Origin of the sequence: Prevotella sp. C561 (genome assembly GCF_000224595.1) — a bacterium.
GTDB lineage: Bacteria > Bacteroidota > Bacteroidia > Bacteroidales > Bacteroidaceae > Prevotella > Prevotella jejuni.
In genome coordinates this window covers 7,904-65,574 of the sequence record NZ_JH114151.1, presented here as the reverse complement: position 1 = coordinate 65,574, position 57,671 = coordinate 7,904, and the positions used below count along the sequence as shown (strand labels likewise).

General features: G+C 41.6%; 43 protein-coding genes, 2 tRNA genes and 1 pseudogene (1 of these 46 cut by a window edge). 20 read left to right on the top strand and 26 right to left on the bottom strand.

Annotation, left to right across the window (positions count from 1 at the left end; genetic code table 11):
- Positions 1 to 1,164: the 5' portion of a site-specific integrase gene (locus HMPREF0666_RS12320; protein WP_009012696.1), read on the bottom strand. 60 nt of this gene lie to the left of the window's left edge; 1,164 of the gene's 1,224 nt are visible here — the first part of the coding sequence; it begins with the start codon at positions 1,162 to 1,164; its stop codon lies off the left edge, out of view.
- A gap of 317 nt (positions 1,165 to 1,481) precedes the next feature.
- On the opposite strand from HMPREF0666_RS12320, the pseudogene HMPREF0666_RS16145 reads away from it, so the two are divergent.
- From HMPREF0666_RS16145 to HMPREF0666_RS12300, 4 genes and pseudogenes are all read left to right on the top strand, one after another.
- A pseudogene (locus tag HMPREF0666_RS16145) lies at positions 1,482 to 2,091 on the top strand (IS4 family transposase); the annotation flags it as partial.
- A 147-nt stretch (positions 2,092 to 2,238) separates the two neighbouring features.
- Complete coding sequence (locus HMPREF0666_RS12310) at positions 2,239 to 2,745, top strand: phosphohydrolase (RefSeq protein WP_009012694.1); 507 nt, start codon at positions 2,239 to 2,241, stop codon at positions 2,743 to 2,745.
- A 260-nt stretch (positions 2,746 to 3,005) separates the two neighbouring features.
- Positions 3,006 to 3,857: a GLPGLI family protein gene (locus tag HMPREF0666_RS12305; RefSeq protein WP_009012692.1), complete on the top strand. Its 852-nt coding sequence runs from the start codon at positions 3,006 to 3,008 to the stop codon at positions 3,855 to 3,857.
- Positions 3,858 to 6,596, top strand: a complete 2,739-nt coding sequence (locus HMPREF0666_RS12300) for a TonB-dependent receptor (RefSeq protein ID WP_009012691.1) — start codon at positions 3,858 to 3,860, stop codon at positions 6,594 to 6,596. It begins immediately after the preceding gene.
- Positions 6,597 to 7,029: 433 nt separating this feature from the next.
- On the opposite strand, the gene HMPREF0666_RS12295 is transcribed toward HMPREF0666_RS12300, so the two are convergent.
- Both HMPREF0666_RS12295 and HMPREF0666_RS12290 read right to left on the bottom strand, forming a co-directional pair.
- The gene (locus tag HMPREF0666_RS12295) at positions 7,030 to 7,545 is read right to left on the bottom strand and encodes an outer membrane protein (protein ID WP_009012690.1); all 516 of its coding nucleotides are present in this window, start codon (positions 7,543 to 7,545) and stop codon (positions 7,030 to 7,032) included.
- A 416-nt stretch (positions 7,546 to 7,961) separates the two neighbouring features.
- Positions 7,962 to 8,396 (bottom strand): HU family DNA-binding protein, encoded by a 435-nt coding sequence (locus HMPREF0666_RS12290; RefSeq protein WP_009012689.1) that lies wholly within the window; start codon positions 8,394 to 8,396, stop codon positions 7,962 to 7,964.
- Positions 8,397 to 8,846: 450 nt separating this feature from the next.
- Between HMPREF0666_RS12290 and HMPREF0666_RS12285 the strand changes: the two genes are divergently transcribed.
- The 6 genes from HMPREF0666_RS12285 to HMPREF0666_RS12260 all read left to right on the top strand — a co-directional run bounded on the left by HMPREF0666_RS12285 (position 8,847) and on the right by HMPREF0666_RS12260 (position 14,551).
- Positions 8,847 to 8,921: transfer RNA gene (locus tag HMPREF0666_RS12285), tRNA-Val, on the top strand.
- Positions 8,922 to 8,969: 48 nt separating this feature from the next.
- Positions 8,970 to 9,044 (top strand) — tRNA-Val (locus HMPREF0666_RS12280).
- Positions 9,045 to 9,201: 157 nt separating this feature from the next.
- Positions 9,202 to 10,548: an adenylosuccinate lyase gene (gene purB, locus HMPREF0666_RS12275; protein ID WP_009012688.1), complete on the top strand. Its 1,347-nt coding sequence runs from the start codon at positions 9,202 to 9,204 to the stop codon at positions 10,546 to 10,548.
- 139 nt (positions 10,549 to 10,687) lie between these two features.
- Complete coding sequence (locus HMPREF0666_RS12270; protein WP_009012687.1) at positions 10,688 to 12,235, top strand: pseudouridine synthase; 1,548 nt, start codon at positions 10,688 to 10,690, stop codon at positions 12,233 to 12,235.
- A gap of 140 nt (positions 12,236 to 12,375) precedes the next feature.
- Positions 12,376 to 13,767: an asparagine--tRNA ligase gene (gene asnS / locus HMPREF0666_RS12265; RefSeq protein ID WP_009012686.1), complete on the top strand. Its 1,392-nt coding sequence runs from the start codon at positions 12,376 to 12,378 to the stop codon at positions 13,765 to 13,767.
- A gap of 112 nt (positions 13,768 to 13,879) precedes the next feature.
- Positions 13,880 to 14,551, top strand: coding sequence for a YiiX/YebB-like N1pC/P60 family cysteine hydrolase (locus HMPREF0666_RS12260; protein WP_009012685.1), 672 nt, complete (start codon positions 13,880 to 13,882; stop codon positions 14,549 to 14,551).
- Between the two features lie 1,126 nt (positions 14,552 to 15,677).
- Here the strand turns inward: HMPREF0666_RS12260 and HMPREF0666_RS12255 are convergent.
- Both HMPREF0666_RS12255 and HMPREF0666_RS12250 read right to left on the bottom strand, forming a co-directional pair.
- Positions 15,678 to 16,673, bottom strand: a complete 996-nt coding sequence (locus HMPREF0666_RS12255; RefSeq protein ID WP_009012684.1) for a nitroreductase — start codon at positions 16,671 to 16,673, stop codon at positions 15,678 to 15,680.
- 20 nt (positions 16,674 to 16,693) lie between these two features.
- On the bottom strand, positions 16,694 to 17,296 hold the full coding sequence (locus HMPREF0666_RS12250) for a TetR/AcrR family transcriptional regulator (RefSeq protein WP_009012683.1): 603 nt from the start codon (positions 17,294 to 17,296) through the stop codon (positions 16,694 to 16,696).
- A gap of 349 nt (positions 17,297 to 17,645) precedes the next feature.
- Here HMPREF0666_RS12250 and HMPREF0666_RS12245 point away from each other — a divergent pair, with 349 nt between their 5' ends.
- Entirely contained in the window at positions 17,646 to 18,050 is a 405-nt protein-coding gene (locus HMPREF0666_RS12245) for an OsmC family protein (RefSeq protein ID WP_009012682.1), read from the top strand.
- 165 nt (positions 18,051 to 18,215) lie between these two features.
- Here the strand turns inward: HMPREF0666_RS12245 and HMPREF0666_RS12240 are convergent, their stop codons facing one another.
- The 4 genes from HMPREF0666_RS12240 to HMPREF0666_RS12225 all read right to left on the bottom strand — a co-directional run bounded on the left by HMPREF0666_RS12240 (position 18,216) and on the right by HMPREF0666_RS12225 (position 23,225).
- Complete coding sequence (locus HMPREF0666_RS12240) at positions 18,216 to 19,100, bottom strand: ThiF family adenylyltransferase (protein ID WP_009012681.1); 885 nt, start codon at positions 19,098 to 19,100, stop codon at positions 18,216 to 18,218.
- 267 nt (positions 19,101 to 19,367) lie between these two features.
- Positions 19,368 to 20,228 (bottom strand): S1 RNA-binding domain-containing protein, encoded by an 861-nt coding sequence (locus HMPREF0666_RS12235; protein WP_009012680.1) that lies wholly within the window; start codon positions 20,226 to 20,228, stop codon positions 19,368 to 19,370.
- 96 nt (positions 20,229 to 20,324) lie between these two features.
- Positions 20,325 to 21,032, bottom strand: coding sequence for an ABC transporter ATP-binding protein (locus tag HMPREF0666_RS12230; RefSeq protein WP_009012679.1), 708 nt, complete (start codon positions 21,030 to 21,032; stop codon positions 20,325 to 20,327).
- A gap of 75 nt (positions 21,033 to 21,107) precedes the next feature.
- A complete protein-coding gene (locus tag HMPREF0666_RS12225; protein WP_009012678.1) occupies positions 21,108 to 23,225 on the bottom strand; it encodes a cation:proton antiporter in 2,118 nt (705 codons plus the stop codon).
- Between the two features lie 275 nt (positions 23,226 to 23,500).
- On the opposite strand from HMPREF0666_RS12225, the gene HMPREF0666_RS12220 reads away from it, so the two are divergent.
- On the top strand, positions 23,501 to 24,514 hold the full coding sequence (locus tag HMPREF0666_RS12220) for an aspartate-semialdehyde dehydrogenase (RefSeq protein ID WP_009012677.1): 1,014 nt from the start codon (positions 23,501 to 23,503) through the stop codon (positions 24,512 to 24,514).
- A 203-nt stretch (positions 24,515 to 24,717) separates the two neighbouring features.
- Here the strand turns inward: HMPREF0666_RS12220 and HMPREF0666_RS12215 are convergent, their stop codons facing one another.
- Both HMPREF0666_RS12215 and HMPREF0666_RS12210 read right to left on the bottom strand, forming a co-directional pair.
- A complete protein-coding gene (locus HMPREF0666_RS12215) occupies positions 24,718 to 25,002 on the bottom strand; it encodes a putative quinol monooxygenase (RefSeq protein WP_009012676.1) in 285 nt (94 codons plus the stop codon).
- 28 nt (positions 25,003 to 25,030) lie between these two features.
- The gene (locus tag HMPREF0666_RS12210; protein ID WP_009012675.1) at positions 25,031 to 25,438 is read right to left on the bottom strand and encodes an FMN-binding protein; all 408 of its coding nucleotides are present in this window, start codon (positions 25,436 to 25,438) and stop codon (positions 25,031 to 25,033) included.
- Positions 25,439 to 25,658: 220 nt separating this feature from the next.
- Here HMPREF0666_RS12210 and lipA point away from each other — a divergent pair, with 220 nt between their 5' ends.
- Entirely contained in the window at positions 25,659 to 27,482 is a 1,824-nt protein-coding gene (gene lipA / locus HMPREF0666_RS16760) for a lipoyl synthase (protein WP_009012674.1), read from the top strand.
- A 174-nt stretch (positions 27,483 to 27,656) separates the two neighbouring features.
- On the opposite strand, the gene HMPREF0666_RS12200 is transcribed toward lipA, so the two are convergent.
- The gene (locus HMPREF0666_RS12200; protein WP_009012673.1) at positions 27,657 to 28,820 is read right to left on the bottom strand and encodes an OmpA family protein; all 1,164 of its coding nucleotides are present in this window, start codon (positions 28,818 to 28,820) and stop codon (positions 27,657 to 27,659) included.
- A gap of 2,452 nt (positions 28,821 to 31,272) precedes the next feature.
- On the opposite strand from HMPREF0666_RS12200, the gene HMPREF0666_RS12195 reads away from it, so the two are divergent.
- From HMPREF0666_RS12195 to HMPREF0666_RS12185, 3 genes are read left to right on the top strand one after another with little or no spacing between them, the layout of a single operon-like run.
- A complete protein-coding gene (locus HMPREF0666_RS12195) occupies positions 31,273 to 32,190 on the top strand; it encodes a hypothetical protein (RefSeq protein WP_009012672.1) in 918 nt (305 codons plus the stop codon).
- A gap of 2 nt (positions 32,191 to 32,192) precedes the next feature.
- A complete protein-coding gene (locus HMPREF0666_RS12190) occupies positions 32,193 to 33,515 on the top strand; it encodes a PAAR-like protein (RefSeq protein ID WP_009012671.1) in 1,323 nt (440 codons plus the stop codon).
- Positions 33,516 to 33,517: 2 nt separating this feature from the next.
- Positions 33,518 to 34,138, top strand: coding sequence for a hypothetical protein (locus tag HMPREF0666_RS12185; protein ID WP_009012670.1), 621 nt, complete (start codon positions 33,518 to 33,520; stop codon positions 34,136 to 34,138).
- An 858-nt stretch (positions 34,139 to 34,996) separates the two neighbouring features.
- Here the strand turns inward: HMPREF0666_RS12185 and mutL are convergent.
- The 6 genes from mutL to guaB all read right to left on the bottom strand — a co-directional run bounded on the left by mutL (position 34,997) and on the right by guaB (position 43,588).
- A complete protein-coding gene (mutL, locus tag HMPREF0666_RS12180; RefSeq protein ID WP_009012669.1) occupies positions 34,997 to 36,886 on the bottom strand; it encodes a DNA mismatch repair endonuclease MutL in 1,890 nt (629 codons plus the stop codon).
- An 8-nt stretch (positions 36,887 to 36,894) separates the two neighbouring features.
- A complete protein-coding gene (locus tag HMPREF0666_RS12175) occupies positions 36,895 to 37,185 on the bottom strand; it encodes a hypothetical protein (RefSeq protein WP_009012668.1) in 291 nt (96 codons plus the stop codon).
- 28 nt (positions 37,186 to 37,213) lie between these two features.
- Positions 37,214 to 39,088 (bottom strand): OstA-like protein, encoded by a 1,875-nt coding sequence (locus HMPREF0666_RS12170; protein WP_009012667.1) that lies wholly within the window; start codon positions 39,086 to 39,088, stop codon positions 37,214 to 37,216.
- Positions 39,089 to 39,141: 53 nt separating this feature from the next.
- Positions 39,142 to 40,587, bottom strand: a complete 1,446-nt coding sequence (locus HMPREF0666_RS12165) for a peptidylprolyl isomerase (protein WP_009012666.1) — start codon at positions 40,585 to 40,587, stop codon at positions 39,142 to 39,144.
- Positions 40,588 to 40,604: 17 nt separating this feature from the next.
- Complete coding sequence (locus HMPREF0666_RS12160) at positions 40,605 to 42,029, bottom strand: peptidylprolyl isomerase (protein ID WP_009012665.1); 1,425 nt, start codon at positions 42,027 to 42,029, stop codon at positions 40,605 to 40,607.
- 74 nt (positions 42,030 to 42,103) lie between these two features.
- A complete protein-coding gene (gene guaB, locus HMPREF0666_RS12155) occupies positions 42,104 to 43,588 on the bottom strand; it encodes an IMP dehydrogenase (protein WP_009012664.1) in 1,485 nt (494 codons plus the stop codon).
- 331 nt (positions 43,589 to 43,919) lie between these two features.
- Here guaB and HMPREF0666_RS12150 point away from each other — a divergent pair, with 331 nt between their 5' ends.
- Together HMPREF0666_RS12150 and HMPREF0666_RS12145 are read left to right on the top strand one after the other, a co-directional pair.
- Positions 43,920 to 44,408: a Dps family protein gene (locus HMPREF0666_RS12150; RefSeq protein WP_009012663.1), complete on the top strand. Its 489-nt coding sequence runs from the start codon at positions 43,920 to 43,922 to the stop codon at positions 44,406 to 44,408.
- Between the two features lie 293 nt (positions 44,409 to 44,701).
- On the top strand, positions 44,702 to 45,190 hold the full coding sequence (locus HMPREF0666_RS12145) for a Dps family protein (protein WP_009012661.1): 489 nt from the start codon (positions 44,702 to 44,704) through the stop codon (positions 45,188 to 45,190).
- Positions 45,191 to 45,456: 266 nt separating this feature from the next.
- On the opposite strand, the gene HMPREF0666_RS12140 is transcribed toward HMPREF0666_RS12145, so the two are convergent.
- The 8 genes from HMPREF0666_RS12140 to HMPREF0666_RS12105 form a co-directional block, all read right to left on the bottom strand.
- Positions 45,457 to 45,768, bottom strand: a complete 312-nt coding sequence (locus tag HMPREF0666_RS12140) for a helix-turn-helix domain-containing protein (protein ID WP_009012660.1) — start codon at positions 45,766 to 45,768, stop codon at positions 45,457 to 45,459.
- On the bottom strand, positions 45,755 to 46,114 hold the full coding sequence (locus HMPREF0666_RS12135; RefSeq protein WP_042856344.1) for a type II toxin-antitoxin system RelE/ParE family toxin: 360 nt from the start codon (positions 46,112 to 46,114) through the stop codon (positions 45,755 to 45,757). Before HMPREF0666_RS12135 ends, HMPREF0666_RS12140 begins: the two co-directional genes overlap by 14 nt.
- A 401-nt stretch (positions 46,115 to 46,515) precedes the next feature.
- The gene (recQ, locus tag HMPREF0666_RS12130; protein ID WP_009012658.1) at positions 46,516 to 48,699 is read right to left on the bottom strand and encodes a DNA helicase RecQ; all 2,184 of its coding nucleotides are present in this window, start codon (positions 48,697 to 48,699) and stop codon (positions 46,516 to 46,518) included.
- Positions 48,700 to 48,799: 100 nt separating this feature from the next.
- The gene (clpX, locus tag HMPREF0666_RS12125) at positions 48,800 to 50,038 is read right to left on the bottom strand and encodes an ATP-dependent Clp protease ATP-binding subunit ClpX (protein WP_009012657.1); all 1,239 of its coding nucleotides are present in this window, start codon (positions 50,036 to 50,038) and stop codon (positions 48,800 to 48,802) included.
- 9 nt (positions 50,039 to 50,047) lie between these two features.
- Positions 50,048 to 50,740: an ATP-dependent Clp endopeptidase proteolytic subunit ClpP gene (gene clpP / locus HMPREF0666_RS12120; RefSeq protein ID WP_009012656.1), complete on the bottom strand. Its 693-nt coding sequence runs from the start codon at positions 50,738 to 50,740 to the stop codon at positions 50,048 to 50,050.
- Positions 50,741 to 50,918: 178 nt separating this feature from the next.
- The gene (tig, locus tag HMPREF0666_RS12115; RefSeq protein ID WP_009012655.1) at positions 50,919 to 52,283 is read right to left on the bottom strand and encodes a trigger factor; all 1,365 of its coding nucleotides are present in this window, start codon (positions 52,281 to 52,283) and stop codon (positions 50,919 to 50,921) included.
- A 438-nt stretch (positions 52,284 to 52,721) separates the two neighbouring features.
- Positions 52,722 to 53,549 carry an LPS export ABC transporter ATP-binding protein gene (gene lptB, locus HMPREF0666_RS12110; RefSeq protein WP_009012654.1) on the bottom strand — a complete coding sequence of 276 codons (828 nt, stop codon included), beginning with the start codon at positions 53,547 to 53,549 and terminating at the stop codon, positions 52,722 to 52,724.
- Positions 53,550 to 53,725: 176 nt separating this feature from the next.
- Positions 53,726 to 54,835 carry a transposase gene (locus HMPREF0666_RS12105; protein WP_009012653.1) on the bottom strand — a complete coding sequence of 370 codons (1,110 nt, stop codon included), beginning with the start codon at positions 54,833 to 54,835 and terminating at the stop codon, positions 53,726 to 53,728.
- A gap of 187 nt (positions 54,836 to 55,022) precedes the next feature.
- On the opposite strand from HMPREF0666_RS12105, the gene HMPREF0666_RS12100 reads away from it, so the two are divergent.
- Together HMPREF0666_RS12100 and HMPREF0666_RS12095 are read left to right on the top strand one after the other, a co-directional pair.
- On the top strand, positions 55,023 to 55,769 hold the full coding sequence (locus HMPREF0666_RS12100) for an ABC transporter permease (protein ID WP_009012652.1): 747 nt from the start codon (positions 55,023 to 55,025) through the stop codon (positions 55,767 to 55,769).
- Between the two features lie 146 nt (positions 55,770 to 55,915).
- Positions 55,916 to 56,683 carry an ABC transporter ATP-binding protein gene (locus HMPREF0666_RS12095; protein ID WP_042856343.1) on the top strand — a complete coding sequence of 256 codons (768 nt, stop codon included), beginning with the start codon at positions 55,916 to 55,918 and terminating at the stop codon, positions 56,681 to 56,683.
- Positions 56,684 to 57,671: the final 988 nt, after the last annotated feature.

The window sequence follows — 57,671 nt, the reverse complement described above, 5'->3', positions numbered from 1 at the left end:
TTCCACTTTCTTGTTTGTTATTCGTGCATAAATCTGAGTTATTCTGATATTTGTATGTCCAAGCATCTTTGATACAGACTCCATTGGTACCCCTTTGGATATAGACATAGTGGCGAAAGTATGCCTTGCCATGTGGAAGGTCAGATTCTTTTTTATGCCACAAAGGTCGGCAATTTCTTTCAAATATGAGTTGATACGCTGGTTGCTCAACATAGGAAAGACTTTCCCCCCTTTTCTATTGATGTCGTAGTACTTTCTTATAATGGCAAGTGGAATGTCCAGTAACATGACGTTTTCATCTACGCTTGTCTTGTATCTCTTGGTGATAAGCCATTGTCTGTCTTCTACGGTAACAATTTTATCGTAGGTAAGATTATATACGTCAATGTAGGCTAATCCCGTGAAGCAGGAAAAAATAAAAATATTCTTTACTAACTCCAGCCGTTCTATGTCAAAGTGCTTCTTCATAATACGGAGTACCTCTTCTTCTGTGAGGTAGCCACGATCTACCAATTCATAGCGCAGCTTGTGATTCGCAAATGGATCATGCATGATAAGTCCTCTGTTCCTCGCATAGTTCACGACCGTTTTCAGGTTTCTCAATTTCTTGGTGGTTGTGTTATGCACACCACCTACAACAGATGTAAGGTATAATTCGAAGTCCTGAACAACGGCACTTGTCAGTTCTGTCAGTCCAATATCCTTGCGATGATACTTTGCTTGTAGGAAATCCTGAAAGTTCTGCCTCACCACCTTATACTTATAAAAAGTACACTTAGTTAATGTCTTGCCAACTTGTTGTGTGATGGAGTCTATGTACTTGTCAAAGACTGGCAGAAAAGTTGTATATTCTTTGTCTGTACCAAGGAATACCGACCTGATAAGGTCTATGGAAAGTTCCTCTGATGTTTCATATTTCCTGTAAATCTGCATCAGCGTTGTTGTCAGTGCATCTATAGAAGCATTAATGGAGAGTGCTTCTGCTGTTCTGCCAATCATTCTGCTGGTTTTGTTACTCCACTTGGATTTATCCACAAAAATTTTAGTGGATCCAAGATTCGCCTTTTCGCCACCGAGATATATTCGGAGCATTACAGGTGATTTTCCTTCTTTGTTCTCATAGTTGGAACGTAGGTAGTAGGATACCTTGAAAGTTGTTTTCATAACGCATCATTTTAGTGTAGCTTTTTGGCTACAAAGTTCGACATAAGTTCTTGAAAACGAAAGTTTTGCATGCCGTCAATTTGATAGTCATTTTCCATTCATTGCTACATTTTTTTGAGAGCCTGCTTTTGTGTAGCAATTTCTGTAGCAGAAAATGACCGAATGATGACTATCAAAAGGTATAGTTTGGCAGTCAAACGGATATGGATAAAAAACAAAAAATCGCTGTAAAACCTTGATTTTACAGCGATTATCCTTGTTTTGAAGGCTAAAATGACGTATTGTTTGACGTCCTTTTGAAACCTATTTGTGGACCAGGCAGGAAGAAAAATGCTGCAGAACTCATTGCCACCTATGAACGCGAACGAGGAAAGGACTGCCGTAAGTATAAATGTCGATATATTCAGCTCAGCGGACACTTAGGAGATATACCTGTAAGAATCTTCCTCATCAAGTATGGTAGGAACTCCGCATGGAACGTCCTGCTCACCACGGATACAACGATGTCTTTCGTAAAAGCCTTTGAAGTGTATCAGATTAGATGGAACATAGAGGTGATGAACAAGGAGACTAAGCAATATCTCGGATTAGGAGGTTATCAAGGTTGCGACTTTAATGGTCAGATAGCTGACGCAACGCTGTGTTACCTTACATATACTGTCATGGCTTTGGAAAAGAGATTCACAGAATATCAAACCATGGGCGAACTCTTTTCGGATATGGAGGACGACCTCATGGCACTCACGTTATGAAAGCGAGTTCTTGCCTGTATTGAACGCATTCTTCGTATTTTAGGAGAAACACTTGGGATTGACGCCCCAACATCTTATGGCTACGATCAGTGGCAACGACAAAGAGTTGAGCAAAATCCTTGTAATGGCTGAAGCGTTGGAAAAATGTGATGAAGTATATGGACAGACAGAATAACTTCTATTAGTCATGTGTTAAAAGTCAATGAATATGGGGGACGACAAGCAAAGGGAAATGAGAAAAAACAGTGTTTGAAAGGGTGGGAAACTTTAGTGAATAATAGATAGTGAAGAGATTCTATTACATATAACTTAAATTTTAACTATGTTAGTCAACAAGGAAGAAGACATCGTACAATGTGCTGCTGAGTTAGCTCGTGAGTTACACAAAGGACAGGTGGACAAGGCTGGGATTGATTATTTCACTGGCCATCTTACAGCTGTTGCCCAAATGGGCAGTACATGGCAAGAGCAGGTTGTGGGTTATCTGCACGATGCAAGTGAAGATACTCCCTATTCCGTTGAGGAAGTGCTAAACTTGTTAGATGATAAATTAGGAACTCCCTTGTCTGATACCGATAGGCTTGAACTTGCCGATGCTTTACATTTGCTCAATCATCATCTTGCACCTAACAGAGAAACATATATTCATCGCATAAAAGAGAATGCCCTTGCAACTGCCGTAAAGATACACGACCTTACTCACAATATGGACCTTTCTCGAATTCCTAACCCTGTGAAGAAGGATTATGAACGTGTTGAACGATATAAGCAAGAGTTTGCTTACCTAAGTAAGAGCAAAAAAAGATATGAAAACAAGCAACATGACTGAATATATAACACCAAATCAAATTCTCAACAACTTGATAAACTTGTTTCAATTAATCTTTAAGGTAACTGGCCCTTGCAATCTTAAATGTAAATACGTATCAGTATCAATAGCATATATTATGATGATTTTAATAAAAACAAATAACACAATATAATGCTAAGTAGCAATACACTTGATGACGGATTCAATACTTAAAGATAAGTTGGAACTCAGAGAGAAATACATGGATAAGAAATCTAATTAAGAATAAAAGATTACACATGAGAAGTATCATTATTTTCTTTATTTGTTTTTCATTAACGTTGCATGCACAAGAAAAACAAGGGCATGTAATGCGCCCTAACAGTAGAGGTATAGGAAAATGTTCAGTGATTGGGCAAGCCCCAATTAAAGTTATATATGCTCTAAATGCTAATGATATTAGCGATGAACATACTTATTTAGATTCTCAAGTGCTTCTAATAGGAAAAGGTTTGAGTAAGCTCTATAGTCGTTTCTTAGAACTAAACGATTCCTTACATGATGATTTTATTAAGCAAAATCCAAATGCGAATAGTATGCCGAGAATATGCTTTTCTGGTGGAAGGAACAGTCAGTATTGGAGCGAGTATCAATTTACTGACATTTACTCTGCTAATGGTATATACACTTGCTATGCTACGATGCCATGGGCCATGGAGCGTTATAATGCTTTCTATACTGAGCCGATGTACCAACAACATTGGACGCTTTCTGATGAGCAGCTATCAATACTGGGGTATGATTGTCAAAAAGCAACTTGCCAATGGAGAGGTAGAACTTTTGAAGCTTGGTTTACTACCAAAATTCCTACACGCCTCGGACCATGGATATTCGGTGGATTACCTGGACTAATATTAAAGATATATGATAAAGATCATCTCTACACATGGGAAGCTGTTGAAATAAAATCTGGCAATTTCCCAATTGTTAAAAGTGAATATAAAGGATTTGTTAAGGATACACGTGAACATATTTATAAATTACAAGTAGCCGCAAATCGAGATCACCTTAAAACAGCTGGAGCCCGCGACTATCAAACAGGACAACTAAAATCAAAGCCACACCCTTACGAACCATTAGAGAAAGAATAGATGAAAACTACAACCATATTCAGTCTACTGATTATCTTTTGCTTGAAGATACAAGCTCAAACTGTCATTGAAGGCAGTGTGTTAGACGCACAGGGCAAGTCTGGAGATGCCATTGTTACTGTAACGTCAAAAGGGAATAGTAGCGTACTGGCATTTGCAGAGACAGACAGTAAGGGTGACTATCGTTTGGAGGTAAATTCACAATCCGATAGCTTAACAATTACCGCAGCAGGTATGTCTATAGGGCAGCAAGTTAAAATTGTTGCTAACCGTTCACAACGATTAAACTTTCGAGTCAACGAAAAAGTACTACAACTTAAGGAAGTTGAAGTTCATGCTAAGAAGATACGACAAAACGGTGATACTCTTAACTATTCTGTTGGTGCATATCAACAGCAAGGCGATCGCACTATAGGCGATGTTTTAAAGCGTATGCCTGGTATAGAAGTATCAGATAATGGTAGTATAAAATTCAATGGGAAAAGTATCTCAAAGTTTTATGTTGAAGACATGGATTTGTTGCAAGGTCGCTATGGTCTTGCAACAGGAAATATCAATGCACAAGATGTTGGTTCGGTTCAAGTGCTTGAGAATCATCAACCAGTGAAAGCCCTACAGGGACGAACACCAAGCGATGATGTTGCTATAAATCTGAAATTAAAAAATGCTGCTAAAGGTACTGTGGCGGTAAATACAATGCTCGGTGGTGGAGGGCAACAGTCTGGTGGATGGGGCTTTGGAATGCGTTCCCTATCTGATGGACAAAATCCTATTGGCAGAAATCCATTATGGACGGCAGAGGTTGTAGGTATGTACTTTGCAAAACGCAGGCAGAATATAACACTCTATAAAGGAAACAATACAGGTGATGATGTTTCCCAAGAATTAACTTCACATTATTCTGGTATCAATGATGTGGGGCTTGTTGCTTTCGCTCCACTGGGAGTTGTTACGCCATCTGGCAGTGGATTACCACAGAAACGAACTTTTGACAATCAGTCACACATTATATCAATGAACCACTTGGAGAAAATAGGCAAACAATCTGAAATAACTTTGAATATGTCATATCTCCATGCATCTATACGTCAAGAAGGTGTCTCAGAAGCTGACCTATTTTATAGTTCTAATCAACGACTATTAAGCAGCGAGTCGCTTATACTTGTGACACACATGAATAATCTTAGTACAAACTTAAGATACAATCGCAATGGTAAAAATGGTTTTATAGCCAATGTACTGAAGTTAGATGGAGAATGGAATAATGATAACGTACAAAGCCAACTCACCTCTAATCTAACAGGAGCTATCCCCATCAACTATGGAAACAATCGAGTTTATCAACATTTCCATCGTCCTTCGCTAACAGTAAGTAATACTATGAATCTAATCCAGAATTATGGTAAACGTACACTTGATTTGCATTTCTCAGTTGGCTATGCTCAGCGCCCCAACACATTGATCGTTAATGTGGATTCTCTTTTACCACAAACATCAGTCCATTATAATCAAGAATTGAAGTCACGCAACATAGCTGGTGACTTCCACACTAACTTTACCTTTCACTTAGGATTGTTCTCTATAGACTATGGGGTTTTAGCTAATGCCAATTTGCATGGCATAAAGACAGACTTAAGTGGTTTTACTAATTTGACGGCAAATGGTAGTCAAAATCACACATCACAGTCGGTATTGAATGATTTATGGTACAACACTTATGAATTATCGCTAAATCAACAATACAAATTCGAGCAGGCAGGTTGGCGTCTCTCCCTTACCTGCCCTCTAAACTTATACACACAAACTCTTGATGACCGCATCACTAAAAACAAGAATAAATATACCCGCTTGCTTGTAACACCATCGTTTACTGCAAACTATGAGTGGCGTGATTGGAGTGGTAACATTAATGCAACATACTATAAGAATGTCGGAGATCCTGGAAGTATCTATAGTGGCTATATAATGAACAACTACCGAACATTTCAACGGTCGTATGTTGAACATTTGTCAGAAACAAGTTGCTTCACAACGAGTGCATCAGTTGGGTATCGCAGTGCTCTTACAGCAACCTTTTTCCGTATAAATGGTAACTATGGGCACACTCGTGACAATCAAATTTATGGTTATGAATATCGAGGTGCAACCAGTGTTGTACATGCCATTGATAAAAAAACATATACAGATAATTATGCTTTCGGCTTTGATGGCAGCAAAGGTTTTGATTGGTTACAATCAACCATTCGTGCTTTTGGAGGTTATAGCTATAGTAAAAGTGAGCGCTTCATTGCTCAGAATCTTTATCCTTTCCATTCTCGAACAATCAGTATTGGAGGCGGTGGCACTATCACTCCTCTTACATGGCTTAATATTGTCATTACCAGCGGATATGCATGGAATGTGTCATCTATAGATGCTCGTAATGATAATTCTTCACAGACTGTTCGAACAGCAACTCAGCGTATTAAGTTCAATATCTTTGTTACTAAGCAATTTACGTTTAGTACTACAATAGAAGGTAATTACAATAATTTGACCGAAAAGAACAGGCACACATGGTTTGGAGATATGTTGTTTAAATACAAATTGAAGCATGTTGAATTAGACTTGCAAGCTAATAATCTTTTCAATCAGCGTCAGTACACAAGGGTTAACTATAGTGGTCTTGATATATATTCATCTACTTCACAATTGAGACCTCTTAACATAGTAGGAACTATACGATTTAAAATATTATAGAAAAGACATAAGACAATGCACTTGCAAAACGTATGAGGGAGGAGAATAATGTTAGAGCTAGTCACTTTAATTGTATTATTCCGTTTACCCGTTAGAGTTCAACCTTTGGAAAGCGGGAAGCTATTTCTATTACATTTCGACAACAAAGAATTCAAAGTAGTACTAAGTGATTTCTTTTCAGCACTTGATGCTAAATAAATAAGCTACAACTCTATGTAGACAACAACAGATCGAGGGGATAAAAACAAGTTAGGTTCTAAAGATTGCTATCGAACATGGCCAAACGGCTTTCGTACGACATAAAGTCTTTAGAACCTAACATAAACGAAAATCGGACATTAGACTATCTTGGACCAACTAATCCGTATTGTCTCTTGACAGCTTTTATACCATAAAATTTGTTCGGTATCTAATGCTCGATTAGGCTAAATATTTAGAACTTGTAAGCTACACCTACACCAAGTACCAACTGGTTGTAATTGCTGATAATCTGATACTTCATCTCAGCATTTAGGATGATGTTATCAGTAACAGCATACTCTACACCACCACCAAGGTTTATGGCAATACGACCATCTGTGCCCTTAACCTCGACCTTATCAATTGAACCATTCTGTTCGTTTTTAACAAGTACATCATTACGATATGACCAGTTTGTATAGCCAACACCTGCAAGAGGATAAACATTGAACTTATCAGCTACATTAATAAGATAGTGAGCATTTGCATTGATATCCCACATTGTCAAGCCCTTGTTCTTAAAGAAATAGTCAAAAGAAGCCTCACCTCTAAGATGATCAGTGACGTAGTACTGACCTTTAACGCCAAATCCGATGTTATTAGTCTGTGACCCGAATACAAACTGTGCACCAAGTGCTTTATCACCGGCCTGTGCTGAAGCCGAAAGACTCATAACGGCTGCACATACTAATAGTAAAAGTTTTTTCATTTCTATTTGTTTTATATAAAAAATAAGTCTGGGAATATTGACAATCACTGGCTTGTAAGGCTTTTCCTACCATTCAAACAGAGAATGCCATTGCCCTTGTTTATGTCTTAAATTGAATAAGAACTGATTTAAAGCACTTGCTTAAACCGTCTTTTAGCTTTTAATTATATTCGTAAAACACTTGCAACTATCTACTATACACTGAATAAAAGCTATACTGATAGATGCCTATCTAATCACATTGTGCAAATATATACAAAATATTATTAGCATCAAAGGAAAACAGTACAAAAGTTATAAGAAAAGCAAAGAAAACTGGATTACACCATAATATTATGGGGATAAATACACAAAATTCGCCTTTTAATCCTTATTCCTCAGGTCATCATCAACTACTAACGACCCTCTCGTCCTGTCTACCAATCATCATCATCGTCTAAATCAGGCTCTGCCCATTCCACGCGTGCACCATTAGCCAGCGTCTGCTCCTTCTTGCCAGTACGTGCATTACGAGTGCTGGTTGGTACAAAGCGACACTTCACATTCTTTATATGCTTCTTGATATCAAAGTCGTCAGGATTATCCACAGGTTCACTCTCTACTGTCAGATGAAACCTACCTAACCCTTCAAGTGCTACGGTCTCACCCTGACGAAGACGATAAGAAATCTCGTCTACCAACGCAATGACAAGTCCACGCACGTCGCCACGTGAGAATGACGTATTTTCCTGAATAGCATCAGCAAGGTCGTCTGTCGTAGCGATACCCGTACTGACAGTTCGTGCATACCATTTTCCAGCACCATTCTTATCCTTAAACTTACTCTGTTCCAGTCTTACTTCTACTGACATAATCTTCTGCCTATTCGTTTCCTATAATATAAATACGGTGCAAATATAAGCAAAATAAACAATTCATGCAAAACAAAATAAACTATTTTACGAATCCACGTCACACTCTCTTTCAATCAAGCACACCAATTCATACGACCATAGAAGCGACTAAACAACAACTTGCATGTATCAAACATCATCAATTATAAAGCCTTTTACCAACATGACACACTGCCATCCACTAAATTATCTTCACGATCAGAAATATTTTTGTTCATGAAAAGAAATATTTCCGTTCATGAAGAAAAATATTATTTTTCATGAAAATAATTCGTTAAAGAGAATTATTTAGGTAAGGAAAGGCTTTCCACAACCTACTAAATTGAGATTTTCAACTAAATTATTTGCCATTTGTTTGCGAGAATAAAAAACTTTCCTTACCTTTGCACTCGCCTTACAAAAAGTAAGGGGCGTTTAGCTCAGCTGGTTTAGAGCATCTGCCTTACAAGCAGAGGGTCGGCGGTTCGAATCCGTCAACGCCCACAAGGGGTGTTTCCCTGTGACTTCTTGGGGTTGCAGGGGATTTTTTAAGGGCGTTTAGCTCAGCTGGTTTAGAGCATCTGCCTTACAAGCAGAGGGTCGGCGGTTCGAATCCGTCAACGCCCACCGATGAGACTTTGAAATGATGACTTTGCAACTTTGTTGTGAAGTCTTTTTTGTTTTATTCAGCTTTAATCTGCTTCCTTTTTGATATTATTATTATTATTATTTGCGCTATTAATGATTTTATTCTTAAATTTGCAGCATATTAATAAATGAAATTATGACCCTTGACGCATTAACAGCCGTATCGCCTATTGACGGTCGCTACAGAAGTAAAACGGAATGTCTTGCTGACTATTTCTCAGAGTACGCACTTATCCGTTATCGTGTACGCGTAGAAATTGAGTATTTCATCACTCTTTGCGAATTACCATTACCACAACTGGAAAGTTTCAACAGTGCTCTCTTTGAGCAATTGCGTGATATCTATCGCAATTTCGATGAGACTTCTGCAGCACGTGTAAAGGAGATTGAGAAGACAACCAACCATGACGTAAAGGCCGTAGAATACTTTATTAAAGAGGAGTTTGACAAGATTGGTGGACTTGACGACTACAAGGAGTTCATTCATTTTGGACTAACCTCACAGGACATCAACAACACCAGCGTCCCACTCTCTATAAAGGAAGCTCTCGAAGAGGTCTACTATCCTCAGGTTGAGGAGCTAATAGCGCAATTACAGGAATATGCTGATGAGTGGAAGGACATACCGATGTTGGCAAAGACACACGGTCAGCCAGCCTCCCCTACTCGCTTAGGTAAGGAAATAGAGGTTTATGTCTACCGACTCAGCGAGCAGCTCGCAAGCCTGCGCAACTGTAAGATGACAGCTAAGTTCGGCGGTGCTACGGGTAATTTCAATGCCCATCACGTAGCTTATCCACAACATGACTGGCGTGCTTTCGGCAACCGTTTTGTCAGTGAGAAATTAGGATTAGAGCGCGAGCAGTGGACGACACAGATTAGCAACTACGACCACTTAGGTAGCATTTTTGATGCTATTCGCCGAATCAACACCATCATGATCGACCTCGATCGCGATTTCTGGATGTATATCTCAATGGAGTATTTCAAGCAGAAGATTAAGGCTGGGGAAGTAGGTTCAAGTGCAATGCCACATAAGGTGAACCCTATCGACTTCGAGAATAGTGAGGGTAACCTCGGTGTAGCCAATGCTATCCTACAGTTCTTGGCACAGAAGTTGCCAGTAAGTAGACTGCAGCGTGACCTTACAGATTCAACTGTTCTGCGTAATGTTGGCGTTCCTATTGGACATAGTATCATCGCCATACAGAGCACACTGAAGGGTCTTCGCAAGCTCATCCTCAACGAAGAGAAGCTAAAAGCTGACCTTGAGGACACATGGGCAGTTGTGGCAGAGGCTATTCAGACTATCTTGCGCCGTGAAGCTTATCCACATCCATACGAGGCATTAAAGGCACTCACACGCACAAACAAGAAGATGACAGAGGAAACAATACATGATTTCATTCAGACACTCAATGTCAGCGACAGTGTGAAAGCCGAACTAATGGCTATCAATCCACACAACTATACGGGCATTTAATCCGTCTTATAGGGTATAATAAAGTATAAAGAAGATATTAAACTGAGTCTCTCCGTCTAACGGAGTTTGATTTTTAATAATTAATAAATAAATGGATTGGCCGTGAGGCCAGTAGTATCAAATCTTAAGTTAAACAATTATGACAGAAGAATTCGAGAACAAAGAAGTTCAGTCTGAGCAGAATGAGAACAGCCGCGAGGGCTATTCAGCTGCCGAACAAGGCGGCTATCAAAGAGAGTACCGTGGCACAGGACGTACACAACGTCCACGTATTCACAGCCAACGCGCTTACAGTAGCGATAAGGCTAATAGCAGTAACGACGAAGGCGGGTTCCGTCCTGAGGGCTTCGGCTCTGGTCTGCAGAGTGCAAGTCGCCCACAACAGGGTAGCTATCGTCCACGTCAGAACAGCTATAATGGCGGATATAACAACAATCGTGGGGGTTATCAGAGCCGTCCACAGCAGGGTGGTTATCGTCCACGTTACAATAGTAACGGTGAAGAAGGCGGCTACCAGCCACGCCAAGGTGGATATAATAATCGTGGTGGATACCAGAGTCGTCCACAGCAGGGTGGCTATCGTCCACGTTACAACAGTGAAGAAAATGGCTATCAGTCACAGGCTTATCGCCCACGTTACAACGCCAATAGTGGTGCTGAGGGTGAGGAGAAGACAAGCTATCAGGCAAGTCAAGGCGGTTACCAGCCACGTCAGGGTGGATACCAGCCTCGCCAGCAGGGAAGCTATCAGAGTCGTGGCGGATACAACAATAACCGTGGCGGATATAACAACAATCGTGGCGGATACAACAACAACCGTGGTGGATACAACAACAATCGTGGCGGATACAACAACCGTGGCGGATACAATCAGGGCGGATACCGTCAGCACAGTGCTGATTATGACCCAAATGCAAAGTATTCACTTAAGAAGCGCATTGAATACAAGGAGGAGAACTTCGATCCAAATGAGCCAATCCGCTTGAACAAGTATCTTGCTAACGCTGGTGTATGCTCACGTCGTGAGGCTGATGAGTTCATCCTCTCTGGTGCAGTAACCGTAAATGGTGAGGTCGTAAAGGAACTCGGTAGTAAGGTTCTCCGCTCTGATGTGGTACTCTTCCAAGAGAAACCAGTATCATTGGAGAAGAAGGTCTATGTCCTTCTGAACAAACCTAAGGACTATGTAACTACAAGTGACGACCCTCAACAACGTAAGACTGTGATGGACCTCGTGAAGGGTGCGTGCCCAGAACGTATCTATCCTGTTGGTCGACTCGACCGTAACACAACTGGTGTACTGCTTCTTACCAACGATGGCGACCTTGCTTCAAAGCTTACTCACCCTAAGTTCTTGAAGAAGAAGGTATATCACGTATTCCTCGACAAGCCTGTTACGGCTAATGACCTACAGAAGATCTCTGACGGTATCGAGTTGGAAGATGGCGAGATCAAGGCTGACGCTATCGAATATGCCGACCCACAGGATCAGACACAGGTTGGTATTGAAATCCACAGCGGCAAGAATCGTATCGTACGTCGTATCTTTGAAAGCCTTGGCTACCGTGTCGTAAAACTCGACCGTGTACAGTTTGCGGGCTTGACTAAGAAGAATGTACGTCGTGGCGATTGGCGCTTCCTCACTGAGAAGGAGGTTGACATGCTGCGCATGGGTGCGTTTGAATAAAATAGAAACCTCCCCAAACCTCTCAAAAGAAGTGGATGTGCGAGACCTAACAATGCCACGATTTAGGCATTAGACACATGGGTTAACAACATTCCTCTCCTTTTGAGAGACTTGGGGAGTACCTAATTACAATATAACAAATGAAAAGAACAAAAATCGTCGATGCACTTGCTTGCACCGATTTTGGTAAAGATATCAACGTAAAGGGATGGGTTCGTTCTCATAGAAGCAGCAAGGCTGTTGACTTCATCGCCCTGAATGATGGTTCTACAATTAAGAACATTCAGGTTGTTGTCGACCCTTCTACTATCGACGAAGACCAACTGAAGAGCATTACAACAGGTGCTTGTATCAGCGTTATCGGTAAGCTCGTAGAGAGCCAAGGCGCTGGTCAGACGTCTGAGATACAATGTAAAGAGATTGAGATCTACGGTCTTTGCCCAAGCGACTACCCTATGCAGAAGAAGGGTCAGAGCTTCGAGTATATGCGTAAATATGGTCACATGCGCCTTCGCACAAACACCTTTGGCGCTGTCTTCCGTATCCGCCATAACATGGCAATGGCCATCCACAAGTATTTCCACGACCATGGTTTCTACTATTTCCACACTCCGCTGATTACTGGTAGTGATGCTGAGGGTGCAGGAAACATGTTCCAAGTAACCACACTCGACCTTGACCGCGTTGCAAAAGGTGGTGAGGTTGATTACAGTGCTGACTTCTTCGGCAAACGTACTAACCTTACTGTGTCTGGACAGTTGGAGGGTGAGTTAGGTGCGACAGCACTCGGTGCTATCTATACCTTTGGTCCTACCTTCCGCGCAGAGAACTCCAACACTCCACGCCACCTGGCAGAGTTCTGGATGGTAGAGCCTGAAGTAGCCTTCATCGACAAGGATGAGCTCATGGACCTTGAGGAAGACTTCATCAAATATTGCGTTCGTTGGGCATTGGAGAACTGCAAGGACGACCTTGAATTTCTCAATAAGATGATTGACAAGGGGCTGATTGCTCGCTTGGAAGGCATCTTGAAGGAAGATTTCGTACGTCTTACTTATACAGAGGGTATCGAGATTCTACAGAAGGCAGTCGCTGACGGCGTGAAGTTTGAGTTCCCTATCACTGGTTGGGGAATGGACCTCAGTAGCGAGCATGAGCGTTATCTCGTAGAAGAATACTTCAAACGCCCTGTCATCATGACTGACTATCCAAGCGAGATCAAGTCGTTCTATATGAAGAAGAACCCTGACGGCAAGACAATGCAGGGTACTGACGTCCTCTTCCCACATATTGGCGAGATTATTGGTGGCTCTGTTCGTGAAGAAGATTACGACAAGTTGCTTACAGAGATAGACAATCGTGGCATGAAGCGTGAGGTTTACGACTGGTATCTTGATACTCGTAAGTACGGTACCTGTCCACATGGTGGCTTCGGTCTTGGCTTCGAGCGCCTCATCCTCTTCGTTACTGGTATGCAGAACATCCGTGACGTAATCCCATTTGCACGTACTCCAAAGAACGCTGAATTCTAAGGATTAGACAATAGAAGACGACTATCTACAAGAGATGGTCGTCTTTTTATTTACCTAAAAGAACACTCCTGACGAAACTTAAAATATAACTTATATAAACAGAAAAACAATCATGAAACTAAAACGCATCGTATCAAACCTTCTCTTACTGTGCCTTATCTCCTTAGTCGGCTGCTCTACTGAGTCCTTTCAAGACGAAGACATATCACTGCAAAACTTGCATGAAGGCGACTTGATGTTTGTTGTGAAGGAAACAAGCAACCCTATTACAGATGCCACACAGGGCATTAACGGACTAAAGATCGACCACGTAGCCATCTTCCATCATACGGATAGTGCCGATTATGCACTGGAGGCTTATGGCAAAGCGGTGTCGCTCACCCCTCTTACCAAGTTCCTTGATCGTGCAAAAGGGAAAGAAGGAAAACCACTCATAGCAGTTGGTAGAGTAATTGTCGACTGTGATATGGCTACTTCCATGAGCCGAGCACTAAGCTATCTCGGCCGTCCATACGACCATTTCTATATGCCTGATGACAAAGAAATCTATTGTAGTGAACTGGTTCAGAAGTCATTTGTCGACCACCATGGGCTACCTGTGTTCCCAACAATCCCTATGTCTTTCCACGATAAAGACGGGAAAATATTAGACGCATGGGTCCACTTCTATGCTTTCTATCATCGTGAAATACCCGAAGGAGAACCTGGTACCAACCCCGGACAGCTGTCACGTGATAAAGCCATAAAGGTTACATACGACTTTGAGGCTCCAACTGCACAATAACCTATCTATTTCTTTATGGTGGTGGGTGGTGAATATTAGGAGTTAATGGTTAGAGTAAAGCCACTAACACGTACTTACTACCCACAAAATCATAGCATCCTTTATGGTGGTGGGTGGTGAATGTTAGGTGTTAATGGCTTGAGTAAGACTCCTAACACCTACTTATTTCTCACAAAATCAAAGCATCCTTTATGGTGGTGGGTGGTGAATATTAGGTGTTAATGGTTTGAGTAAAGCCTCTAACACCTGCTTATCGTCCATTATTTCGTAGTTTCTTTTATGATGGTGGGTGGTGAATGTTAGGTGTTAATGGTTTGAAGAAAACTACTAATACGTACTTACTGTCCACAAAATCATAGCAAACTGTGTCCCGTTAGGCGCTCCCCTCCCTTTCGGGGAGGGGCTGGGGGAGGGGTCTTATTTTGCACCCTTCTTATCCCACACATGCTCTTCAAGCTCGAAGAAGAGGCCTTTTAGCATTCAAGAACATGCCCTTCTTGCATGCAGAAGACGCCCTTCTTGAGGCAAGAAGGGCGTCTTCTCCAACGCAGTTTGTAACTTATTGATTTCATGAAGGTTATAAGGCTGATTTTTTAAGATATTATACTCCTATTTTGAGGGTATTTAGTTCATTGAGATGTAACGTTTTTTTCATAATCCTATTATTCCTTCTGAGGCATGAGAAGTTTACCAAGTTAGTGTGATAAAGAGGCAACGCCTCCCCCACCCTATCCCCTACAAGTAAGCTCGCACGTTTCATATCACCCCTTTTATCAGCATCCAAAGAGGAGCAAGCTCAATCATCCATTTCTCGCTACAATGGATAGCAAGGGAGAAGGTCACCTCTCTTTATAAGTTCCACCCACCTATTTTCCATGAGAGAAAGGGAGTGGCCAACAACTTATATTACAAGGAGAAAGCCTACGTGGAGTGCCGCCAATTATCACAGAGACACCTAAGGCTTACGAAGAAATAGGACTTGAAGCGACAAGAGAGGTCTGAAACATCATGCGAAGCATTGGACGAACCATAGTTGTTAAGCTTATAATTCCAACTTACTAAATAGTACTTTTATAAAAGAGAATAATACTTAACCTATCCAATGACCTATTTCTTGTCAACAAATTTACTCTTTAGAAAGAATACATGACCTATAGTCACGCCTAAGTGAATAAGGCATACGCTTCCCATAACCCAATCTTATTAAGACAGTAGGATATTCCGTAGGGATTTGCAATTGCTTTGCCATTTCTTTTGCAATACCACTCTCTTCATTAGGCTGATTGAGATAAGCATTTGCGATACCTACCTGTGTTGTGCACAATAGCATCCGCTCCAAGGTTCTACCTAAAGCAACCCACTGTTCAACAGTATTATCTTTTGTTGTGAAAAGAACGAGATGCGATGCAGAAGCTATCTTTTTTTGGTCTCCTTTATTCTGTGTTTTCTCATTGATAAGTTTTGACATGATAAACTTAGCCATAAAAAGAGGAATATTCGGAGCACCGAAAGTAGCATAACTCAGTCCATCTCGTGTATTGTCCTGTTGTTTCTTATTATAACGCATCCAGTCAGTAAGTTCCGTCTTAAAAGCCTCATCGTTCATTTGCAAGCGATTTCCAGCATAAACCCAACCAGCTATTGTGTCATAATCAACAGTTCCATTTCTATAAAAATGAATAGATACAGACGGTTCCATAGGAACCATTTTGAGTAGATTAATGCTCCTTTCTGGTATTACCTCACCATTATAGACACGCTTATTCGTCTGTCTTACAGCAATTTGAGGGAACAATAGAGAATCAGGCAGCTTTTCCTTCCCCTCTGTAAGTAGGACTCGAATAAAGGAGTTCTCTATGACTTTGACCTCAGTATGATAGCCTTTCTCGTGAGCAGCAATACAAAGATTTTCTGTCGCACAGCCTAAGCTAACGAATAACTCCCGATGACTTGGGTCGACAACAGGTAATTCTTTTGAAAAATCAGGATAGATATCAATCTCAGACGCACCTATCTTAAACAACCAAGGCTGTGTGTTATGCCCAGAAGGAGCCTTACAAGCGCTCTCTATCATAAACAGATAATCTGAATTTTGTGCTACTATATTATTCATAACTCCCATACAAACAAATTATAAAACAATTAATTTTTCCCTTCTTGAATACTTTTTATCCATAAGTCGACTATCATGTCTACTCCTTGTGCAATCTGTTCCCAACCCTTATCAGTCTGTAAAGCAATACCGTTATACGTAGGGCATTGATCTTCTATCAATGTCAAGTAACTGATAGAAGCCGAGAGAATACTTGCTAAAGACGCCACCTCCGAATTAGAACACCCAGTCAGTCTACTGACCACTTTGATTAGATTGCATCCATTCTCTTCCCGTTTATCTCTAAGCCGGTCAATGCTTGCGTTATGACAGGATAACTCCCAGCGACATAACCGCCTTAAAGTAACATCGTTTCGTAGTTGCTCAATCTGATTGCGAAACATGCTCTTTATACTATCACCAACCGAATGAGGATTGAGGATAAGCGTGTCAGTGTTAGCCCAATAATCCTTCTGCATTATAAACCGTGCAACTAACTCTTCAAGTCCACCAAAGTATCTATAAATAAGCATCTTAGAAACATTCGCTTTTAACGCAATAGTATTGATACCAAGCTTCTCGAAACCGTCGCTCTCAACAATGCTTGCGACAGCCTCAAGTATCTTACTTTCTGTTTGTTCTCTACTTTTCATTCTATTATATGCCTATGTTACCAATCGGTAACTGCAAAGTTAAGTTACTTATCGGTAACACGCTAATATTAAGCTAAGTTATTTCTCCTATTTTATATAGTTTAACCTGCAAGCAAAGGAAATAACAGTTTTAAATAAAATCAGACTAACCGAGATGAGTAGAGACACAAGCCTATTAGCATATAACAAGAATACAATTTCTTAAAGGTTGGACTTTAAGAAAAAAGAAAAAGATGATTGAAAGATTAGCAAGGCTTGGTTTATCTATATTCTTTTATTATCTTTGCAAGAGACATATAAATGTTATTAACCAATCGAAGTATTATTACTAATTCTAATAGATACAATTATGACAATTACAAAAGCTATTTATCAAGGTAAAGGACGAGTTGAAGCAACGCATGTTAGGTCGGCTGTGACAATAAACACTGATGCGGGTAAGGCTGTAGGAGGCTTAGGAGAAAATCAGAATCCCGTCGAGCTATTAGGTAATGCACTGGCAGCATGTGGCTTGACAATGATGGGCTTGCAGGCAGAACGTGGCGGTGTAGATTTTTCTGGTTGCTATGCTGAGGTCGGCGAGATAGAGGAAGACATGCAAACCTTTACTGTTACTCGTATTCCTATCACGTTCCATCTAAAGGCTTCATTTGATGAGAAGCAGCGTAAGAAGTTTGAGCATATCGCTCTTAAGACCTGTTTTGTTGGCAATACGCTAACCGCAAAGAAAGATTTCACCTTCATTTATGAGTAATCTCATAGTATGATTTGGCATTAAAGACAACAAACAATAAAAAAGGACATTTGGGATAGCAACATCACCAAATGTCCTTTTATTTTCTTACATAGTCTTAGGATTATGTCTTTCCAATGATGACAGAAATGACTTATATGTCCTTAATAATAAAATATAAATACATTACTTATCCGCTGCAGCCTTCTCAGCCTTAAGACGTTTATGTTCTTCCAGCATCTTTGCTGCACGTTCACGAGCGATGCGAGCAGGCTCACTTGTAGCCTCATCCTCAGGACGGATGCGCATAGTGTGGGCAAGACTGACAAGATCTTTCACAGCCTCTCCACCTGCAATAAGTCCCGCTGCAGCTGGTACCCACGCATTAGAACTGGGGATAGTATGGCGGTCAGTGCACTTACGCATATCCTTGTCAGGGCAAATACAATGGAAACGGCAAGAGATTTCAGGCTGTTCTATACTCTCAAGTGGCTCCTCAGGACTATAAACAACCTTTAGATGCTTAATCTTTGTCTTACGAAGTTTCTTACGAATGACCTTCGCTAATGGATCGTTGATGGTCTTGAAGATGTCAGTCACACGAAATTGTGTGGCATCAAGTTTATAAGCTGCACCCATGCAAGAGAGCAATGGGATGTTAAGTTCATGACAACGATAGATAAGGTCGAGCTTAGCTGTAACGGTGTCAATACAATCTATAACATAATCATAATGAGAGAAATCAAACTGATCAGCATTATCAGGCAGATAGAAAGTTTGATACTTCCGTACAATACAACGTGGATTGATTGAACGAATACGCTCCTCAGCCACATCTACCTTGTGTTTTCCCACCGTTCGAGTGGTAGCAAGGAGTTGTCGATTGACATTCGTCAGACAGACACGGTCGTCATCAATAACATCAATAGCCCCCACGCCGCTACGTGCCAAGACCTCAACAGCATATCCACCAACACCTCCAACACCAAAGACAGCCACACGACAACCATTAAGCGTATCGATGGCAGGCTTACCAAGAAGGAGTTGTGTTCTTGAAAATTGATTCTGCATTGTTTTATTATTATCCTTTATTTAGATTACAGAGATAGTGCAAATGAAAACAAAAGAAAGCTTGCTTTCATTTTGTCGAGTGCTGCCTATCTTATTCAAAGATAGTGCAAACGAGGACAAAAGAGAACTCGTTCTCACTTTGTCGATTGCAGCCTATCTTATTCAAAGATAGTGCAAACGAGAACAAAAGAGAGCTTGCTTTCATTTTGTCGAGTGCAGCCTATCATGTGCAAAAGTACGAAAAAAATAAGAAAAAAGGGATTTATTCTATTTTACTAAACGTATTGACAACGGTTCGACAGTGATAAGATGACGTTTATAGAGGTCGCCAACAGCGCGTTTATACACCTTCTTCGATACTTGGAAACGTCGTTTGATATCCTCTGCTTCGCTCTTATCGCCAAGATCACATACTCCGTCGTTATCCTTCAAATATTGAAGCAGGGTCTCAGCAAAGTCTTCTGCATGCTGTTGTCCTGTGGGTTGAAGAGTACAATCAATCTTACCATCACGGCGAACAGTAGAGATATAGCCCTTCAAACGGTCGCCAGTGTGGACATACTGGAACACTTGGTCTTCGTAGATAAGCCCCGGATACTGATTATCGACAATGACCTTAAAACCAAGGTCGGTTTTCTGCCATACCAAAAGGTCAACCTCCTGTCCGTGTTTATAGCCACGTGGTTGCTCGTTAAGGTAATGTTCCACCTTTGCAGAGGCCACAAGACGATAGCTTTCTTCGTCAAGATGAATATAAACAATATAGCTATTGCCAATAACCATACGCTTCTTCTGCTCACGGAAAGGACAGAAGAGGTCTTTCATCACACCCCAAGAGAGGAAAGCACCATACTCATTCACCCACGAACACTCCAAGTAAGCGAAGTCGCCTACCTGCGCTAAAGGTTCTTCGGTCGTGGCAATCGGGCGTTCGTCTTGATCAAGATAGACAAAGACCTCCACTTCATCACCTATTTCAGTTCCTTCAGGGACATACCTCTGAGGCATGAGAATCTCTCCAGCAGGTCCACCATCAAGGTAAAGACCAAATGGATCACCATTGCCTTCACGTAAGGCAACCTTTAATACAGTGAGCGTGTTGTATGCTCCAAGCTTTATTTTAGACATAATAACCCTTTATAGTTGAAGACAAGATAATCTATTATAAGACAAAGTAACAGATGAACAATATTCTCTAAGTAACTAACTTATCATTCTAAGAATCTACTCATTCTCTATTTCGACAGTAGCACTCCCCTCCTTTCGGAGGGGTTGGGGGAGGTTCTGTATCAAGCCATCTTTGAGATGTATCGTTCTGTCTGTTATATGTGCGAGCCCTTCATCGTGTGTAACGATAACGAAAGTCTGACCGAACTTATCACGGAGATCGAAGAAGAGCTGGTGTAGTTCCTGCTTGTTCTTACTGTCCAAACTACCTGAAGGCTCATCAGCAAGGATGACAGCAGGATTGTTTACCAACGCACGAGCTACTGCTACACGCTGCTTCTCACCACCAGAAAGCTCATTGGGTTTATGGTTGGCACGGTCGCTCAAGCCCATAAACTCCAATAGTTCTTCGGCACGCTGACGTGTTTCCTTGGTCTTTCGCCCTGCGATATAAGCAGGTATCATAATATTCTCAAGGGCCGTAAACTCAGGAAGGAGCTGATGGAATTGGAACACAAAACCTAAGTGTTGGTTACGAAAGTCACTCAGCTTACCAGCTGATAAGCTTCCTACATCGATGCCATCCACCACGACAGCCCCACTATCTGGCTTATCCAATGTGCCAAGTATCTGTAACAACGTGGTTTTACCAGCTCCTGATGGTCCGACAATACTAACAACCTCCCCCTTCTCTATATGTAAGTCTATGCCTTTCAATACCTGAAGCGACCCGAAACTTTTAGTTATGTTCTTAATGTCTATCATATTCTATTCTTTTATTAGGGCTATTAGGCTTATTAGCCATATTGGCCTAATTGGCCTTATTAGCCTAATAACCTCTTATACCTTATTATTAATCCACTCTCTAACAGCCTCGTAAGCACTGCGTTCCTCCGTATGCTGTGGTTGAGCAAAGGTCATATCATCCATCTCACTACCATACTGGTCAGGGAAGATAATCATGATAGTCTTGCCCTTAACGCACTTATTCAATTCTTCTGGCAGCCTTTCCATGGCTGTCTTATAGGATATTGTACCCTTACGAGCCGTCACAATAACAAAAAGATGGTCGTCCCGAAGTTTCGTACCAAGCGTGGTTAAATCTTTCCAATGCTCCATCTCCTCATATTCAGCCCTCACACTTGAGAAACGATTACGGATAAACTCGTTAACAAGTTGCAATGTATCTCTACGCCCATGGAACGTGATACGACACTCTAAGTTGCCTGCCATACGTGCTAAACGTTCTAACCAACGATAGAAACCAGGTTCGAACTCAGCACGGGAAGGAATTGCCACTTGTATTCTGCGAATTGTATTTAGTGGTTGTAAGATACGTGTAACGATAATCTGACGGCTTAATCCGTTATAAAGACTTCGTGTAAACTCGCCCCAGAAACTACGACTTATCTCTTTGTGGAAGTGTAAGCCCATCAATATTTCTGATGCTTGGAACTCTTTGAAAGCATGTTTTATACCATTGGCAATATTAGCTGCGACACGAACCTGCGTTACCATAGGTACATCTGAAGCACTTGCTAAGTCACATAGATGGTCTAATAAACGCTGTCCCTCGGCTTGATTATGACGCATATTCACATCATCATATACCACATTCAATGCCACCAACTCTCTCTTTCGACGTGGATTGCGCATCAGTGTTGCCATAGTTACAAGATTATCAGAATACTCTGGATATTTCACAGGTATCAGAATCTTCTCATCATCGAGGTTCTTCATCATATCCTGACCCTCCTTCTCTTGTAGACGAAGCCGTTGTGCTGCTCGCTCTGTGATGATAGATGAGATGACACAAGTAAAGAGAATCATTATTACAATACCATTCAAGACCTCATCACCAAAGAGGTATTTACCTGGAGAAATCTCCAGTCTACGTCCTACCATCACCATTGCTATGGCACCAGCAGCATGTGCACTGGTCAGACCGAACATCATGTGACCTGACAACCAAGACATTCGAAAGAGGCGAGCAGCCAAATAAGCAGCCAAAGCCTTTCCCAACGTACCGAAGAGTACGATACAGAATACGACCCACAATATCCGACTTCCGACGAAGAGCAGGCGTATATTTATCAGCATACCCACACCGATAAGAAAATAAGGAATGAAGAGTGCATTACCAGTAAACTCTATACGATTCATCAATGGAGATACTCTCGGTACGAAACGGTTCAATATCAAGCCTGACAGAAAGGCTCCAAAGATACCCTCCAAACCAACAGCATCCGATAAGGCAGCAGAAAGGAATACGATTGCAAGAATGAAGATGAACTGCATCACAGCATCCGAATATCGACGAAGGAACCAACGGGTCACACGAGGTATGACCATGATAAGCCCCACGCAATAAGCTACGAACCTTAGAATAAATAACAGCCAAAAAACAATTCCACCATTTCCATGAAACGAATTGACAATAGATGCCATCACTATCAACGCCATGAAAAGCGCAATCATAGACGAACCCACACTCAACGTAGAACTCGTATGCCGTGTCAATCCATATCGTCCTACTATCGGATAGGCTATCAATGTGTTAGACGCCATGATAGCCGAGAGCAGAAGAGAGGCTAAAGGGAGATATCCCAAGAGACTGATACCCATGAAATAGGTCATCGCAAAGGGAATAATGAAAGTCAACATACCAAAGACTATCACACTATTCCGATTTTTCTTCAGTCCTCCCATATCCATCTCAAGACCTGCAAGGAACATGATATAATACAATCCTACTCGTCCAAACAGCTCAAAAGAAGCATCACGCTCCAGTATATTCAATCCATACTTGCCTACAAGAACACCAGCCAACACCATACCGATGATATGTGGAATCCGCAGTCGTCCCATGATGATAGGTGAAAGCAATATCATCAGCAAGACAACAAAGAATATCAATGTTGGGTCAGTTATCGGGAAATATTGGGATAAATTCAGCATGCGTATCTATAAATTACTGTCTGCAAAGTTACGAAAAAACTTTTGGCATACCTAACATTAACTGTGTATAAAGGTATATATCTTTTCTGTTTCATGCGAGCAACGCTTCAAGACTCTACATAATAGCCTAAGAACAATGCATGAGGAATAAACAAAGATATTTTATAAAATATATCACATTATATTAAAAAGATAGATAGATTGTAGCACACATTGCAAGAAAAATAGTAAATTTGCAACTACGAATAGGTTTGAAATAAATAAAGATAAAAGATATGAAAGTAGCAATTGTTGGTGCCAGTGGTGCCGTAGGTCAGGAGTTTCTGCGCATCTTAGCAGAGAGAAACTTCCCAATGGACGACCTTGTCCTTTTTGGTTCTAAGCGTTCAGCTGGCAAGAAATACACATTCAAGGGTAAGGAATATGAGGTGAAGCTACTCCAGCATAATGATGATTTCAAGGATGTAGACATCGCCTTCACCAGTGCTGGCGGTGGAACATCAGCCGAGTTTGCTGAGACCATCACCAAGTATGGTGCTATCATGATTGATAACTCCAGCCAGTTTCGTCAGGATGACGACGTGCCCTTGGTTGTTCCAGAGATTAATGCTGAGGATGCATTGAGCCGTCCACGTGGCATCATTGCCAACCCTAACTGTACTACCATTATGATGGTTGTTGTATTGAATCCTATCGATAAGCTCAGCCATATCAAGAAGATACATATCAGTAGTTACCAGAGTGCATCTGGTGCAGGTGCTGCCGCTATGGCAGAGTTGCAACAGCAGTACAAGGAACTTGTTGAGACTGGCGAGGTGAAGACCATCGAGAAATTCCCACATCAGTTGGCCTACAATGTCATTCCACAGATTGATAAGATGACAGAGAACGACTATACGAAGGAAGAGATAAAGATGTTCAACGAGACACGTAAGATTATGCACTCTGATGTTCGCACTTCTGCCACCTGTGTCCGTGTGTCTTCTCTCCGTAGCCATTCAGAGGCTGTATGGTTCGAGACCGAGCGTCCACTCTCTGTTGAGGAGATTCGTGAGGCTTTGAAGGCTGCTCCTGGCGTTACAGTCGTTGATGATCCACAGAACTATGTCTACCCAATGCCACTCGAGAGTGCTGGTCACGATGACATCTATGTGGGCCGTATCCGTAAGGACCTTGCTGACGACAATGGCAATACACTTTGGCTCACTGGCGATCAGATTCGCAAGGGTGCTGCGTTGAATGCGGTACAGATTGCGGAGTATTTGATTAAGGTGGGGGATGTAAAGTAATGTCCGGTTCCTCTCAAAGGATATCTCTTCTAAAGCGAGGAGAGTATATACCGAAAAGAGGGAAGGTTTATCAAAGATAATAAAAGAGCGTATCGAGAAGATTAAATACTTCTTGATACGCTCTTTTAATTTAGTTTCTTCATCCCCCTCTTCAACCAAATAGTCAATGACCAAGGCTAATGAAGGGAAAGGGCTATCTGTGATTAGCGCTCAAACTGCTCAATGCTTAAGCCACCATCAGTTAGTTTCTCTAATTCAGGAACAATACGAGTGAAATGTTCTGAATGAGCATGACGAGTCAAACAAGCCTTGTCCTCCCATGATTCACAGAAAAGGAAAACACCTGGTTGGGTTGTGCTCTCAAACAAATCGTACCCCTTGTTACCTTCATCTTTACGTGAAAGTGCTACCAACTCATCTGCGAGTTCTTTCACTTGGGCTGTTGTCACACCAGCCTTAACTTTGAAAAAAGCGTTTAATCTAATCATCTTTTTCTATTTTATAGTTATCTAACTCTTACTTATTCTTCTTATAGTAAGCTACGGCCGCAGCTATATTCTCCTTCACAGCACGTGATGTATAGGTAGCACCAGTGACCCCATCAATGCTACTTGCCTTCGCTGCCTTTGACACCTTCAAGCCACTAAACTTTGGGAAAAGACCTTGTTTTACCTTATCTAAGAACTTTGGTCCTTCATGATTTGGCAAAGCCTCAACCTTAACCACCTTATTATTCTTGATAAAAACCTCCAAGGGTGTAGCACCCTTAAAGCCCTTGACATTTTGACAGAGAGTGGTCGTATTGACAACGTAGGTGCCATCTGCCTGCCTATACATCACCCTATCCTGCTGCACTGCAGCAAAAGCAACACCAGTAGTTAATGCTGCTACAGCCGTTACTGATACTAATTGTTTTCTTAACATAACCTATTACCTTTATTTAAACTGATTAATTCGACTACAAAAATACGAAAAGTATAAGAGCGATGATTACTTTTTGCATTTTTTAAGGGTTGCATATTAACCTTATTGAGCTAATAAGGCTAATAAGACTAATAGTGCCTTCCTCACTATTTTCCCTACTTTTTTCTCTCTTTAATTATTTTATTTGTACATTTGTTCCCATAAACAATCAATACCAACGATGAAATATATACTACTACCTAAACCAGATACTATTCATCAACTGCCCTTCTACTTTGCGGTGGAAGAATACGTAGCACGGCATTATACCGATGACGACTACTTTATGGGCTGGCGTGTGAACCCTACAGTTATGTTAGGACGCAACCAGTTGATTGATAATGAGGTCAATACCGACTACTGCAAAGAACACAAGATTGATATTTTCAGACGGAAAAGTGGTGGCGGATGTATCTATGCCGACAAGGGTTGCATACAGTTCTCTTACATCTCTCGTGCCGTCAACGCCAACGAAGCCTTTGCACAGTACATGCACCGAATGGCCGAACTGCTACAAGGACTGAATATTAACGCACAACTATCGGGACGAAACGACATTCTCATTGACGACACGAAGGTGTCGGGATGCGCCTTCTATCAGCAGTCTAATCGTAGTGTTCTGCATAACTCCCTACTCTTCGACACCCAACTCGACCACCTCTCTAATGCGCTCACTCCTGCAAAAGAGAAACTTCAAAGCAAAGGAGTGGCATCTGTCAGACAAAGGGTAACGAACGTTGCGACCTATACACAGTTAGATATCTTGGCTTTTATGGACTATGCACGACAGGAAATGTGTGGTAAGGAGGTGCTCGAACTAACGGAGGAAGACATGAAGGGTATTGCTGAGATTGAGAAAGAACTATCTTCTGACGACTTTGTCTATGGTAAGAATCCCAAATACTCTCTCGTTCGAAAGCATCGTTTTGAAGGTGTTGGAACACTTGAAGCCCATATTGAACTAAAGAATAACATCATTGGAAGCATCAATATGGTGGGTGATTACTTCCTTCTTGGCGATATCGACCATGATTTCCTCAGCCTACTTAAAGGCTGTGAGTTCACGAGAGAGGCGGTAGAAGAGAGGTTGGAAGACATAGATCTATCCACTATTATCCGTGGTTTGAAGCTGCGACAGTTCCTCCGTTTACTCTTCGGACGTGAGCCACACGTGATGAAACCAAAGTGGCTTAAGATTGACCTCACATCGAAGAAGTCGACTGGCGAGACGGCTGGTATCCTTGCCAAGCATCATATGAACACTATCTGTACGAGTGGACTCTGCCCAAATCGCTCGGAATGCTGGATGGCACGTACGGCAACTTTGATGATTGGCGGTGATATCTGTACAAGAAAGTGCCGTTTCTGCAACACATTAAGTGGCAGACCCAGACTGCTCAACCCTGACGAGCCACGTCGTGTAGCTGAGTCAGTGAAAGCTCTTAAGCTACGTTATGCCGTTATCACCTCTGTTGATCGTGACGACCTACCCGATTATGGTGCAGCCCACTGGATAAAGACTATCGAAGAGATACGCCAATTAAACCCTGACACAAAGATTGAACTACTCATTCCTGATTTCATGGGAAAGGCTGACCTCATACGTCAAGTCATGGCAACACGCCCCCACGTAGCAGGACATAACATGGAGACAGTGCGTCGTCTCACACCATCAGTACGCTCCGTGGCACGCTATGAACGCAGTTTAGAAGTGCTGAGAGAGATAGCCAACTGCGGTATCACTGCCAAAACAGGATTTATGCTCGGCTTAGGTGAGACCCACGAAGAAATCTTAGAGACAATGGACGATATCCTTTCAACTGGTTGCCAACGTCTCACACTCGGTCAGTATCTCCAACCTACTGTCGACCACCTACCTGTCAAGGCTTATATCACGCCTGAAAAGTTTGCTGAATATAAGCGGATAGCTTTAGAGAAAGGTTTTAAGCATGTTGTAAGTGGACCGCTCGTTCGTTCGTCTTATCATGCTGCTGAAGGCATTTAGGTCATTACTTTCACGATAGGGAAGGCAAAGTATCAATGATAAATAAGATGGTATTGGGCCTATTAGGCCAATAAGCCTAATAAGCCCAATTAATCCTATCATCATAACAAAAAGTAGGGATACACGCTCGTGTATCCCTACTTGTATTTAAGAAATATCTTGATTGTACTTTCCCTATTCAGTTATCTGAACCGTTGCACGGCGGTTGAAGGAAATAGGAGACAAGGTCTCTACCCCACCCTTACCGACAGTTGTAATCTTATTATCCTCAATACCCATCTTTACAAGCTCATTAGCAACGACAGTAGCACGACGCTCAGACAGTTTCTGATTGTAGGCAACAGAGCCCGTTGCACTGTCAGCATAACCTGTCACAAGGAGGTTATTATTATTGTCCTTAGCATACTTCGCAAGAGCCTGTACGTTTACGAGGTCTTTCTGAGATGCGATTGTTGCCTTATTGATGTCGAAGAATACCGAAACAGGAGTTGTTACCAACTGCTTCACAGACTCTGAAACAGTCTCAACAGGCTTCTGATTTGCCAATTCATTGCGAAGACGTGCGTTCTCTTCCTCTGCATCTTGGAGGCGTGCATTTAGTGCGTCAAGGGCTGCTTGATGCTGTGCGTTGATCGTCTCCATATCTGGTGTCTTGCTCCAAGTACTCTTACCAATATTGAAATTCAGACCGATTTCTGCATAAAGGTTATTGTCATGCGACTCCCATCCACGGCGTTCATTACTTGCGTAAGCCGCTCCGTCGAGGTCGCCCTCATAACGGTTCCATCCTGCTTCAAGATAGACACGCATCCCCTTTGACACCTTCCAAGAAGATTGAAGGCCTGCACTCAATCCCATTGCATAGCGATTAGCCGACATAGAACGGCCAACACCAGCACCAGCAAACGGAATGACGTTCCATACTCGGTTCTCATTGTAACCGCAAAGGAGGTTGCTCAGATTGAACATCACTTGCTCTTGTGCTATCCAATACTTATTACTATTGTCGAGCTGAGAAGCAGGATTACTGTCAGCTCCGACACGCTTGCCCCAGATACCTTGTATCTTCGTGCGAAGACCGATACCTGGTGTGAACCACTTACCAATGGCGAAGGCTGCACCCGGCTTTGAACGGAAATCCTTCAACGGACTAATAGCTGCATCACGACCATGTTCTTGATTAGAATACCACGCATTCCAGTCTGCACCAAGTTGTACAAACCAATTATTCCAGAACGAGTTTGTGGCAACACTATACTTCTCGGTAAGCACCTCTTCTTGGGCCGAACCTGTCAACGACACGCCCGCCAATGCCAATACTATCAAAAACTTTCTCATAACTTATTACTTTTAAGAACTTATTCATTTCGTCACACTCTCTACCAACTGGGAAATAAGTCGGTTCACAAAGATAGTAATTAAAATCTATCACAGCCGCTTTTTCATGAAAAATACAAATTATTTAACGTTGAACGAATAAGTAAAGACTGAATGACGGAATGGAAAACAAAGGAAGAAAGGGAATAAGAAAAGACTCAATAACAGCATGATAAACAATGGAAAAAATACATATTTATCAGACAATGGATATGCCGTCTCTTGTCAGTTGAATATGTTTATAGCTTGACGAAAAAACACAACAAAACAACAGAAGCGCATCCACTATTCAGGATGAAAAAACCAAGAAGAAATAGACGCACAACTATCAGGCATTCAGATAGTTATAAACAAGAATTAAGAAGACGCCTAACTCGTTTCAAGAAGGGCGTTAACAACACTCAAGAAGGGCATGTTCTCGAACGTTGAAGGACATCTTCTTGCACATTAAAAAGCAGGTACTGGTTTTAAGAAGTACGAAAAGGATTTACAACAGAACTCTGTTCTTCATTTATTGCAACACCATCTATCGCTCGTTCTCTTAATCTTCTCCCAAAGTTTTAAGCACGTAGAGAAATGCTGGCCCCTCCCCCATCTCTTCCCCCGAAGGGAAGGGGAGTAATCACAGAGATACCCCCTATAAGAAAGAGCCTCACCCCCAGCCCCTCTCCGAATGGAGAGGGGAGTGATTACCGAGATACCCCTATAAGAAGGATGTACACTTCTCTATGTCACTTATTAATACCACCATTAGCAGAAACGCTCTGTGTTCTCTGTATGCTGGAGGCCTTCTGAAGTTCAGAGGCCTCTCCCCGTCCCCTCCCCCGGAGGGAAGGGGCGTAATCACCGAGATACCCCTACGGGCCGGATGTAGGCTGTTTTTTACCTCCTTATTGGTATCTTCATTAGCTGAAACGCTCTGTGTTATCTGTATGCCGAAGGCCTTCTGTGGGCTCAAAACGTGGGTGGAAAAGTTCTGTTAAATCTGTGTGCTCTGTGAGAGAAAGAAATACCCTCCGTGCGAAAAAGAACTCCCCAGCGCCTTGCATGGATCTTATCTTATCGAGAGGGTGCGTTCTATTTCTCACAGAGTTACACAGAAGAACAGAACACATAAACCTTCACAGAGACATCAAGTCAACCGATATCACAGAACCTTACAGCCAACAGAGGCCTCACCCCCAGCTCCTCTCCGAATGGAGAAGGGAGTGATCATCGAGGTTACCCCTCCTTCGCTGTTTGTGTCTTGATGCGAGTATGGTCTCATCTCGATGCTTTTATGGCTAATCATCAACACCTAACAACTATCACCCAACACCCATCTTTAGCAGTAACGCTCTGTGTTATCTGTATGCCGGAGGCCTTCTGTGGGCTCGAAACTGTGCTCAAAAAGGGTCTGTTAAATCTGTGAGTTCTGTGAGAGAAAAACCTCCCCAGCGAATCTCAAGCGTTCTTTCTCACATGGAGGGTGTGTACTTATTCTCACAGAGGAACACAGAAGAACAGAACACATAAACCTTCACAGAGACATTAAGTCAACCGATATCACAGAACCTTACATCCAACAGAAGCCTCACCCCCGGCCCCTCTCCGAATAGAGAGGGAAGTGAACACCGAGGTTACCCCTCCTTCGCTGCTTGTGTCATGATGGGAATGTACAATTAACTTGTCCCCTCTGTAAGTAATCTTCATCACCCAACATTTAACACCCAACACCCACCAAGGCTATTCATCAACACCTAACAATTAACACCCAACACCCAACAATAGCTGAAACGCTCTGTGTCATCGGTTGACTTAATGTCTCTGTGAAACCCTGTGTAATCTGTTCTTCTGTGTAGTTCTGTGAGTAAAAGAGGTCTCTTTAGGAAGCTCGATCGAAAGGGCAACTAAGTCTTGAACTTTGACGAAATGTCACACAGAGTAATAGAGAACACGGAGAATTATCAAACACAAAGTACTGATAGTCATGGAGGAACCGTCGACACGGGGAACGACAGAAGTAGTTTGCCAGTTTTATTAGACATTCTATACCCCAAGCATTTATCTCAGAAATTATCAGAAAACAGTACGCTATACCTCCGTCCCCCTATGTGCCGTATTATATAAGAGTTTTAGTTTATCACTCCATATTTCAGAAGAACCAAAAAGGAGAGGCTAACACTAACCGTACTTGAATAGCTTGTGTGGCTCTCTCTACAATAATCTCTTACAATGAAAGCTAATAGTAGATGCCGCTGCTATGGTCTATCTTATCATCTCACTTCTCATAAGTGCCTGACTTTTAACTGTCATTTTATTTGTTATTCTAATGCTTTTTCCTTATATTTGCACTTAACAAATAGGATTGTAGTCCTCTTCCTCTTTTCCTACACATTCTATAACAATATTTACTAATTCTATATAAACCGATATGATAGATTGGGGAGAAGAAGGGAGCCCATGGCGTAACCTATTTGAGAAAACAGAATTATTTGATAAGACTGTCAAGTACAGATGTGAACAGAAAGTATTGAACCGTATAGACGGAATGATAACAAGTCATTCTGATATACGGCGTGAAATATCTTTGCAGTATGACTCCAAACTGAAAAACAACAGGTTTAAAGGTGAAGTGACGGAGAGCTTTATCAAGATACGACCAGACAACATGATGCCAGCTCTGGAGTTATTGGATAAGATTGATAGTATCAAGTGCCGTGCAGAGGTTACTATTGACACGCAGACTGGCAAGATTAACAAAGTGGTGAACTTTGAAGAAATCAAGAAACGCTGGGAGGAATACCGTGCGGAGATGTTCTATACTATCAATTCTACAATGGGGCAAGGCTCTGACGAAGGCAAGCAGGTGGTGAAGTTTACTGACCTTATTGACAAGCAATTTGTTGATGAACCTACTTTCAGAACAGAACTCTCGGGTAAGCTGTTTTATGATGTTTTCTTTGATAAGTATCTTTTAGGGAGAAAGCTGGAAGATGAGAAGTTCGATCAAACCTTCTATTCTTTCCTCTTTGCCCAAACTCCTATTAAGACTTCTCTTACGCAAGAGGTTACTACAGATGAGGAGACGGGACTGAAGAAGATATCACGTTACATCTCAGCTGACGACCAGCGTACAAAGTTCGTCAATGAGTATGGTATCATGAGAACCTATAAGGAACGTTATCAGCCAATTATCAAGTATAGCTTTACGCAGTATAATTATGAGTTCTATCATGATATCCTCCTTGCAGATGACGGACTTCCTCAAGAAATCAAGGTGAATATTATTGAGGAGGTAAAGAATAATATTGAAATATTGGTAACTTATCGTATTCACAGACTGAAATAACTATGGCACAATCATATATACCTGCTGGCACAGATGTTATCTGTACGGAGATGACAGGAGGCGAACCAGCACAATTAGGACTGACACGTGAGGCAACAGTGTTGTATGGCAAAGAAGAAAAACCCTTGTTGAATATTTGTGACAAGAAGTTGAGTTGCTCATTGGAGTGTCGTATCAAACAGACATTCTTTTCTGGGCTTGGTGGTTTACTCATTGGTCTTGCTGCTGGAGCTTTGGTTGTTACATTTGTAATAGCAACAGCAGGAGCTGGTGCTGCTGTGGTTGGTGCTGCAGCAGCCATTGCAACAACGGCTACAAATGTAGCTTTTGTAACCTCAATGGCATTGCTTGTTGGAGGAATAGCATCCTGCGGGGCGGCTACAACTTACAAATACTTAGCTAACGAATGTGATAGTTCTCTTGAAGGAGAGTGGAGTTTGTTTCATCGAAAGGTCTATCTGGAGAAAAGTAATGCTCTTTTGGAACGTTCGATACTTACTTGTTCCAAAGGTGGTATTGTCTCATTGGTTATGGATCATGCAAAGGCTGTAGAACTTGCAAAGATGATTAGTAAAACCAATAATGAAATAAGAAATAAGAATTTTTGGTCAAAGACTAAGCAAGGCTTCATAGGTAATGGTGCAAATGCTTTGCTTGCAGGTTTTGAGGGGCAGGCAGGTGGAGCTGTTGTTGGTCTTGTCCTTGGCTCGGGATTCTCTGTGTATGATTATTTGAAAGGTGGCAATAGTAGTTATCGTGATGACACTGTCGTTTCGCAAAACAACTATGCTAAGTTAGCACTTGAGAAAGATGATGACAAAGTATCTATAAATACGAAACATGATATCTTAACTGATGATGATATGAAGAATGCTGGTGCAGGCACTGCAGTGAGTACAGGATATTCTGGTGCAGAGACTGTTATGGGTATTATAATAGGTAATAAGATACTTACCAAAGAAGCAATGAACTTTAACGAAAGAGCATTAGAATATAAGTTGAAGGGAGATATGGCTGGTGCAGGGCATGCAATGTGGGCAAGTGATTTGGCGTATGGTGCACAGAAGGGTATGGGTGATATTCCTCATGAATTTTGGAAAGAAATCTGGTCAGGTAAAACCAAGGCTTTCAAATGGAATATTTCAAATAAATGGTTTACTCTTAGTGGTATCGGAATTGGTATTCTGAGTTCGATAGTTAATAATCAGATAGAATGGGGGGATAATAAAGATGAGAATAAAATGTACGAGGATATAGTAAAAGAAATTATAAAGAGTCGTAAAGAAAATAAGAAAAATATTACTGTTATAGCAAATACATTATAATAATGAAATTATTGAAATATGCAGGTTTTTTCCCTTGGGTGCTGATAGGAAGTCTTATAGGTTCAGCTTTTGTAGTACCGATGGTATCAAATCTAATAGATAAATTTTATTATAAAGAGAAGTATAATAAAAATACTGCTATGTTCTATAAGCAATATAAAGATAATAGCTATATTATAAAAGTATCTATGCCTAATGCGGATTCTAAACTATATTTACATAATGTTGATAGAGAAAAGTATCCTCTATATGAAAGATTTGATACGACCAATGACTCCCGTAATTATTTTAATAACCCAAGTGCTGATTATACTTCTTTCTATTGTAAGGAGTATAAAAAGTATATGAACATTATAGCATTCAAGGATGTTAATGGAAGTTATGGAGATAAAGAACTTTACCTTACAGTCAATCGTGACGATATGAATAATCCCGAGTATGGGACCAAGGATAATCCAGTACCTGTACTGAAAGCTGTAGGTGTTAGTGAACCGATATGGTTTAGTGGCAAGGATACTGATTCTGTCTTTATGGATAATTTCTATCGGAACAATGTCATTAACTATTTGAAGTATAAGATGCCAAAGGAGGAGTTTGAAAGACGATTCAAGAGTAAAGAGTAAGGTTATACCGCAATGAGTAATAATAGTGTCAGCAAGTAGGGAAGAGTAAAAGTCCAAGCGTATCAGTTATGAAAAATATCTTCAAGTATATACCAATGGTAACATTAGGTCAAATCTTAGGTACCGTAGTCGGTTTTCCTTTGTTGTGTTTCCTTATCAATATATTTAGGTCTTCCGATATATAGTGATAACTAAAACTCTCATATAATAAGGCATACGGAGGGAAAGAAGGGACGAAGGTAAAGGCAACGCCACAGAGCTGCCGATGGCACAAAGAGCGACAAAGGTGTAGCGTACAGATTCCTGATTAATTCTGAGAAAACTGCTTTGGGTATAGAGTTTCTAATAAACTGGCAAACTACCGCTGTCGCTCCCCACACCGACGGAGTCTCCGTAACTACCGTTGCTTTGTTTCATAACCCTCCATACTCTCCATTGCACTGTGTGATATTTCGTCAGAAACCTAAGTTTAGGCGGATCATTATCACACTAAAATTCTGAAGACCCTCCTTTTTCCATCCACCTTATAGAGGTATAGCAATCGTCACTCTCCTTCGGGCAGTAAATGCCAGTTTAGAGAAGAAGATTGGGGTGAGAGCTCATCTGCTTTTCTGGTGCGTATCGATTTTGCTGTCATTACTGTCATTAGAATTCATCATCTAACTAACTTGTTTACAGTACGATTGCCCGAAATATTAAAAATGACAGCAACTAAAAAGAAAACTTATAATAGGGTAATCTACATACTTTAGAGACATTATCGAACATTAACTCAGAAGGATATTAATAAACTATAAGCCCTATTAGGCCAATTAGCGCTAATAAGGCTTATATAACAAACTGTCATAAAAGAGACAATTAACTATGAAAGAGATGCTCTATATCTTGCTGTTTCATGATCGCAATCACAGGCTCTCCAGAAGGAGTGTAGTTGACATTACTACACGCAAAGAGTTCGTTGACAAGATTATCCATCTCAAGGCCACTCAACACCTGACCTTGTGGAATAGCCGCATTACGAGCAAGGCTTAATGCTAAGGACTGGTCTATTTCTTCCTTAGCACTTGCTCCACTTTCCATTGCTGAGGCCACCATATCACTGATAAGTGTCACAACATTCAACCCTTCGATACCAGCAGGGACACCATTGACAGCATAACTCCCTCCACCAAGGCTATCAAGTTGGAAGCCCATCTCAGCCATCTCTGGTAGGATTTGGTCGAGAACAACTTGGTCGGACACAGTGAACTGAACCATCTCAGGGAACAATACCTTCTGAGAATGTACTTTATGTTCGGACTGTCGACGTAAATACTCCTCATAAAGGATACGGATATGTGCACGATGCTGATCGATAATCATCAGTCCCGACTTCACAGCTGTCATGATATAACACCCCTTATACTGATAATGCAATGGCGCCTTGTCTTCTATAAAAGACTCTTCAACAGGCTGTGTGACAGCAGAAGGAATAATAGAACCCTCCTCCACAGCATTCGTTCCAGTACCCAAGCTACTGGTAATCATCTCATCTTCATTCTGATCAAAGAGCTTAGACTGACGGATCTCACCACCAGAACCCAAGTCTGTATAGAGTTCTTCCCATCCATCAGGAGCCGGAGTCTTTACAGAAGAACATTGCTTGAAAGGATTATAATTAGGATTAAAGTCAATCTTTGGTGCAGCCGTACCAGTATTAGGATTAAACACAGGAATATCTGGTTTCCCCTCTGTATCAAAGTCAATAGCAGGGATATCATTAAAACGCCCTACCGCTTCCTTAACAGCTGCAAGCAGAATCTGCCAAATAGCTTGCTCGTTCTCAAACTTAATCTCTGTCTTAGTAGGATGGATATTCACATCAATATTCTCAGCTGGCACATCGAAATAAAGGAAATAAGGGATCTGCTCGCCTTGAGGAATGAGTCGGTCGAATGCCGTAAGAACAGCCTTATGGAAATAAGGATGTTTCATATAGCGCTCATTGACGAAGAAATACTGATGGGGTGCCTTCTTCCTTGCAGCCTCTGGTTTACCTACAAAGCCGTGGATATGACAAAGAGTTGTATCAACGTCTATCGGTAGCAGATCTTGATTGAGTCGTTTACCAAACACCTCAACAATACGTTGGCGATAGCTACAAGAACGGAGGTTAAAAAGCTCTGTCCCATTACTGTGAAGTGTGAAAGATATCTGTGGATAGACCAATACGATACGCTCAAAGGCTGTGATGATATTATTAAGTTCAGTAGTATTCGACTTCAAGAACTTACGACGAGCTGGTACGTTGAAGAAGAGGTTTTCTACCAAGAAATTACTTCCCACAGGACAAGAACAAGGTTCCTGCCCAGTAAAACGACTTCCTGCAATAGAGAGATGTGTACCCAAATCCTCACTCGCCATACGTGTCTTCAATTCAACCTGAGCCACTGCGGCAATAGAAGCCAATGCCTCCCCACGAAACCCCATCGTACGAAGAGAGAAGAGGTCGTCAGCCTTACGTATTTTAGACGTGGCATGCCGTTCAAAAGAAAGGCGTGCATCCGTCTCCGACATACCTTTCCCATCATCGATAACCTGAATAGAAGTGCGACCAGCATCAACGACCAACACATCAATGTGCGTTGCTCCAGCATCAATGGCATTCTCCACCAACTCCTTAATAACAGAAGCTGGACGCTGGATAACCTCGCCAGCAGCTATCTGATTGGCTACACTGTCTGGGAGAAGTTGTATAATATCACTCATGAATAATCCTATAAAGCTATAAATAAAAATAAGATAAGAAGGGCGATAACACCCGCCGAAAGAATCAACGATACCCACATGGCTGTAAAGCGATTATGTCGATGACGCAACACCTGTGGCTTCAAGGAATCGCCTAACTTGCGCTGTAACTCCTCTCGATACTGACGTTCGGATACCTCCTTCCCATCCACCTCACAGCGTGCACGCTGCTCTATATCGTTTAGCAATTCTTTTCGCTCGTCAACAAACATATATTCATGATGAAAACGACGCGGACGTGATGATTGAAAGAAAAGCATCTTATTATGAACTTTAAGTAAAACTTCGTCATTCTATATGCTGACGAGGTGGCAGAGACACCCTCGCATTACGTACGGTAGCACTTGTTTTACGTGCTGCACGACGGAAGATATCATTCTTATCCTTAGGACGTACCTCATCAAACAGTTCAAAGTGTGGTAGTTTCAGCTTGTCGGGAGGTATCTGTGTCATCGGACTAATGACACCATTCGCTTTTGGCATCCATATCTTTTGAAGTCTTCGCTCAGGTGAGATAAACATCCGTAACGTATCTGTTTCGGTATAATCATGTCCTATCAGCGTACTATCTTTATCCGTATGATAATAGATAACTTCCACATTACCCCAAGCGTCTACACGCCGAACAACACCTTTCACAAAGTCTGCCCGCATATCCTTAGAAGATATCTGGTTGAAATATTTACCTCCTGGTAGTTTTTCTATGGAGAAAGCATTACCATAGACAAAGGCCTGACGAATAGTAGAATCATTCATATAAGCCCTTATCGAATCACCCACTAACTGACGTGTTCCACTCCACACAATAGGATAATCATACATCGTCATGCAGGAGTCTTTAGAGTTAGCTATAACAAATCCACATACAGCCTGCACATCGGTACGATAAGCACGCACATTATTCACACCATAGATCTCACGATACATTTGTGGTGTGTTCATGTGAAAACCCTTCATACTGATTGTATCCGCATGAACAAAGAGGGTGTCACCCTGAGAGAAATCCTTAGCAACAGGACCAGGACTACCTCCGAAAGCAATCGCAGCAGAGTCGGTATAATGTAGGTAATCGCCATAGAAAGCATGCTTACCTTTATAATCAATATAATAGACATTACCTTCGCCCGTTCCTTCATGTGTGTTACTATTATAACTAAGGTCGCGACCAGTGACAGTGCGTTGCTTCAGTTTATCAACAATCTTTACATTGCCATGCCCTTCACTGTACCCAGTTTTAGCATTATATGTCACCTCATCGCCAGTAATAACACGTTGCGCCTTACGATCATCAATCTTTACATTGCCACGTGCATTACTGTGTCCAGTCTTTTCATTATAGAAAACGTCTTGACCAATGATGGTACGATTGTTTGCTTTATCAACAATCTTCACATTCCCATGGCCTTCTGCATCACCCGTCGTACTATTATAAATAATGTTATCACCCTCAACATCCTGCTTAGGAGAAGTGATTGTTGAGCGGCCATTTAGTTCCATGTGGTCGGTCTTGCTATTATAAGTACCATCATTAGTATGCACAACTTCGCCCTTGGCAGTCTTGATAACAGACTTACCGATAACGTGGACAAGTCCCGTCTCCGTGTTACCATGCGCCTCTGGGGTTGTGATACGATACTTAGGCGTAAACATCACAACGTTACCAAAGAAGTTGGCATCATGCGTTTCCGTATTGTAATCACCTTGATCGGCAACAACTGTGTTACCATTATAAACCAATGTACCACGTCCACCGAAGTAATTGGCCACCTTTGAAGCAGTGTTATAGTCCAAACTGTCACAACGAAGCGACCGCCCAGGCTCTCTAACAACCACCTTACCACGTGCATGTACCATCTGTCCAAAGCCATCATAATGTAAGCGTTGGCAATCAAGCATCACACCACCAGGTCGAGTGATATGCACACGACTGAAAGCCTTAAACCAATTTGCCTTCTCATTGAAATAAGCACTATCACACTTAAGCGTCATTCCCTTATAACGGAAACTTACTCCACCCTTAGCAATCATAACGTCAGGCATCTCCATTTGATTATGACGCAAATTATCAGCATGGTCAATATAGAACTTATCTCCCTTCTTCTCCGTCACTTTCTGTGCCCAGAGTGATTGAGTTTGCCATAGGCCAAACAGGCATAGAATCATAATTAACAAGATTCTATGCCCGCAAAATGTATCTTTATACTTGCTGTTTATTGTCATTTAAGCCAACCTTCGTATTGGAAATTACAACTCTTATACCGAGGATTAATCCGCACGTATGTCTCTTTTACTTTCTTCACAACCCAATCGTGCAGAATTTCCTTTCTGCGTTTTGCCGTGACGATATCACGCATTGCTTGGAAGTCTTCTGTGATTGTTGCTCTATGCTCTGGTATACGTTCCTTCAACTTCACGATTGCACAAACGACTTTACCACGTGCATTGGTCATCTGGAAAGGTACAGAAATCTCCCCAACCTTCATCGTATCAACAACACGAGCCACCTCTGTCGGAAGATCCTTCATCTTAAAACGTGATGTACGAGTATTCTCTTGAGAGTTAACCATCAATCCATGGTTATTCTTCGTGTCCTTATCATCAGAGAGATAAGCCGTTGCATCCTCAAATGTAAACTTACCCTTTTGAATATCCTTACCTATCGAATCTAATCGCTCCTTAGCAGCATCGATAGAAGCAATTGACACATTCGGCTTCAAAAGGATATGACGAACGTTCACCTTATCACCTCGACGGTCTATCAGCTGAATGATATGGTAACCGAACTCGCTCTCCACAACCTTTGACACCTTCTTTGGATCCGTCAGATTAAAAGCTGCAGCAGCAAACGCTGGATCAAGTACACCACGTCCCATATAGCCTAACTCACCACCTTGACGAGCAGAGCCTGGGTCTTCTGAGTAAAGACGAGCCAAGGTAGCAAAAGAAGTCTCACCCTTTGTCACTCGGTCTGTATAGTCACGTAGTAAGTTCTTAATACGATTAACCTCCTCAGGCTCAACCTTTGGAGTCTGTGTAAGGATTTCTACCTCAACCGTTGTTGGAATCATAGGAATACTATCAACGGGGAGTTTCTTAAAGTACTCGCGTACTTCAGCAGGCGAAACCTTCACATCACTTACCAACTTCTCTTGCATCTTCTGTACAAGCAGACGGTTTTTATAGTCGTCATGTAGGTCCTGTCGGATCTGCGTCATACTCTTGTTTTGGAACTGCTCAAGCTTCTCCTTAGAACCTATCTGTGGCAAAGAAATCCAATAGTTAATCTGTTGATCAACACCCTGTGCAATCTCCGACTCAGAGACTTCAACACTATCGATAGCCGCTTGGTGAAGGAATAATTTCTGAACTGCAATCTGTTCAGGCAGAATACACTCAGGATCACCATCCCATTTCACTCCTTCAGCCTCACTCTGAAGCTTCATTATCTCTACTTCTGACTTCAAGATAGGTTCATCACCTACTACCCAGATAACCTCGTCAACAACACTATTCGGTTTGTCTACCGCTGCTGTATCGGCCTTCATTGAGTCTGACAGAGCAATAGGTTGACCGCTGGGACGGAATGCACCAGCATGCAGCCCCATTGCCGTGAGAACTGTTCCTACGAATAGAACAATTGTTTTTCCTTTATTTATCTTCATTGAAATGCTGTATTATCTTAATGCTTATTGACTGTTGAAAGAACATTCTTATCAACAACTACCTTATATCTCTTGCGCAATGACTCTACCCACGCCTTCTCAAGTTCCTCTTGATAATTTGATACAACGAGGTCACGCACATCATCCATGCTCTCTGGTGCTTTTATCTTCTTACCATAAACGGCGTCTATAGGATATCCAGCAACAGGTTTCACAGTTGTCTTCTCACCAAAGACGTCACGATCTACCAATGCATTATCGCCCTTTCGAAAGATTCCCTTTTCTACACGGATACGAATTGTGTTATCTGCATTGAACTTATCACGTAGTTTCTCTGCCCATTGATTGAAAGGCACATCCTTAACGCACGCCTTCACAGCTTCCACATCTTCCTTCTTCTTTACATGATAGGCTATACCCTTAAAACGTGGCTCTGTCCATTTATATTGTTTCTTATGCTTAAGGAAATAAGCTTCCAACGCCTTCTCATCCTTGGACGCTTTATCCCAAACGGTACGATTACTCATCTCTATCATCAGTAGACCGTCATAATACTCACGGATAAGATTCTTGAGATTTACATCTTCCTTCTCTAACGAAGAAAGCTTCTTTGCAAGAATTTCTTCTTGTGTAGCTCCCTTCCCTTCACTCTCCACAAGTGAATCAAGCTTCTGTTCGATTATTTGGTCACGCAATCCCTGCATCTCAATATAGCGCATGATATCAGGATGTAGTGTCTCATAACTTGGGAATTCCTCGCGACCTATCATCTTGATGATGTGATAACCAAAAGGAGAAAGAACAGGAGCACTTATCTCTCCTGGCTTCAAAGCAAACAGCGCCTTCTCAAACTCTGGCACAGTCTGACCTTTCTGAAGATGTAGTAACTCACCACCATTCTTGGCAGAATTAACATCTGTAGAATATTTCTTTGCCAGTTCTGCAAAATCAGCACCACCACGAATGGCTGTATAGATAGAGTCAGCCAACTGCTTCACTGTCTCAGCCTCTTCCTTATCAGCACTCTGTAACATCCCGATAAGGATATGTGCGCAATGCCACATACCTCCATTAGCTTCTACTTGCTGCTTTGCTTCACGATACAATTTATGTCCTTCAGCCTCAACATCAGCATCTGTAATAAAGGTTGGGCGCACCTGCTGGTCACGATAACTTAAGAACTCTTTCTTAAAAGAGCTGAGTGTATCAAGGTGTGCATCAAGCGCAGCCTGTACCTTCAATTTGTAATTGATAAAGAGATTAACATACTCATCTACACTCTTCTTATCAATCACTCCATCAGCATTATTCTTATTATATGAATACTCAAATTCCGAACGGCTCACAGGCTTGCCGTTGATAGTCATTATTGTTGGGTCAGTTTGTCCGTATGCCATTGTCGTGGAGAGCAATACTACTGACAAAATCGCTTTGAATTTCATTGTTATTATTTTAACGCAGGGACCCTCTCCCCTGAAAGACAGGGAAGAGGGTGAATATTTTTCGTCTTTTACTATTATTCTGGACGTGAATAGTTCGGTGCCTCACTGGTAATGGTAATGTCATGAGGATGACTCTCCATCACACCAGCATTAGTGATACGTGTGAACTTTGCGTTATGTAAGTCTGCTATAGATGCTGCACCACAATAGCCCATACCTGAACGAAGACCACCGACAAGCTGATAGATAACTTCTTGGACAGTTCCCTTATAAGGAACACGACCAGCGATACCCTCTGGAACGAGCTTCTTCACATCACCAACATCATTCTGGAAATAACGGTCACGTGAGCCATTCTTCTGTTCCATTGCCTCCAATGAACCCATACCACGATAACTCTTAAACTTACGTCCATTAAAGATAATGGTGTCACCAGGTGACTCTTCCGTACCAGCAACCAATGATCCTACCATCACACTGCTACCACCTGCTGCCAATGCCTTAACGACATCGCCAGAATAACGCAATCCGCCATCTGCAATCAATGGTACTCCCGTTCCCTCTAAAGCCGTATAAACATCATAAATAGCACTCAACTGTGGTACACCAACACCTGCTACGACACGTGTTGTACAGATAGAACCTGGTCCTATACCAACTTTAACGGCATCAGCTCCATTGTCTACCAAGAACTTAGCAGCCTCACCTGTTGCTATATTACCTACTACAACATCAAGGTTAGGGAAAGCAGCCTTCACGTCATGCAACTTTCCGATAACACCAGCAGAGTGACCATGTGCTGTATCAATTACGATTGCATCTACACCTGCAGCTACAAGTGCTTGTGCGCGCTCCATCGTATCAGCTGTGACACCGACACCTGCAGCAACACGCAGACGTCCCTTCTCGTCTTTGCAAGCCATTGGCTTATCCTTAGCCTTTGTGATATCCTTATAGGTAATCAGACCAATAAGGCGGTTGTCACGATCGACAACAGGCAACTTCTCAATCTTATTTTCTTGAAGAATATGTGCTGCTGCTGTGAGATCAGTCTTTTGATGTGTCGTAACGAGATTCTCTTTCGTCATCACGTCATCAATAAGTTTATCCAGATGACGCTCGAAACGGAGGTCGCGATTAGTAACAATACCCACAAGATGGTTATCCTCATCAACGACAGGGATACCACCAATATGGTAGTCTGCCATCATCTGAAGTGCATCCTTCACCGTACGACCCTTACGAATAGTCACAGGATCATAAATCATACCATTCTCTGCACGTTTCACAATAGCCACATGACGAGCCTGGTCTTCAATGCTCATATTCTTGTGAATCACACCGATACCTCCCTCACGTGCTATCGCAATCGCCATAGAACTCTCCGTAACGGTGTCCATCGCTGCTGTGACGAAAGGTACGTTAAGATCAATGTTACGTGAAAACTTGGTTTTCAACACCACCTCTTTGGGCAGTACTTCTGAATAAGCCGGAATTAAAAGGACGTCATCGTAGGTTAAGCCGTCCATTGTGATTTTGTCTGCAACAAATGATGACATAATTGTATTTTAGAAATTTATTGCATGCAAATTTAGCAATTAAATATCAAACAGACTGGTTTTTTCCGTTTTTTCTCACACCTTATTAAAAGTATTTAATATTTCCCTTTACCGTCTTCCCTACTTTTCGACTATCGACTCCTTCACACATACAATTATTCACATACTCTTTAACCTTCTTAATTGCTTATAACTAACTTATTATCAGCACATATAAGTATATTATAGATTAAATCAATGACCGTATAGATAATATCTGTTGTGGTAGAATAACAAACTCACTAACTTTGCACTCGTAAACAAGAAACAACAACTTAAAAATATATTCAAGATGAAAAGATTAGAAGTATTAGGATTAAACGAAAAGAAAGTAGAGAACATAGTAAACGAACTATCAGTTTTGTTGGCCGACCTTCAGGTGTTCTATAGCAATCTCCGTGGTTTCCATTGGAACGTGAAGGGACATGGGTTCTTTGTAATGCACAGTAAGTATGAGGAACTTTACAACGATGCAGCAGAGAAGGTTGACGAGGTTGCTGAGCGTATCCTTCAGTTAGGTAGCAATCCAGAGAGCCGTTTCAGTGCATATCTGCAATCAGCTGAGATTAAAGAAGCTGGTGTCGTTAGCTGTAGCAAAGAGGCTGTTGACTTGCTCTTGGGTTACTACAAGACACTGATTGCACGTGAGCGTAGAATCATCGAGGTTGCTTCTGACGCACACGATGACACAACTGTTTCACTGGTAAGCGATTTCCTCAAAGAGCAGGAGAAGACTGTTTGGATGCTTGTTGCCGTTAGTTCACAGAATTGCGCAGAATAATACAAAAACATTATCACATATAAACAAGAGACTGGGAACAAGCATGAATACATTTCATTGTCTCAGTCTCTACCACTCCTTAACAGGGTTAGTTGTGGTCAGTATATCCATTTGAGGACATTCCAAATAGGCATAAGACTGATAAAGAACAGAGACAAGACTGATTATCAATACAAAACAGAAGTTAATATATAAAATATTATAAAAGATAGTCATAATCCCTTGCTTTATAAAAACCAACAACTGTCTTTGTTATCGAGATCTTAAAACATTAACTTAAAACGTATTTCAAGATGAAAAGATTAGAAGTATTAGGATTAGATGAGAAGAAAGTACAGCACGTAGTAGTAGATCTATCACTCTTACTGGCCGACCTCCAAGTGTTTTATGCTAACCTCCGTGGTTTCCACTGGGACGTAAAAGGACATGGATTCTTTGTAATGCATAGCAAGTATGAGGAGCTTTACAACGATGCAGCAGAGAAGGTTGACGAGGTTGCTGAGCGTATCCTTCAGTTGGGCAGCAATCCTGAAAGCCGCTTCAGTGCTTATCTGGAAGTTGCTGAAATCAAAGAGGCTGGCGTTGTTAGCTGCAGCAAAGAGGCTGTTGACTTGCTCTTAGATTACTACAAGACACTGATTGCTCGTGAGCGTAGAATCATCGACCTTGCTACAGAGGCACACGATGACACTACAGTTTCATTGATGAATGACTTCCTCGTTCAGCAGGAGAAGACTGTTTGGATGCTCGTTGCTGTTAGCTCACAGAGCTGCGCTGAGTAATTCATCAGATTATAATATATTGCCAAGAGACTGAATCATAAGTTAAAGTGCACGTCATGTGCATTGATTAGAAGGCTCTATTGCAGGATTAACTATACTTATTATCCTCACCATTAGCCATCGTCAACTTTCTGATTCAGCCTCTTTCTTTATTTCTTCTCATGAAAAGAAGAAATTATTCTCATGAAAAGAAAGATTTATCTTCATGAAAAAAAATATTTCTTCTCATGAAGATAAATCATAATAGACATCTTTCAGTGATGTAACTAACCAACAACAAGTGCAAAACGAAGTCCTAAAGCATTCGCAATCTGCATAAAAGTAGATAGCTGCATATCACTGTTTCCACGCTCGATATTAGAGATATACTCTCGCTTCTTACCTATCTTATCTGCCAACTGCTGCTGTGTCATCTTCTGTTGCTTACGTTGTTCTTTCAGTAGTTCAGCATAGTAATAAGCTTTCGCACGTGCCTCGAACGCCTCACGTTCGGGAGAGTTCTCTGGTCCAACTTCGTTATTGAGAATATCATCAAACGACTGTAACCCTCTCCACTTTACTTCATTAATCTTCTTCATACGCTGTTCTCCAGTCTTCTAATAATTTCATTGCCCTACTAATCCCACTTCTATACTGCTTTGTATCCTTCTTTAGAAAAGAGTTCAACAAAAGTACTTTAGACGAAGATATTATGTTTACAGCATCAATTGAGAATATAATAGTCCTGTATTCATTTGATGAAAGGGACACTCTCATCTCATACAATTCTGTATTCTCTAAGTGTTTTATAAACTTCTCACTGATAACAAGCTCCGTCTTCAGAATTTGCATCACATAGAGATACTTCTTTCTCACTTTGGGTTCTAAGGAGTTCAGGAACGTTACAAATTCCCCTGTCATCCTTATATCACGATTTACTTTCATAGGCAAAAGTAACAAATAGATTACATATATCCAAATAAAAGGAACAAATAAATTACTTCATCAATATTTACAAAGGATTCTGAGACCTAAATTTAAGGCAAGAGAAGCTCAAATACATTTAAGCATGACTAACAAGTAGATTACATATATCCAAATAAATGGAAGGGTTTAATTACTTTATTAAGACTTATAAAGGATATTAACACTTACTTTTAAGGGGAGAAAGGTTCAGCTTTATATTAGATTTTCAGAGGGTAAAAGGGCACTCAAGATTCGTATGTATTAAAGGAAATAGGCACACACAACTCGTTTCATCGTAGCAAAGAAAAGTTAACGATGGGAAGGGTACGCGCTGTGAGTGCCTACGGATAAATATAATATCATCACTCTGACAGTGAGAATTAATTAGCCATCTCTGACAAGAACTTAATGCGTACGAGGCGTATCTCCTCTTCGCTGTAGTCACCATCAAGTTCTTCCATTGCAGCATTAAGACTGTCAGTCTCACTATCCATGAAATAATCATAGATATCATCTATCTGGTCTTCATCATAGACATCCTCAAGGAAGTAATCGATGTTAAGTTTTGTACCACTATAAACAATCTCTTCAATCTTTGTCAGCAGGTCATCGAAATCAAGTCCCTCAGCAGACGCAATATCATCAAGCGGCAACTGTCGGTCGATACTTTGGATGATCTTCACCTTCTGCATTGACTTCTTTGCCACCGTCCTGACACGTAATTCCTCTGGACGTTCTATGTTGTTTTCCTCACAATGATGCTTAATTAGCTCACAGAACTCCTTCCCATAGCGTTTTGCTTTCCCAGCTCCTACGCCTTGGATATTCTGTAATTCCTGCTCATTGATAGGATACATCATCGCCATCTGCTCCAAAGAGACATCTTGGAAGATAACATAAGGCGGTATCTCCAACTTATGTGCAATATCCTTACGGAGCTTCTTCAGCATGGAGAAAAGTTCTGGATCAAGGACTGCCGAACTTACAATTGGTTCATCGTCATCGTCATCATCCTTAAACTCGGTATCCATAACAATCATAAATGACTCTGGTGACTTCAAGAAACGCTTACCAGCTGCTGTTAGTTTCAGCAACCCATAGTTCTCTACATCCTTCTTCAGATAACCCGCTAAAAGAGCCTGACGTATAACAGGATTCCATATCTTTGGGTCTTCGCCTTCGCCTGCACCGAAGTCATCTAACTCATCGTGCTTATGATCTTTCTGGTCGTCTGTAGCCCTACCACGCACAAAGTCAATAACATACTCCTGTCGGAAATTCTCTTTTAAGGTCTTCACAGCCTGTAGAACAATAAGTAGCTGCTTCTCAGCCTCAATCTTTGTCTTAGGATGCAAACAGTTATCACACATAGAGCAGTTACACTTTGGATAGTCTTCACCAAAGTAATGTAAGAGCATTTTACGGCGACATACAGACGACTCTGCGTATGCCTCTGTTTCTTGCAACAGTTGACGCCCTATGTCCTGTTCGGCTATAGGTTTCCCCTCCATAAACTTTTCAAGTTTATTGAGGTCTTTCTTAGAATAGAAAACAATACATATACCTTCCTCACCATCACGTCCTGCGCGTCCTGTTTCTTGGTAGTAACCCTCCAGACTCTTCGGTATATCATAATGTATAACGAAGCGAACATCAGGCTTATCGATACCCATTCCAAAAGCAATCGTGGCTACAATAATATCCAACTCTTCCATAAGAAAGTCGTCTTGAGCCTTAGAACGTGTCTCAGAGTCAAGCCCTGCATGATAAGGTGCTGCCTTAATATCATTAGCTTTAAGGATGGCAGCCAACTCTTCTACCTTCTTACGAGAAAGACAATAGATAATTCCACTCTTACCAGCATGCTGCTTTATAAACTTAATGATTTGTTTATTCGTATCATCATCACTCTTCTTTGGCCGCACTTCATAATAGAGGTTTGGTCGATTGAACGAACTCTTAAACTCTGCACAATCCTCAATACCTAAGCTACGTACGATATCTGTACGTACCTTATCAGTAGCTGTAGCAGTAAGAGCGATGACTGGAGCTGTCCCAATCGACTCAATTGCACAACGTATCTTACGATACTCTGGGCGAAAATCATGGCCCCATTCGGAGATACAATGTGCCTCATCAATAGCGTAGAAACTTATCTTTACCGACTTTAAGAACTCCACATTCTCCTCTTTATTCAGTGATTCAGGAGCAACATAGAGTAGTTTTGTTCGACCAGAGACAATGTCTGCTCTGACCTGGTCTATCTCCCCTTTCTTTAGAGAAGAATTGAGATAATGAGCTATACCATCCTCTTCACTGATTCCATTAATGACATCTACTTGATTTTTCATTAATGCAATAAGCGGAGAAACAACAATAGCTGTGCCTTCCATAATCAATGAAGGGAGTTGATAACAAAGGCTTTTGCCACCACCGGTAGGCATTAGCACGAAAGTATCCTTCCCATCAAGAAGATTACGGATAATAGCTTCTTGGTCGCCTTTGAACTTGTCAAAGCCAAAATAATGTTTTAGTTTTTCGGTAAGATTGACTTCTTGTGTCATGTTAATAGCTGGGTATATTTCTATACTTTACGGTTCTGTAGAAATAACACAGCCCACGGATGTGAATAGTTCTTCACATCGGCAGGCTGTATATATAGGTTTATGAGGCAGTATCCGACTTCTGAATATGAGCCTTATCAAGTTGTTGACGCACATACTCTTCCGTCACCTCAAATGATTTAATACGTCGTGATGGTACATCAAACATAGCATCCATCATCACAGCCTCAACTATTGAACGCAAACCACGAGCTCCAAGTTTATACTCAACGCCCTTGTCTACGATGTAATCAAGTGCTGCCTCAGTGAAAGTCAGTTTGATACCATCCATGTCAAACAGCTTGATATACTGTTTTACAATAGAGTTCTTCGGTTCAACAAGTATCCTCCGTAACGCCTTTCTATCCAACGGATTGAGATAGGTGAGCACTGGCAGACGTCCTATAATCTCTGGAATAAGACCGAAAGATTTCAAGTCTTGAGGAAGAACATACTTCATCAAATCATTCTTATCAATCTTTGCAACGTTCTGTACAGAGTTATATCCAACCGTATGGGTATTCATTCGTTGTGCAATCTTACGTTCTATACCATCGAAGGCACCACCACAAATGAAAAGGATGTTACGAGTATCAACGTGTATATAATCCTGATCAGGATGTTTACGACCACCCTTTGGTGGTACGTTAACCATTGTTCCCTCCAAGAGTTTCAACAAACCCTGCTGCACACCCTCACCACTTACATCACGTGTAATGCTTGGGTTATCGCTTTTACGTGCTATCTTATCAATCTCATCAATGAAGACAATACCACGTTCGGCAGCAGCAACATCAAAGTTTGCCACCTGCAAGAGACGTGAGAGGATACTTTCCACATCCTCACCTACGTATCCAGCCTCCGTAAATACCGTTGCATCAACTATCGTGAAAGGAACATCAAGGAGCTTAGCAATGGTACGAGCGAGCAAAGTCTTACCCGTACCTGTAGAGCCAACCATGATGATATTACTCTTCTCTATCTCCACACCATCATCGTCCTTAGGCTGCTGTAAACGTTTATAATGGTTATAAACAGCCACAGAAAGATAGCGTTTCGCCTCGTCCTGACCGATTATATATTCATCAAGATATTTCTTAATCTCTCTCGGTTTAGGAACTTTCTTGAGCTTGAAAGCCTCGCCTTCGCCATTCTTTCCCTGTGCCAAAGCACCAGTCTCCATGACGATATTGTAGGCTTGCTGTGCACAATCCTCACAGATATAGCCATTCAAGCCTGTGATAAGAAGTTTTACATCCTTCTCACTACGACCACAAAAACTACATTTCTTTTGGGGCATTCTTATCCTTTACTTTGCTTCTTCCGAAGTGTTACTTACTGATTTTCTCATAAGAACCTCATCAATCATACCATAGGCCTTGGCTTCTTCCGAAGTCATCCAGTAGTTACGATCACTGTCATTCCACACCTTCTCAAATGGTTGATGGGAGTGTTCGCTGATGATTGTATAAAGTTCTTTCTTGAACTTCTGTATCTCTCGTGCCTCAATCTCAATATCCGAAGCTTGACCTTGTACGCCTCCTAATGGCTGATGAATCATTACTCGGCTATGTTTCAGCGCTGATCGCTTACCTTCCTTACCTGCAACAAGCAGGACGGCAGCCATAGATGCGGCCATACCAGTACACAACGTTGCTACATCACTGGATATAAACTGCATGGTATCATAGATACCTAAACCTGCAGTAACGCTTCCGCCAGGAGAGTTGATATAAATTGAGATATCCTTACCAGGGTCAACAGAATCCAAATAGAGCAACTGTGCCTGGATAGTATTAGCTGAATAGTCATCAACCTGAGTTCCAAGGAAGATGATACGCTCCATCATAAGACGAGAGAAAACGTCCATCTGCGTTACATTCAGCTGCCGCTCTTCAAGAATATATGGATTGAGATACTGCGCCTGTGCACGCATAACGTCGTCAAGCACCATACCATTCATCCCAAGATGCCCTGTGGCAAACTTTCTAAAATCGTTCATTGTTTTCCTTTCTATATATTTTTATTATGACAAAAATAGAGGTTATCGACCTCTCTTACCATTGCCATCAATACAAACATTATGCCACTCCATGCGACAAGGGCTTGTATATCTAAAGCAAAGATAAGCAAAAAAATCGATAACCCCTCTATATAAAGGAAGATTTTTGCTAAAAATGTTACTCGCTTACAAGTTTATTGAACTCTTCAAGACTTACTGTCTTAACATTCAACTTTACTACGTCTTTGATTACTGCTGCGAGTTTGCGATCGAGTGCTGCCTCTACGAAGTTGTCAATGTTCTCACGCTTCTTCAATAGCTCGTCTGCATAACCATTCAGATAGTCCTCTGGTACATTGGTCATACCGTACTGAGCGAACTGTGCACGTGCCATCTGACGAGCGCTCTCACGAACGTCATCATCATTAACCTTGATATCATGATCATTAGCCAACTGCTCCTTAATCAAGTGCCATGTCAACTCTTTGATGCTCTGTGCATAGTTCTTCTCTACAAACTCCTCACCCTTATCTTGGTTGTTAGCCAACATAATGCGCTTCAAGATAGCATCTGGGAAAGTTAATTCACCAACCTTCTTCTCGCAGTATGCGCGAAGATCTTGAATAAACTTATAGTCAGAGTCGCCCTTCAACTGCTCTTTCAAGCCTTCAGCAATCTTGTTACGGAAATCAGCCTCCGTCTTGATGTCAGCATCCTCACCATATACATTCTTCCAAAGGTCCTCATTATTCTCGGCCTTAACGAAGCGTGAGATTTCTGTTATCTGATAAGAGAAGTTACCCTTATGCTCGGCTACCTCCTCTTTCTTTATCTTCAAGAGTGAAGAAACCTCTATTTCATTATCTGGATAAGCTGCTGTTGGGTTAAAGGTGATGATATCACCGAGCTTAGCACCATCGAAGAGTTTCTTCTGATCCTCAACTTTGATATACTGTGGCATCAATGATGCACCCTCAACAGTGATACCACCTTCGAGTGTGTTTCCATTCTCATCCAACTCACGAAGGTCACCCTTCAGCAAATCACGCTGCTCTGGATCGAAGCTCTCTGCCTTGTCATAGTGACCTGCACGGCTCTGGAACATCTCTACTTGCTGGTCGATCAACTTGTCATCAACAGCTATCTCGTAGAAGTCAATCTTGTTCTTACCGTTCAATTCAATCTTGAACTCTGGTGCTACAGCTATATCAAACTTGAACACGTAAGGTGCTGGTTTCTCCAAGTCAACAGCTTCCTGTGACTCAGAACCCATTGGCTGACCCAACATCTGAATCTTGTTATCAGTGATGTATTTCTGTAGGTTCTCACCAAGAATCTTATTAATAGCTTCCATCTTCACCTGTGGGCCGTACTGACGCTTAATCAGTCCCATAGGCACCTGGCCCTGACGGAAACCAGGAACATTGGCACGCTTGCGATAATCCTTGAGGGTTTTCTCTACCTCATCCTTGTAATCAGCTTCCTCAACAGTGATGGTCATCAAGCCATTCACTTTGTCGGCATTCTCAAATGAAATTTTCATCTTTGATGTTTATATTTATGTTTATTATTATTTATCAAAAGCATGTGTTTACAAGAGGACACACTTATCCCTTATAGACTTTGAAATGCAAAGATACTTAAAAATTCGCATAACCTTATAATATATAAGGGGAAATTTGTTTTTTTAACCAAGATAAGCTACTACAGCAGCCTATATCGGGTGCTATCTCCTTATGATTATGCCCCCTTCTAACGAACTTTTATATCGAATCTTGCTGTCAGCTGCCTATCTTTCGAGACCCTTTCTTTTCCAAGAATAAATCTGGTTGCGAATTATTTTCATGAAAAAAATAATTATTGTCATGAAGAAAAATATTTCTTGTCGTGAAAAAAAATATTTTTTTCATGAAAATAATTCGATAAAGCTGATATGCTACCTCAAATAAGACGCCTGTAAAGAGAGGGATAGTCCCTGTTTTTACCTCTCATTAGCCTCTTCCTGCGCCCGTTTACGCTGGTCGAGCAACTGGAAGTCTTTCTTCTGTAGAATGAAGTCAGTACCGAGGTATTTCTCTTTTACTATCTTATTAGCGGCCAACTCCTCCGGAGTTCCCTTAAAGAGGATGCGACCTTCGAAGAGAAGATAGGCGCGATCGGTAATATTCAGCGTCTCATGTACATTATGGTCGGTGATGAGGATGCCGATATTACGGAATTTCAAACGCCAAACAATATGCTGGATATCCTCAACGGCGATAGGGTCGACACCCGCAAAAGGCTCATCAAGCATGATAAACTTTGGGTCGATGGCCAGACAGCGGGCTATCTCGCAGCGACGACGCTCACCACCAGAAAGACGGTCACCAAGGTTCTTACGCACCTTCTCCAATCGGAACTCACGGATAAGACTTTCCATCTTGTCGATGCGTTCTTGCTTAGAAAGCTTTGTCATCTCTAATACGCTCATGATATTATCTTCCACACTCATCTTACGAAAGACACTCGCCTCTTGAGGAAGATAGCCTATACCAGCACGTGCACGCTTATAAACAGGGAAATTCGTAATCTCTTGATCGTCAATGTAAACGTGTCCTTCATTAGGAACAACCAGACCTGTCGTCATATAAAACGATGTAGTCTTTCCCGCACCATTTGGTCCGAGCAACCCAACAATCTCTCCTTGTTTCACATTGATGCTCACACCATTGGCTACTGTTCGCTTTCCATATCGCTTCACCAGCTTCTCCGTACGAAGAATGCTCCCCTCGCCTTCTGGGCGTACAACAATATTATCTGACTCTGACATAGTTTTCTCTTTTAAGCAATTGGTGCAAAATTACGAAATAAAAAGCAGATAGCAATCATAAAGACGTGAAAAGAAACAAAAGAACAATACAGATAAATCTATAGCTACGTGTCTACACTTCTATTAAAAGACGTTCTCACGGAGGTTCTCTGCCATGATTGCTTGGTGGCTATTCCCTATTCTTCTCCAGAAGTATATCCTAACAATTCCTGCTCGAATGCCGTCGTCCACGCTTCATTGCTAAGTGCTGCCGACATTGAATTAAGGGCTTGACACTGCTCACGCGAAATGGTACTACGTTCGTGATGATATGCCCATGGAGCTAACATAAGGAGTCGCCCTTCACAACAAGCATCAAAGTACTGCCCAGGAGGTTTATAGAGAGGTGGAAAACCGTTTTCTAACAAGACTATAAGCGGGAGTTTCTCCTCCAATGCTGCACGTGCTATTTCTTTTTCCCCAGCCGATATACAGGGACTAACAAGTACCCCTCCCTCTCGTCCTCGCGCAAGGAAGTATTCCTTTTGCAAGGCTATAAGGCGCAGATTCTCTGGTGTCTTATTATTATGACAACGTACCTGCAGTCTTATTGGGTGCTCCAGTAACCACTGATTTCCTATAGCAGAGAAAGTTCTATCACCTACTTTCAGACTATTCACGACACGAAAGAGTTGCGGATTATCCCGCTTCATCGCCAGCCGTCGTGGGTTATCAGCAATATATCTGAACATATTCTCCAGCTGTCCCTTCCCTCTTAGCACGCTGTCATGATAGCCCAGTGCAAAGAGCATGCCATGCTCTGGATGCTTGCAGCTCCCCTGCTTAGCTCCATCTCCGCCTTTATCCTCCTGTTCCTGCTTCTGAGGCATTGCCTCAGAACTCCCCAACACCAACCGCCGATACGCCCGATTACAGCCTACCTTGAACCCATTAATAACCTTCCCCAAGTGTACAGCCATCTCATGTGTCACAAAGAGGATGCCGTGTATATGGTCCGGCATAACCTGAAAGGCAAGCACACTCACCTCTGAATAATGCTTAGGAATCTCTCTCCAACAACGCTCGACCTCACTCCCCAGCTCTGTTGGCTCTATGTAGGCGGATGCTACAGCTGCTGTCCTTCGCATAAGCCTACCCAACAATGGCTGCCTTCCTTCCGTACAGAGCGTTATCATATAGATACACCGCCCTTGATAGTCATGCCCTTTAAGCCTCCGTAGCAGCGACGCCACACGCTCACGACGCCAGCCTACCCCTTCCACATATATTGCAGGATTACTTTTCATAGCTTTAAACCCATAGTTTGTCACGCACAAAGATACAAATATAATCCTAAAAGAGCTATACAAAAGTGGCAAAGATACTATTTACAAAAAGCGAAAGTAGCCTTCATGACTATTAAATAATGTCTTTCTTTTCTATTTCTACGATATTTTGGTTAAATTTGCACTTTGAACATCAAACAGAAAGAACATGCTTTTATTCAAGTGGCTGAACACATTCGGTAATTATCTTATGTTGATGGGACGCTCATTCAGTAGTCCCGAACGAATGCGAATGTTCCTAAAAAGATATGTTAAAGAGATGTCTCAGTTGGGCGTAGACTCAATAGGTATCGTCCTTCTCATCTCTTTCTTTATAGGTGCAGTTATATGTATACAGATTAAACTCAACGTGCAAAGTCCTTGGATGCCACATTGGGTTTCTGGTTATGTGACGAGAGAGATTATGCTTTTGGAGTTCTCCAGCAGTATTATGTGTCTGATTCTATCGGGTAAGGTAGGCTCAAACATTGCTTCAGAGTTAGGTACCATGCGTGTAACACAGCAGATTGATGCATTGGAGATTATGGGTATCAACTCTGCCAGCTACCTCATCTTGCCAAAGATATTAGGTCTTATCACAATCATGCCATTCCTTGTTATCTTCTCTGCGGCAACGGGTATCATCGGCGCATACGCCACGGCTTACCTCGCACATATCATCACACCAGTAGACCTGACTGCTGGTCTTCAACATGATTTCAACCCATGGTTTATGTGGATGAGTATCATCAAGGGATTCTTCTTTGCCTTTATCATCTCAAGTGTTTCGTCATTTATGGGCTACACGGTGAAGGGAGGAAGTGTTGAAGTTGGTAAGGCATCTACGGATGCAGTAGTTTGCTCAAGCGTCTTGATTCTCTTCAGTGACGTTTTCCTCACACAGATGTTGAGTTAAACCTCCCCCAACCCCTCCAAAGGAGGGGAGATTAGAGAGAACAAATCAACTCCTGAAAGTTAATACTAACTAATTAATAAGCCCATCTTCCCCCACAAGTAAGCAGATTGGGCTCCCCTCCCTTCGGAGGGGTCGGGGGAGGCTCTATGATTGAAGTAAAACATCTATTCAAATCATTCGGCGACAAGGAAGTGCTGAAGGACATTAATATCGTTTTTGAAGACGGAAAAACAAATCTCATCATCGGACAGAGTGGTGCGGGAAAAACCGTACTAATGCGTTCACTCACAGGACTGATTGAGCCTACTAAGGGTGAAGTGCTTTATGACGGACGTAACTTTGTCAACATGTCAAAGAAGGAACAGATTCTTATGAGACGTGAGATGGGTATGATTTTCCAAGGAGCTGCACTCTTCGACTCGCTCACCGTACTGGAAAACGTACGTTTTCCATTGGATATGTTCTCAGATATGACTGCGCAAGAACGCGATAAAAGGGCTATGGAATGCCTCGACCGTGTAAACTTAACAGGGGCCGAAGAGAAATTCCCTGGTGAGATTTCAGGTGGTATGCAGAAGCGTGTCGCTATTGCCAGAGCTATTGTCATGAATCCAAAGTATCTCTTCTGTGATGAACCAAACTCTGGATTGGATCCAAAGACATCACTTGTTATCGACCAATTACTCACGAGTATCACACGTGAGTTTAACATGACAACTATTATCAACACTCATGATATGAACTCTGTAATGGGTATTGGTGAGAATATCGTGTTCATTGCTGATGGTAGAAAAGAATGGCAAGGTGATAAAGAATCGGTTATCACATCCAAGAACGAGAAACTTAACGACCTCGTCTTTGCTTCTGACCTATTTAAAAAGGTAAAGAATGTGGAGCTATCTGAGGAAGAATAGAGGATATCAGTTTGTCATAAAGTTTATGGTTTTGGGTTGTTGGAGGCAATCCTAAACCATAGCTATTGATGACTTATCCTATAGCTTAATTAATACTTACCCATAGTACGATTGGTGTTAACCATCAACAACTACACGTGTTGGCTATCAAAGACTAATTTGTCGGGCTTAATCCTTCGATTAATACGACTGAACAAAATCCCTAAATCAATTTTCCTGTCATATCTGTCATGCCATGCTCGCTCATAAACCACTCTATAACAGACTCCTACGAGAAGTGTTAAAAATGACAGGAAACGAAAAATAAACTTTTATAGTATATAGTGCTATTATATACTACTTACTATCTACGCTTTCTATTCTCCAAGTTCTATAAGCTTGCCAATGCTGTTTTGTGGTTCTTCTGTTAAATGTGTAGATTGTTAATAGAATGAGATTAATCCACATACATGGTAAGCTTACCTCCAATAAGATTGTTTTATAAGGGGGGGTAAACTATATGATAAATGTAATTAGGTGTGATGCCTATCTGGCATCTATAACCTGCTTATTCCTTTATTAAATCATGTTTGTAAACTATTTTTGTACAGCTCAAACCCAATACATGCTCTTTTGGCTTCTAAAAGACGCCCTTTTGGCTTGCAAAAGATGCTCTTTAAGACCCTTGCTAACGCCCTTTTGAAGCCCAACTAAGCACCTTTTACTTTATACCTGGTAACTAATTGATATCCTGTTGATTGCAAACCTGCTTCATGTGTGTATTTTTGCCGTTAGTTATAGGTGTTTTCTTTGAAATTATGTAATGATTTTTCAAACTCTTGTCTGCAGATTTTCGAAGTCTTAAAACGAAAAGATTTTCAATGAAAGAGGATGAAAAGAGGATAGATAGTTGACTGTCTCAGCCATATTTTTGTTTAATGAGTAACTTTGGCTCTTACGTTAAAGCACTACGAAAAGCGTCCACACATTTAACGGAAGAACCTGTTTT

Excerpts from the sequence above, each read along its gene's own strand:
- lipA (WP_009012674.1), top strand. The coding sequence starts at position 25,659 with ATGAAATATATACTACTACCTAAACCAGATACTATTCATCAACTGCCC.
- guaB (WP_009012664.1), bottom strand. The coding sequence starts at position 43,588 with ATGTCATCATTTGTTGCAGACAAAATCACAATGGACGGCTTAACCTAC.
- HMPREF0666_RS12150 (WP_009012663.1), top strand. The coding sequence starts at position 43,920 with ATGAAAAGATTAGAAGTATTAGGATTAAACGAAAAGAAAGTAGAGAAC.
- HMPREF0666_RS12235 (WP_009012680.1), bottom strand. The coding sequence starts at position 20,228 with ATGTCTAAAATAAAGCTTGGAGCATACAACACGCTCACTGTATTAAAG.
- HMPREF0666_RS12105 (WP_009012653.1), bottom strand. The coding sequence starts at position 54,835 with ATGAAAAGTAATCCTGCAATATATGTGGAAGGGGTAGGCTGGCGTCGT.
- HMPREF0666_RS12200 (WP_009012673.1), bottom strand. The coding sequence starts at position 28,820 with ATGAGAAAGTTTTTGATAGTATTGGCATTGGCGGGCGTGTCGTTGACA.
- HMPREF0666_RS12165 (WP_009012666.1), bottom strand. The coding sequence starts at position 40,587 with ATGAAGATAAATAAAGGAAAAACAATTGTTCTATTCGTAGGAACAGTT.
- HMPREF0666_RS12295 (WP_009012690.1), bottom strand. The coding sequence starts at position 7,545 with ATGAAAAAACTTTTACTATTAGTATGTGCAGCCGTTATGAGTCTTTCG.
- mutL (WP_009012669.1), bottom strand. The coding sequence starts at position 36,886 with ATGAGTGATATTATACAACTTCTCCCAGACAGTGTAGCCAATCAGATA.
- HMPREF0666_RS12135 (WP_042856344.1), bottom strand. The coding sequence starts at position 46,114 with ATGAAAGTAAATCGTGATATAAGGATGACAGGGGAATTTGTAACGTTC.
- HMPREF0666_RS12140 (WP_009012660.1), bottom strand. The coding sequence starts at position 45,768 with ATGAAGAAGATTAATGAAGTAAAGTGGAGAGGGTTACAGTCGTTTGAT.
- clpX (WP_009012657.1), bottom strand. The coding sequence starts at position 50,038 with ATGCCCCAAAAGAAATGTAGTTTTTGTGGTCGTAGTGAGAAGGATGTA.
- HMPREF0666_RS12190 (WP_009012671.1), top strand. The coding sequence starts at position 32,193 with ATGGCACAATCATATATACCTGCTGGCACAGATGTTATCTGTACGGAG.
- HMPREF0666_RS12185 (WP_009012670.1), top strand. The coding sequence starts at position 33,518 with ATGAAATTATTGAAATATGCAGGTTTTTTCCCTTGGGTGCTGATAGGA.
- HMPREF0666_RS12230 (WP_009012679.1), bottom strand. The coding sequence starts at position 21,032 with ATGATAGACATTAAGAACATAACTAAAAGTTTCGGGTCGCTTCAGGTA.
- purB (WP_009012688.1), top strand. The coding sequence starts at position 9,202 with ATGACCCTTGACGCATTAACAGCCGTATCGCCTATTGACGGTCGCTAC.
- HMPREF0666_RS12290 (WP_009012689.1), bottom strand. The coding sequence starts at position 8,396 with ATGTCAGTAGAAGTAAGACTGGAACAGAGTAAGTTTAAGGATAAGAAT.
- HMPREF0666_RS12170 (WP_009012667.1), bottom strand. The coding sequence starts at position 39,088 with ATGATTCTATGCCTGTTTGGCCTATGGCAAACTCAATCACTCTGGGCA.
- HMPREF0666_RS12100 (WP_009012652.1), top strand. The coding sequence starts at position 55,023 with ATGCTTTTATTCAAGTGGCTGAACACATTCGGTAATTATCTTATGTTG.
- clpP (WP_009012656.1), bottom strand. The coding sequence starts at position 50,740 with ATGAACGATTTTAGAAAGTTTGCCACAGGGCATCTTGGGATGAATGGT.
- HMPREF0666_RS12220 (WP_009012677.1), top strand. The coding sequence starts at position 23,501 with ATGAAAGTAGCAATTGTTGGTGCCAGTGGTGCCGTAGGTCAGGAGTTT.
- HMPREF0666_RS12250 (WP_009012683.1), bottom strand. The coding sequence starts at position 17,296 with ATGAAAAGTAGAGAACAAACAGAAAGTAAGATACTTGAGGCTGTCGCA.
- recQ (WP_009012658.1), bottom strand. The coding sequence starts at position 48,699 with ATGACACAAGAAGTCAATCTTACCGAAAAACTAAAACATTATTTTGGC.
- HMPREF0666_RS12305 (WP_009012692.1), top strand. The coding sequence starts at position 3,006 with ATGAGAAGTATCATTATTTTCTTTATTTGTTTTTCATTAACGTTGCAT.
- asnS (WP_009012686.1), top strand. The coding sequence starts at position 12,376 with ATGAAAAGAACAAAAATCGTCGATGCACTTGCTTGCACCGATTTTGGT.
- HMPREF0666_RS12245 (WP_009012682.1), top strand. The coding sequence starts at position 17,646 with ATGACAATTACAAAAGCTATTTATCAAGGTAAAGGACGAGTTGAAGCA.
- lptB (WP_009012654.1), bottom strand. The coding sequence starts at position 53,549 with ATGTCAGAGTCAGATAATATTGTTGTACGCCCAGAAGGCGAGGGGAGC.
- HMPREF0666_RS12225 (WP_009012678.1), bottom strand. The coding sequence starts at position 23,225 with ATGCTGAATTTATCCCAATATTTCCCGATAACTGACCCAACATTGATA.
- HMPREF0666_RS12095 (WP_042856343.1), top strand. The coding sequence starts at position 55,916 with ATGATTGAAGTAAAACATCTATTCAAATCATTCGGCGACAAGGAAGTG.
- HMPREF0666_RS12260 (WP_009012685.1), top strand. The coding sequence starts at position 13,880 with ATGAAACTAAAACGCATCGTATCAAACCTTCTCTTACTGTGCCTTATC.
- HMPREF0666_RS12175 (WP_009012668.1), bottom strand. The coding sequence starts at position 37,185 with ATGCTTTTCTTTCAATCATCACGTCCGCGTCGTTTTCATCATGAATAT.
- HMPREF0666_RS12310 (WP_009012694.1), top strand. The coding sequence starts at position 2,239 with ATGTTAGTCAACAAGGAAGAAGACATCGTACAATGTGCTGCTGAGTTA.
- HMPREF0666_RS12145 (WP_009012661.1), top strand. The coding sequence starts at position 44,702 with ATGAAAAGATTAGAAGTATTAGGATTAGATGAGAAGAAAGTACAGCAC.
- HMPREF0666_RS12210 (WP_009012675.1), bottom strand. The coding sequence starts at position 25,438 with ATGTTAAGAAAACAATTAGTATCAGTAACGGCTGTAGCAGCATTAACT.
- HMPREF0666_RS12160 (WP_009012665.1), bottom strand. The coding sequence starts at position 42,029 with ATGAAATTCAAAGCGATTTTGTCAGTAGTATTGCTCTCCACGACAATG.
- HMPREF0666_RS12270 (WP_009012687.1), top strand. The coding sequence starts at position 10,688 with ATGACAGAAGAATTCGAGAACAAAGAAGTTCAGTCTGAGCAGAATGAG.
- HMPREF0666_RS12300 (WP_009012691.1), top strand. The coding sequence starts at position 3,858 with ATGAAAACTACAACCATATTCAGTCTACTGATTATCTTTTGCTTGAAG.
- HMPREF0666_RS12240 (WP_009012681.1), bottom strand. The coding sequence starts at position 19,100 with ATGCAGAATCAATTTTCAAGAACACAACTCCTTCTTGGTAAGCCTGCC.
- HMPREF0666_RS12215 (WP_009012676.1), bottom strand. The coding sequence starts at position 25,002 with ATGATTAGATTAAACGCTTTTTTCAAAGTTAAGGCTGGTGTGACAACA.
- HMPREF0666_RS12255 (WP_009012684.1), bottom strand. The coding sequence starts at position 16,673 with ATGGGAGTTATGAATAATATAGTAGCACAAAATTCAGATTATCTGTTT.
- tig (WP_009012655.1), bottom strand. The coding sequence starts at position 52,283 with ATGAAAATTTCATTTGAGAATGCCGACAAAGTGAATGGCTTGATGACC.
- HMPREF0666_RS12195 (WP_009012672.1), top strand. The coding sequence starts at position 31,273 with ATGATAGATTGGGGAGAAGAAGGGAGCCCATGGCGTAACCTATTTGAG.